This window comes from Lentzea albidocapillata subsp. violacea, from assembly GCF_900100275.1.
Lineage (GTDB): Bacteria > Actinomycetota > Actinomycetes > Mycobacteriales > Pseudonocardiaceae > Lentzea > Lentzea violacea.
Genome location: NZ_FNET01000028.1, coordinates 1 through 56,816, shown reverse-complemented (window position 1 = coordinate 56,816; position 56,816 = coordinate 1). Strand labels below are relative to the sequence as shown.

The 56,816-nt window shown below is 67.5% G+C and carries 56 protein-coding genes, 3 tRNA genes, 2 rRNA genes and 1 other RNA gene (1 of these 62 running past the window's edge); 19 read left to right on the top strand and 43 right to left on the bottom strand.

Features of this window, described 5'->3' with window-relative positions; all coding sequences use genetic code 11:
* From BLR21_RS44225 to BLR21_RS37300, 5 genes are all read right to left on the bottom strand, one after another.
* Positions 1–642, bottom strand: the 5' portion of a protein-coding gene (locus BLR21_RS44225) for a hypothetical protein (protein WP_256335183.1). 183 nt of this gene lie to the left of the window's left edge; the window shows 642 of its 825 coding nt (coding positions 1–642); its start codon is at positions 640–642; the stop codon falls past the left edge of the window.
* Positions 643–1,187: 545 nt separating this feature from the next.
* Positions 1,188–1,260 (bottom strand) — tRNA-Ala (locus BLR21_RS37315).
* A gap of 225 nt (positions 1,261–1,485) precedes the next feature.
* Positions 1,486–2,268 carry a DsbA family protein gene (locus tag BLR21_RS37310; RefSeq protein WP_256335182.1) on the bottom strand — a complete coding sequence of 261 codons (783 nt, stop codon included), beginning with the start codon at positions 2,266–2,268 and terminating at the stop codon, positions 1,486–1,488.
* 46 nt (positions 2,269–2,314) lie between these two features.
* Entirely contained in the window at positions 2,315–3,601 is a 1,287-nt protein-coding gene (locus tag BLR21_RS37305) for an MFS transporter (protein ID WP_090014143.1), read from the bottom strand.
* Between the two features lie 51 nt (positions 3,602–3,652).
* Positions 3,653–4,462 carry a GNAT family N-acetyltransferase gene (locus BLR21_RS37300; RefSeq protein WP_218131079.1) on the bottom strand — a complete coding sequence of 270 codons (810 nt, stop codon included), beginning with the start codon at positions 4,460–4,462 and terminating at the stop codon, positions 3,653–3,655.
* 46 nt (positions 4,463–4,508) lie between these two features.
* Here BLR21_RS37300 and hrpB point away from each other — a divergent pair, with 46 nt between their 5' ends.
* Genes hrpB through BLR21_RS37285 form a run of 3 tightly spaced genes read left to right on the top strand, consistent with a single transcriptional unit; the run spans position 4,509 to position 8,507 of the window.
* The gene (gene hrpB, locus BLR21_RS37295; protein WP_090014141.1) at positions 4,509–6,773 is read left to right on the top strand and encodes an ATP-dependent helicase HrpB; all 2,265 of its coding nucleotides are present in this window, start codon (positions 4,509–4,511) and stop codon (positions 6,771–6,773) included.
* 52 nt (positions 6,774–6,825) lie between these two features.
* Positions 6,826–7,908: a nucleotide disphospho-sugar-binding domain-containing protein gene (locus tag BLR21_RS37290; protein ID WP_090014137.1), complete on the top strand. Its 1,083-nt coding sequence runs from the start codon at positions 6,826–6,828 to the stop codon at positions 7,906–7,908.
* Positions 7,905–8,507 (top strand): HD domain-containing protein, encoded by a 603-nt coding sequence (locus BLR21_RS37285; protein ID WP_090014135.1) that lies wholly within the window; start codon positions 7,905–7,907, stop codon positions 8,505–8,507. Before BLR21_RS37290 ends, BLR21_RS37285 begins: the two co-directional genes overlap by 4 nt.
* Here the strand turns inward: BLR21_RS37285 and menC are convergent.
* Genes menC through BLR21_RS37265 form a run of 4 tightly spaced genes read right to left on the bottom strand, consistent with a single transcriptional unit; the run spans position 8,492 to position 12,689 of the window.
* Entirely contained in the window at positions 8,492–9,595 is a 1,104-nt protein-coding gene (gene menC / locus BLR21_RS37280) for an o-succinylbenzoate synthase (protein WP_090014133.1), read from the bottom strand. The genes BLR21_RS37285 and menC overlap by 16 nt on opposite strands.
* A complete protein-coding gene (locus BLR21_RS37275; protein WP_090014131.1) occupies positions 9,592–10,326 on the bottom strand; it encodes a hypothetical protein in 735 nt (244 codons plus the stop codon). Before BLR21_RS37275 ends, menC begins: the two co-directional genes overlap by 4 nt.
* Positions 10,304–11,716, bottom strand: a complete 1,413-nt coding sequence (locus BLR21_RS37270) for an amino acid permease (protein WP_090014129.1) — start codon at positions 11,714–11,716, stop codon at positions 10,304–10,306. Before BLR21_RS37270 ends, BLR21_RS37275 begins: the two co-directional genes overlap by 23 nt.
* 28 nt (positions 11,717–11,744) lie before the next feature.
* Complete coding sequence (locus BLR21_RS37265) at positions 11,745–12,689, bottom strand: helix-turn-helix domain-containing protein (protein WP_218131078.1); 945 nt, start codon at positions 12,687–12,689, stop codon at positions 11,745–11,747.
* A gap of 54 nt (positions 12,690–12,743) precedes the next feature.
* Between BLR21_RS37265 and BLR21_RS37260 the strand changes: the two genes are divergently transcribed.
* Positions 12,744–13,643, top strand: coding sequence for a saccharopine dehydrogenase family protein (locus tag BLR21_RS37260; RefSeq protein WP_090014125.1), 900 nt, complete (start codon positions 12,744–12,746; stop codon positions 13,641–13,643).
* Between the two features lie 141 nt (positions 13,644–13,784).
* Here BLR21_RS37260 and ssrA read toward each other — a convergent pair.
* Positions 13,785–14,162, bottom strand: a transfer-messenger RNA (tmRNA) gene (ssrA, locus tag BLR21_RS37255).
* A 121-nt stretch (positions 14,163–14,283) separates the two neighbouring features.
* On the opposite strand from ssrA, the gene BLR21_RS37250 reads away from it, so the two are divergent.
* Entirely contained in the window at positions 14,284–15,522 is a 1,239-nt protein-coding gene (locus BLR21_RS37250) for a sensor histidine kinase (RefSeq protein ID WP_420843934.1), read from the top strand.
* Positions 15,510–16,151, top strand: coding sequence for a response regulator transcription factor (locus tag BLR21_RS37245; RefSeq protein ID WP_176929964.1), 642 nt, complete (start codon positions 15,510–15,512; stop codon positions 16,149–16,151). The genes BLR21_RS37250 and BLR21_RS37245 overlap by 13 nt, the downstream gene beginning before the upstream one ends.
* Here the strand turns inward: BLR21_RS37245 and BLR21_RS37240 are convergent.
* From BLR21_RS37240 to BLR21_RS37215, 6 genes are all read right to left on the bottom strand, one after another.
* Positions 16,136–16,963, bottom strand: a complete 828-nt coding sequence (locus tag BLR21_RS37240) for an amidohydrolase family protein (RefSeq protein ID WP_090014123.1) — start codon at positions 16,961–16,963, stop codon at positions 16,136–16,138. The genes BLR21_RS37245 and BLR21_RS37240 overlap by 16 nt on opposite strands.
* Entirely contained in the window at positions 16,963–17,439 is a 477-nt protein-coding gene (smpB, locus tag BLR21_RS37235; RefSeq protein WP_090014121.1) for an SsrA-binding protein SmpB, read from the bottom strand. The genes BLR21_RS37240 and smpB overlap by 1 nt, the downstream gene beginning before the upstream one ends.
* A gap of 30 nt (positions 17,440–17,469) precedes the next feature.
* Positions 17,470–18,372, bottom strand: a complete 903-nt coding sequence (ftsX, locus tag BLR21_RS37230; protein WP_090014119.1) for a permease-like cell division protein FtsX — start codon at positions 18,370–18,372, stop codon at positions 17,470–17,472.
* Between the two features lie 40 nt (positions 18,373–18,412).
* On the bottom strand, positions 18,413–19,102 hold the full coding sequence (gene ftsE, locus BLR21_RS37225) for a cell division ATP-binding protein FtsE (RefSeq protein ID WP_030470385.1): 690 nt from the start codon (positions 19,100–19,102) through the stop codon (positions 18,413–18,415).
* A gap of 169 nt (positions 19,103–19,271) precedes the next feature.
* Positions 19,272–20,375: a peptide chain release factor 2 gene (gene prfB / locus BLR21_RS37220; RefSeq protein ID WP_090014116.1), complete on the bottom strand. Its 1,104-nt coding sequence runs from the start codon at positions 20,373–20,375 to the stop codon at positions 19,272–19,274.
* A gap of 71 nt (positions 20,376–20,446) precedes the next feature.
* The gene (locus BLR21_RS37215; protein WP_030470382.1) at positions 20,447–20,947 is read right to left on the bottom strand and encodes a PadR family transcriptional regulator; all 501 of its coding nucleotides are present in this window, start codon (positions 20,945–20,947) and stop codon (positions 20,447–20,449) included.
* Positions 20,948–21,333: 386 nt separating this feature from the next.
* Between BLR21_RS37215 and BLR21_RS37210 the strand changes: the two genes are divergently transcribed.
* Positions 21,334–21,543 (top strand): hypothetical protein, encoded by a 210-nt coding sequence (locus tag BLR21_RS37210; protein ID WP_090014114.1) that lies wholly within the window; start codon positions 21,334–21,336, stop codon positions 21,541–21,543.
* Positions 21,544–21,601: 58 nt separating this feature from the next.
* On the opposite strand, the gene BLR21_RS37205 is transcribed toward BLR21_RS37210, so the two are convergent.
* The 3 genes from BLR21_RS37205 to BLR21_RS37195 form a co-directional block, all read right to left on the bottom strand.
* Positions 21,602–21,675 (bottom strand) — tRNA-Met (locus BLR21_RS37205).
* A 383-nt stretch (positions 21,676–22,058) separates the two neighbouring features.
* A tRNA-Met gene (locus tag BLR21_RS37200) sits at positions 22,059–22,132 on the bottom strand.
* Positions 22,133–22,183: 51 nt separating this feature from the next.
* The gene (locus tag BLR21_RS37195; protein WP_090014111.1) at positions 22,184–25,183 is read right to left on the bottom strand and encodes a UPF0182 family protein; all 3,000 of its coding nucleotides are present in this window, start codon (positions 25,181–25,183) and stop codon (positions 22,184–22,186) included.
* Between the two features lie 94 nt (positions 25,184–25,277).
* On the opposite strand from BLR21_RS37195, the gene BLR21_RS37190 reads away from it, so the two are divergent.
* Complete coding sequence (locus BLR21_RS37190) at positions 25,278–25,817, top strand: PPA1309 family protein (RefSeq protein ID WP_090014109.1); 540 nt, start codon at positions 25,278–25,280, stop codon at positions 25,815–25,817.
* 100 nt (positions 25,818–25,917) lie between these two features.
* On the opposite strand, the gene BLR21_RS37185 is transcribed toward BLR21_RS37190, so the two are convergent.
* Complete coding sequence (locus BLR21_RS37185) at positions 25,918–26,997, bottom strand: YlbL family protein (RefSeq protein WP_256335181.1); 1,080 nt, start codon at positions 26,995–26,997, stop codon at positions 25,918–25,920.
* Positions 26,998–27,041: 44 nt separating this feature from the next.
* Between BLR21_RS37185 and BLR21_RS37180 the strand changes: the two genes are divergently transcribed.
* Complete coding sequence (locus BLR21_RS37180) at positions 27,042–28,346, top strand: zinc-dependent metalloprotease (RefSeq protein ID WP_090014105.1); 1,305 nt, start codon at positions 27,042–27,044, stop codon at positions 28,344–28,346.
* Positions 28,347–28,572: 226 nt separating this feature from the next.
* Here BLR21_RS37180 and BLR21_RS37175 read toward each other — a convergent pair whose 3' ends face one another.
* On the bottom strand, positions 28,573–29,100 hold the full coding sequence (locus tag BLR21_RS37175) for a M48 metallopeptidase family protein (protein ID WP_090014103.1): 528 nt from the start codon (positions 29,098–29,100) through the stop codon (positions 28,573–28,575).
* A gap of 195 nt (positions 29,101–29,295) precedes the next feature.
* Between BLR21_RS37175 and BLR21_RS42915 the strand changes: the two genes are divergently transcribed.
* From BLR21_RS42915 to BLR21_RS44220, 4 genes are all read left to right on the top strand, one after another.
* Complete coding sequence (locus BLR21_RS42915; RefSeq protein ID WP_169746029.1) at positions 29,296–29,451, top strand: DUF5679 domain-containing protein; 156 nt, start codon at positions 29,296–29,298, stop codon at positions 29,449–29,451.
* A gap of 45 nt (positions 29,452–29,496) precedes the next feature.
* Complete coding sequence (locus BLR21_RS37170; protein WP_090014101.1) at positions 29,497–30,297, top strand: hypothetical protein; 801 nt, start codon at positions 29,497–29,499, stop codon at positions 30,295–30,297.
* Entirely contained in the window at positions 30,294–31,604 is a 1,311-nt protein-coding gene (locus BLR21_RS37165; RefSeq protein WP_090014099.1) for an ABC1 kinase family protein, read from the top strand. The genes BLR21_RS37170 and BLR21_RS37165 overlap by 4 nt, the downstream gene beginning before the upstream one ends.
* A gap of 355 nt (positions 31,605–31,959) precedes the next feature.
* Positions 31,960–32,232 carry a hypothetical protein gene (locus BLR21_RS44220; protein ID WP_256335180.1) on the top strand — a complete coding sequence of 91 codons (273 nt, stop codon included), beginning with the start codon at positions 31,960–31,962 and terminating at the stop codon, positions 32,230–32,232.
* Positions 32,233–33,199: 967 nt separating this feature from the next.
* Here BLR21_RS44220 and BLR21_RS37150 read toward each other — a convergent pair.
* The 4 genes from BLR21_RS37150 to BLR21_RS37135 form a co-directional block, all read right to left on the bottom strand.
* Positions 33,200–34,021, bottom strand: coding sequence for a class I SAM-dependent methyltransferase (locus tag BLR21_RS37150; RefSeq protein WP_176929963.1), 822 nt, complete (start codon positions 34,019–34,021; stop codon positions 33,200–33,202).
* A gap of 337 nt (positions 34,022–34,358) precedes the next feature.
* Positions 34,359–34,679 carry a WhiB family transcriptional regulator gene (locus tag BLR21_RS37145; RefSeq protein ID WP_030481533.1) on the bottom strand — a complete coding sequence of 107 codons (321 nt, stop codon included), beginning with the start codon at positions 34,677–34,679 and terminating at the stop codon, positions 34,359–34,361.
* A gap of 99 nt (positions 34,680–34,778) precedes the next feature.
* Positions 34,779–35,051, bottom strand: a complete 273-nt coding sequence (locus BLR21_RS37140; protein ID WP_090014091.1) for a hypothetical protein — start codon at positions 35,049–35,051, stop codon at positions 34,779–34,781.
* A 146-nt stretch (positions 35,052–35,197) separates the two neighbouring features.
* Entirely contained in the window at positions 35,198–37,267 is a 2,070-nt protein-coding gene (locus tag BLR21_RS37135; RefSeq protein WP_090014089.1) for an ATP-dependent DNA helicase UvrD2, read from the bottom strand.
* 82 nt (positions 37,268–37,349) lie between these two features.
* On the opposite strand from BLR21_RS37135, the gene BLR21_RS37130 reads away from it, so the two are divergent.
* Positions 37,350–38,081 (top strand): DUF4191 domain-containing protein, encoded by a 732-nt coding sequence (locus tag BLR21_RS37130; RefSeq protein WP_090014086.1) that lies wholly within the window; start codon positions 37,350–37,352, stop codon positions 38,079–38,081.
* An 80-nt stretch (positions 38,082–38,161) separates the two neighbouring features.
* On the opposite strand, the gene BLR21_RS37125 is transcribed toward BLR21_RS37130, so the two are convergent.
* On the bottom strand, positions 38,162–38,635 hold the full coding sequence (locus tag BLR21_RS37125) for an RDD family protein (protein ID WP_090014085.1): 474 nt from the start codon (positions 38,633–38,635) through the stop codon (positions 38,162–38,164).
* 169 nt (positions 38,636–38,804) lie between these two features.
* On the opposite strand from BLR21_RS37125, the gene glnA reads away from it, so the two are divergent.
* Together glnA and BLR21_RS43365 are read left to right on the top strand one after the other, a co-directional pair.
* The gene (gene glnA, locus BLR21_RS37120; protein WP_090014083.1) at positions 38,805–40,229 is read left to right on the top strand and encodes a type I glutamate--ammonia ligase; all 1,425 of its coding nucleotides are present in this window, start codon (positions 38,805–38,807) and stop codon (positions 40,227–40,229) included.
* Positions 40,230–40,415: 186 nt separating this feature from the next.
* Entirely contained in the window at positions 40,416–40,955 is a 540-nt protein-coding gene (locus BLR21_RS43365; protein ID WP_218131077.1) for a hypothetical protein, read from the top strand.
* A gap of 792 nt (positions 40,956–41,747) precedes the next feature.
* Here the strand turns inward: BLR21_RS43365 and BLR21_RS43360 are convergent.
* On the bottom strand, positions 41,748–42,146 hold the full coding sequence (locus BLR21_RS43360) for a tyrosine-type recombinase/integrase (protein WP_090014081.1): 399 nt from the start codon (positions 42,144–42,146) through the stop codon (positions 41,748–41,750).
* 431 nt (positions 42,147–42,577) lie between these two features.
* Between BLR21_RS43360 and BLR21_RS37105 the strand changes: the two genes are divergently transcribed.
* Positions 42,578–43,183 (top strand): inositol monophosphatase family protein, encoded by a 606-nt coding sequence (locus BLR21_RS37105; protein WP_176929962.1) that lies wholly within the window; start codon positions 42,578–42,580, stop codon positions 43,181–43,183.
* Between the two features lie 339 nt (positions 43,184–43,522).
* Here the strand turns inward: BLR21_RS37105 and BLR21_RS42010 are convergent, their stop codons facing one another.
* The 6 genes from BLR21_RS42010 to BLR21_RS37085 form a co-directional block, all read right to left on the bottom strand.
* Positions 43,523–44,248, bottom strand: a complete 726-nt coding sequence (locus BLR21_RS42010) for an MAE_28990/MAE_18760 family HEPN-like nuclease (RefSeq protein WP_143028043.1) — start codon at positions 44,246–44,248, stop codon at positions 43,523–43,525.
* Positions 44,193–45,266 (bottom strand): DUF262 domain-containing protein, encoded by a 1,074-nt coding sequence (locus BLR21_RS37100; RefSeq protein ID WP_176929961.1) that lies wholly within the window; start codon positions 45,264–45,266, stop codon positions 44,193–44,195. The genes BLR21_RS42010 and BLR21_RS37100 overlap by 56 nt, the downstream gene beginning before the upstream one ends.
* Positions 45,267–45,572: 306 nt before the next feature.
* Positions 45,573–45,821 (bottom strand): hypothetical protein, encoded by a 249-nt coding sequence (locus BLR21_RS37095; RefSeq protein ID WP_090014075.1) that lies wholly within the window; start codon positions 45,819–45,821, stop codon positions 45,573–45,575.
* Between the two features lie 83 nt (positions 45,822–45,904).
* Positions 45,905–46,402, bottom strand: a complete 498-nt coding sequence (locus BLR21_RS37090; protein WP_256335179.1) for an NADAR family protein — start codon at positions 46,400–46,402, stop codon at positions 45,905–45,907.
* 18 nt (positions 46,403–46,420) lie between these two features.
* Positions 46,421–46,582 carry a hypothetical protein gene (locus BLR21_RS42910; protein WP_176929960.1) on the bottom strand — a complete coding sequence of 54 codons (162 nt, stop codon included), beginning with the start codon at positions 46,580–46,582 and terminating at the stop codon, positions 46,421–46,423.
* A gap of 30 nt (positions 46,583–46,612) precedes the next feature.
* A complete protein-coding gene (locus BLR21_RS37085) occupies positions 46,613–47,188 on the bottom strand; it encodes a hypothetical protein (protein ID WP_090014070.1) in 576 nt (191 codons plus the stop codon).
* Positions 47,189–47,288: 100 nt separating this feature from the next.
* Between BLR21_RS37085 and BLR21_RS37080 the strand changes: the two genes are divergently transcribed.
* A complete protein-coding gene (locus tag BLR21_RS37080; protein ID WP_030481542.1) occupies positions 47,289–47,522 on the top strand; it encodes a hypothetical protein in 234 nt (77 codons plus the stop codon).
* A gap of 64 nt (positions 47,523–47,586) precedes the next feature.
* On the opposite strand, the gene BLR21_RS37075 is transcribed toward BLR21_RS37080, so the two are convergent.
* The 6 genes from BLR21_RS37075 to BLR21_RS37050 form a co-directional block, all read right to left on the bottom strand.
* Positions 47,587–48,519 carry an NADP-dependent oxidoreductase gene (locus tag BLR21_RS37075; RefSeq protein WP_176929959.1) on the bottom strand — a complete coding sequence of 311 codons (933 nt, stop codon included), beginning with the start codon at positions 48,517–48,519 and terminating at the stop codon, positions 47,587–47,589.
* Complete coding sequence (locus tag BLR21_RS37070) at positions 48,516–51,416, bottom strand: bifunctional [glutamine synthetase] adenylyltransferase/[glutamine synthetase]-adenylyl-L-tyrosine phosphorylase (protein WP_090014069.1); 2,901 nt, start codon at positions 51,414–51,416, stop codon at positions 48,516–48,518. Before BLR21_RS37070 ends, BLR21_RS37075 begins: the two co-directional genes overlap by 4 nt.
* A 33-nt stretch (positions 51,417–51,449) precedes the next feature.
* Positions 51,450–51,635 (bottom strand): hypothetical protein, encoded by a 186-nt coding sequence (locus tag BLR21_RS37065; RefSeq protein WP_090014065.1) that lies wholly within the window; start codon positions 51,633–51,635, stop codon positions 51,450–51,452.
* Positions 51,632–52,765, bottom strand: coding sequence for an inorganic phosphate transporter (locus BLR21_RS37060; RefSeq protein ID WP_090014063.1), 1,134 nt, complete (start codon positions 52,763–52,765; stop codon positions 51,632–51,634). The genes BLR21_RS37065 and BLR21_RS37060 overlap by 4 nt, the downstream gene beginning before the upstream one ends.
* A gap of 86 nt (positions 52,766–52,851) precedes the next feature.
* Complete coding sequence (locus BLR21_RS37055) at positions 52,852–53,607, bottom strand: type 1 glutamine amidotransferase (protein ID WP_090014061.1); 756 nt, start codon at positions 53,605–53,607, stop codon at positions 52,852–52,854.
* A gap of 25 nt (positions 53,608–53,632) precedes the next feature.
* Positions 53,633–54,064, bottom strand: coding sequence for a rhodanese-like domain-containing protein (locus BLR21_RS37050; protein WP_090014059.1), 432 nt, complete (start codon positions 54,062–54,064; stop codon positions 53,633–53,635).
* 80 nt (positions 54,065–54,144) lie between these two features.
* Here BLR21_RS37050 and BLR21_RS37045 point away from each other — a divergent pair, with 80 nt between their 5' ends.
* On the top strand, positions 54,145–54,594 hold the full coding sequence (locus BLR21_RS37045; RefSeq protein ID WP_090014057.1) for an Lrp/AsnC family transcriptional regulator: 450 nt from the start codon (positions 54,145–54,147) through the stop codon (positions 54,592–54,594).
* On the opposite strand, the gene BLR21_RS37040 is transcribed toward BLR21_RS37045, so the two are convergent.
* The 4 genes from BLR21_RS37040 to BLR21_RS37025 form a co-directional block, all read right to left on the bottom strand.
* Positions 54,591–55,400 (bottom strand): GNAT family N-acetyltransferase, encoded by an 810-nt coding sequence (locus BLR21_RS37040; RefSeq protein ID WP_090014055.1) that lies wholly within the window; start codon positions 55,398–55,400, stop codon positions 54,591–54,593. The genes BLR21_RS37045 and BLR21_RS37040 overlap by 4 nt on opposite strands.
* Positions 55,388–56,215 carry a GNAT family N-acetyltransferase gene (locus BLR21_RS37035; RefSeq protein WP_090014053.1) on the bottom strand — a complete coding sequence of 276 codons (828 nt, stop codon included), beginning with the start codon at positions 56,213–56,215 and terminating at the stop codon, positions 55,388–55,390. Before BLR21_RS37035 ends, BLR21_RS37040 begins: the two co-directional genes overlap by 13 nt.
* Positions 56,216–56,317: 102 nt before the next feature.
* Positions 56,318–56,434 (bottom strand): 5S ribosomal RNA (gene rrf / locus BLR21_RS37030).
* 78 nt (positions 56,435–56,512) lie between these two features.
* A 23S ribosomal RNA gene (locus BLR21_RS37025) occupies positions 56,513–56,816 on the bottom strand; the annotation flags it as partial.

Here is a 56,816-nt window from a genome sequence, read left to right as displayed (position 1 = left end):
GATCGGCTTCTGATGAAGGGCACGATGATCTGCATCCTCGACTCTCGCCCTGTCGAGGTACGCCTCTATCGGATAACCGTGAGTCGCCCGCGCACGCGGCTGCTCGGGACCCGGCTCTACGCGCTCGACTTCGTTCAACTGCGAGCCACGCTCCTCCGCTTCCTCAAGCTGGTTGCGCTGGCAGTCGACGCCGGCACAACCAGCATCAATCGACGGGGCAGCGACCTTGATCGCCTGCAGCACCCTGGGGCCAACCTCTGCCCAACCAATCAGTAGCAGGGGCCCGACGGCGTCGAACGCCGCCTTGCCGTACTCGTCAGCCACGACCGGGTCTGCCACGTTCAACGCCAACGTGACCGCGCTCGCGAACATCAACAAGCGACGTGCTGGACGTAGAACTTCGTCGGAGGCTCCAGCGAGTGCGAGGTGCCGGATGGCGAGCAAGAGGCCAAGGATCGAGAGGTCCACCGCGGGGGCGACAAGCGGCGCCACCCAAATCGGCACCCCTAGCCGAAGGCCCAAGCTCAGCACGTTGCCGAAGCCGAACAGGAAGGTGAGCCCCACGACCGTCCCCATGATCACCGTGACGGCCCGCACGACGACGTCTGTGCCCGTCACCGAGATGTGCCCTGAGCTGGCCATCAGGCACCGCCTCCAGGGTAATCAACCAGGAAACTGCCCTCGATCACCAGCATTCCGCCGGAAACTCGCTGGTCAGGCGCGGGACCGTCTGTGTATAGCCCTGCCGAGGGCACCACAAGGCTGGGACCAAGTTGGTCACCAGCTACCGGCGCAAATCGCACCTTCCAAGCAACATGAGGACAGGACGGCAGTCGCCCCGTTCAGTCGACACCGAGCGATACGTCGGATGACAACGCCCGCCCGCCACGATCACGCACGCGCCAGCCCGCAAACGCACGGTGCCCGCATGTGACGGGCACGGCATCGGCGTCATACCAGACGGCATCACCGACGCGTCAGCGGGCGAGCAAAAGGTTTGTGGACTACCACCCGACCGGGTGGCCGGACCTGGAGCAAACACGTGACCCTATTTCGCCCAGATCGGGACCGTGCTCCAGTTTTGCTCCAGTTGGCGATACCACCGTCCACTTGGGACAGAAAAACAAGATCGCCCACCGAGCCTGTTTGCGCAGGTCAGTGGGCGATTCGTATGCTGTATTAAATTGTGGAGCTGAGGGGACTCGAACCCCTGACCCTCACACTGCCAGTGTGATGCGCTACCAGCTGCGCCACAGCCCCTTGAAGGTCCACGTTCCCGCCGGGTTTCCCCGTCGTTCTCGTGTGGCAATACCGTACAACACCCGTGCCACAAGATAAAAATCGGGGGTATCCAAGGCGCATCCGGCCTGGTAGGACCCGGTGGAACCCAAGCAGCACCACCCACCCCGAAGATCGAACGTGCGGCACAAAACGCGACAACGCCCGGCCCCGGACACACCGGGACCAGGCGCCGCAACGAAGGGCTTACTTGGCCAGGTCGGAAAGCCAGTTCTTGTTGTCCAGGTCGACGAGCTTGCCGCCGGAGGCGACGCTGGGCGTGCCGCGGAAGCGGCCCGACTCGGCGTCGCGGAGGGCGGGGTCGTTGCTGGTCTTGGACATCAGCTCGTCCAGCTGCGACTTGTAGGTCTGGTTCTGCACGCACGACTCGAAGGAGGCTGACGTGACGCCGACTTCCTTGCCCAGCTTGATGAGCTGGTCCTTGGTGTAGCCGGCTTCGCCTTCTTCTGGCTGCTTGTTGAACAGCGCCGCGTGGAACGCGTTGAACTTGCCGTCGTCGGCCACGCACAGGGCGGCGTTGGCCGAGTCCGTCGAGTAGCCCTCCGGCGACGAGAGGCGGTTGAGCATCGGCAGGATGTGGTAGCGGACCTTGACCTTGCCGTCCTCGACGGCCTTCTTGATGTCGGTGCCGTAGGTCTTCTCGAACGTGCCGCAGATCGGGCACAGGAAGTCCTCGTACACGTCGATGGTCACGGTGGCCGTGTCCTTGCCGACGAGTACGGTGCCGCCGTCGCGGACGGCCGGGGCCGAGATCGTGTGGTCCGCTGGGGCCAGCGGGATGGCGTCCGTCGTTGATGTGGACGGCTTCATCTGCTGGAAGACGACGTAGCCGATGACGGCGACGGCCAGCACCGCCACTACGGCGATGCCCGCGATTACCTTGGTGCGGTCGGAGCCCGACGAACGGGCCTGGACCACCTCACGCGCGGCCTGCTTCTTCTTCCGCGCACTGCGCTCTGCTCCACCCACGGCGACGAGGGTAGCGACACAAACTAAAAGAAAGCTGAGCGCGCAATCACGCTTCTGGGTGACGTGGCTTGCCGCCGACCCGTTCGCCGGTCGGGATCTCGGCGCTTTCGTCCAGGCAGCCGCACTCCGGCGCCACCGCGGCGGCCGTGTGCTCCTCCTCATGTGTGGGCAGGGTCTCGGGGGCGACGAACCAGAAGCCCACCGCCAGCAGCAGGGAGGCGCCGGTGATGGCGAACGACGCTCCGAAGCCGAACGAGTCGGCCAGCAGGCCCGCGGCCATCGGTCCGATGATCGCGCCCAGGTCCGTGACCATCTGGAAGCCCGCGAGGACGGGTCCGCCCTTGCCGCGCGCGCCGATGACGTCGGCCACCACGGCGTTCTGCGGAGGGTTCAGGAGGCCGGCGCCCGCACCCGCGATCAGCGACGCCGCCATGAACGTCCAGAGGTCGCCGGTGAAGCCCATCCAGATGGTGGCGAGGCCGCTGATGATCAGGCCGGCGATGGCGACGGGCTTGCGGCCGCGCGTGTCGGCGATCCTGCCGGACAGGAACAGCATCGCGGCGTTGCCGGCGGCGAACACCGACATCGAGATGCCCGCCACGGCGGCGCTGTGTTCCAGCGCCTCGATGACGAACACCGGCACCAGCGAGATCCGTACACCGAACACGGCCCAGCCGTTCGCGAAGCCGGACGCCAGCGTCGCCCGGTAAGCGGGGTGCCGCACCGCCTCACGCACCGTCATGGGCACTTCGGTGTTGGTCCTGTCCAGTGCCACCAGCGTCGACCGCCGGAGGAAGATCCAGACGAAGAGCGCCGCGACGCACAGCAACACGCCGTACGACACGAACGGCACCCACAGCCCGAACGGTACGAGCCCGGCGCCGACGATCGGACCGGCGATGTTGCCGACCAGGAACCCCGCCGCCCACATCCCGGACGCCCGCCCGCGCATCGGCGCCGGCGTGATCCGGATCAGCAGCCCGAGAGCGGCGACCGTGAACATGGTCGACCCGACACCGGCCAGCGCGCGCCACGACAGCATCTCGGCGTAGCTCGTCGAGAACCCGGACATCGCGGTTCCGACCGCCACGATCAAGATCCCGACGATGTACACCCGAGGCTCGCCGAAGCGGTTGACGAGCTTGCCGCTCATCGGCGCGAACGCCAGCCGGACGAACGCGAAAGCGCTGATCAGAGCCGCGACAGCGGTATGACCGACGCCGAACGAGGCCGCATACACCGGCAGAACGGGTGCCACGATCCCGAACCCCACGGCGATGATGAAACTCGCCGCGACCAGAACCCACACCTCGACCGGCAACCGCTCGCGCACAAAGCCTCCCCTTAGCCCTGCTAAGGATATGTCACGCGGCAACTAAGTAACTCAGTCGAGCAGCTCATCCACTCTGCGTACATAGGCAGTCACCGGATACGCCGCAACGAACCCGCACGCCTCGGCGAACCGCTCCCCCGGACCCTCGTCCACCTGTGACGCGACCAACATCGCGCCCGACGAACGCAGAACCGCGGCAGCGGACACCACCAGTGACCGCCCGACACCCCGGCGCCGCCGCGCCGGACGCACCACGCACTGCTCGACCAGACCCACACCGCGCTCAGCGAATCCCGACACGAATCCGCCGATCCGGTCGCCGTCCTCCATCACCAGGATCGAACACCGCGGGTCGTCCAATCGATGCCCGAGCCAGCGGCCCAGCCGTTCACGGTTGCCGACGAGCTCGTCGGACAGCAGTTCGACGATCCCGGGAATGTCCGCGTCGGCCGCGGGCCGCACTCCCTCCGCCACCGAAGCAGGCCCGCGGTGAACCACGGTCAGCAACTCCTCGACCGCGTACCAGCCCGAGTCGTCGGCGATGCCCTCGATCTCGTCCACCGTGGTCGGTGAGGCGTACACGACGGCCTCCGCGCGCCCGACCGCGGCGAAGGTGTGTTCGAGCTGCAGCAACGTCGACGCGACCTCGACCGACGAGCCGTCCAGCGCGCACGCGAAGTTGCCCGACGGCAGCGGGTTCTCCCGGTTGACCACCACGGCGGCGCTGCCGACCTTGCCCACCTTGCCGTACCGGACGGCACCGGACGCGAGCCGCGCTCCCTCCACCAGAATCGCCAGCGAGCGGGACTGGTAGGGGTCGAGCAGCTCCGGGTCGTCCGGGTCGCGCAACGGGTCAACCAACGCGGTGGTCCTTCCACATACCTCCCACCCTGACACACTCACCGATGTGGACCTGCCTGACCTCCCGGTGAAATCCGTTCTCCCCGAGCTCATCGAGAAACTCGACGAACACGGAGCAGCCGTGCTCGTCGCACCGCCCGGAACAGGCAAGACGACGCTGGTCCCCCTCGCGCTCGAAGGCAGGGTCGTCGTCGCCGAACCACGCAGGATCGCCGCGAGAGCCGCCGCGGCACGCATGGCGAGCCTGCTGGGCGAACCGGTCGGCCACACCGTGGGCTACTCGGTCCGGGGCGACCGCAAGACCAGCAGGCACACCCGCATCGAGGTCGTGACCAGCGGTCTTCTCGTCCGCAGGCTCCAGCACGACCAGGAGCTGAAGGGCGTCGGCACGGTCCTGCTGGACGAGTGCCACGAACGCCACCTCGACGCCGACCTCCTGCTCGCGCTCCTCCTGGACGCCAAGGCCGGCCTGCGCCCGGACCTCAAACTCCTCGCCACGAGCGCGACCGTTGCCTCACAACGACTCTCGGACCTCCTCAACGCCCCGGTCCTGCACACCGAGTCGCGCATGTTCCCGACGCAGATCACCTACGTCCCGCCCGCGCGCAACGAGCACATCGAGACCACGGTCGCGAGGGCCATCAACAAAGCACTGTCCGAAGTAGATGGTGACGTGCTGGCGTTCCTGCCCGGCGTCAGGGAGATCAACCGGACCGCGAGCCTGCTCAGGGCCGAGACCGTGGTCCTGCACGGCCAGCTCAACGCCCAGACCCAGGACGCGGCCCTCAAACGCGGCAACAATCAACGGGTAGTGCTCGCCACGAGCATCGCCGAGTCCAGCCTCACCGTCCCCGGCGTGCGAGCGGTCGTCGACGCCGGACTCGCCCGAGTCCCGCGCGTGGACCACCGCAGGGGTCTCGCGGGTCTCGCCACGATCCGCGTCTCCCAGGCCGTCGCCGAGCAACGAGCCGGACGTGCCGGCCGTGAAGCGCCGGGCCGCGTCTACCGCTGCTGGCCGGAACACGAGCACTCGACGCTGCCCCGCTACCCGGAACCGGAGATCAAGACCGCCGACCTGACCAGGCTCGCCCTCGAACTGGCGGTGTGGGGCACCCCGGACGGCAGCGGCCTGAACTGGTGGGACGCCCCTCCGGAGGGCGCGCTCAAGGCGGCGCAGGAGACCCTCGACGCCATCGGCGCGCTCGAACCCGGCCGCCGCGACCGCATCGCGAGCGTCGGCCTGCACCCGCGGCTCGGCCGTGCGCTCATCGACGGCAGCGCGCTCGCGGGCAACCGGACCGCCGCCGAGGTCGTGGCGCTGCTCGACGACAGCACGCACCCCTCCACGAGCGACCTCGCGACCGCGCTGAAGGCACCGGGCAAGTGGCGTAAGGAAGCCAAGAAGCTGGAGAAGCTGGGCACGAACCCGGCAGGCAACGGCGACCCCGCGCTCGTCGTCGCCCTCGCCTACCCGGAACGGCTGGCGAAACGCCGGTCCAAGAACAGCAACGTCTACCTGATGGCGAACGGCACGGCCGTCGAGCACACCGACTCGCACGCCAAGTGGCTCGCGGTCGCGATCGCCGACCGCGAGCCGGGCAGCAAGCACGGCCGCATCCGCCTCGCTGCCCCGGCCGACGAGGAACTCGCCGTCACCGCGGCCCAGGCTCTCGTGCACACGGTCGACGACATACGGTGGAACGGCGACGTCATCGCGAACGAGGTCCGCAAGCTCGGCGCGATCACCCTCGACGAACGCCCACTCAACGATCTCGCCAAGTCGCAGCAGGCACTCCGCCTCGGCCTGGAAGCCGAGGGCCTGAGCCTGCTCAAGTGGACCGACACCGCCCTCCGCCTGCGCGAGCGGATGGCGTTCCTGCACCGGACCCGCGACTGGCCGAGCGTCGACGACGAGCACCTGATCCGCGCGCTCGACCTCGGCAAGGCGAAGAAACGCTCCGACCTGGCCAAGATCGACACGACGGCGTTGCTGAGAAGTCTGCTGCCGTGGCCCGAGGCCGCGGAGTTCGACAAACTCGCCCCGGAACGCATCGGTCAGGGCAAGGTCGATTACACGCAGGACCAGCCCGTGCTCTCCGTTCGCATCCAGGACGCCATGAAATGGGCGGACACGCCGCAGATCGCCGGAATTCCGGTGGTGGTGCACCTGCTCTCCCCCGCCGGCCGTCCCACCGCCGTGACCAGCGACCTCAGGTCGTTCTGGCGCAACGGCTACCTGCGGGTCCGCAGTGAGCTGAAGGGCAGATATCCCAAGCACCACTGGCCGGAACGGCCCTACGACAAAAGGTAGGACAAACAAAGCTCTTTGAACCACTGGGAATCGACCAGCGTTAGTCTCTTCTGTGGCGCACATCGCGATCTTCCTCATGCCTGAGCGCGGGCACGTCCTGCCCGCCCTCGGGGTGATCGCCGAACTCGTGCGCCGCGGCCATCGGGTGAGCTGCCCGGCGCCCACCCGGTTCGCCCCCGCCGTCACCGAGTGCGGCGCGACCGCGATCCCTTACGAGCCAACGCTTCCTGACGCGCTGCCGGCGTCGCTCTACGAGGCCGCACAGCTCGCGCTCGCCGAGGCCGAGTCGGCGCTGCCCCAGCTCGAGCCCACGTTCCGCGCCGACCGGCCGGACCTGGTGGTGTGGGACATCGCGGCCTGGTCCGGCGGCGTCATCGCGCACCGGCTGGACGTGCCGAACGTGCTGCTGGAAATGCTCCTGACCAGCAACACGCACTGGTCGCTCGGCGCCGCGGTGGTGCCGCCGCGCCGGTTCGACCGGGCCGCGATCGGGTTCTTCACCAGGGTGCACGGCTTCCTCGGCTGCTCGCTGCCGGAGTTCGTCTCGGGCGCGCGCCGCCGGATCGCCCTGTTCCCCAGGGAGTTCCAGCCGGAGGGCCACACGTTCGGCGAGCACGTCGCCTTCACCGGGCCGTGCCTGACCGAACGCGCATTCCAGGACACGTGGGAACCTCCGCCCGACAGGCCGGTGGTGCTCGCGACGACGGGCACGCAGGTCTGCGCGGACGCCGCGCGGGGAATGCCGTGGCACCTTGTCACGAAGGGCAAGGTTCTGAGTCCCGCGATGAACGTCGAGACCCACGACGAGGTGCCGCAGCTCGCGGTGTTGAAGCACGCCAGCGTGTTCGTGACGCGCGGCGGCATGGGAGGGGTGATGGAGGCCCTGCACCACGGCGTCCCGATGATCGTCGTACCGCACATGACCGACCAGCGGCTGCACGGCCAGCGGATCGAGGAGCTGGGGCTCGGTGTGCTGCTCGACACGGTGACCGTGGAGGGCGTGCGCTCGTTGGTAAGTCAGCTGGCGTCGGATTCCGCGATTTCCGCGCGGGTGAAGGACATGCGGCGCATGATTCACCTGGCGGGCGGCAGCACGTTCGCCGCGGACGTCGTCGAGGAGGAACTGGCGCGGTGAGACGGATCTGGGACGACGCGGTGCGTGCGCTCGGCGGCGCGCCGGACGCGGGCGATCTGATGGAACGCTACGCCGAGCCGCACCGGACCTACCACAACGCCTTCCACGTGGTGTCCGTCGTCCGCGACTCGTCGGCGCTGGCAGACGCGTTCGCGTTCACGGTCGAGGAACGCGCGGTCCTCGCGCTGGCGGCCTGCGCGCACGACGTGATCTACGACAGCGAACCCGGTGAGGACGAACGCGCATCGGCCGCGTGGGCCCGCGAACGCCTGGCCGGCCTGGAAGAAGCACACGTCGCACGCGTGGAGTCGTTGGTGCTGGCCACGATCACGCACTCGTCCGACGACCCGCTGGCGCACGTGCTGCTCGACGCCGACCTGGCCATCCTCGGCTCGCAGCCGGAGCACTACGACCGCTACAGCCAGGCCGTGCGCCAGGAGTACGCGCGGTACGACGACGCGACGTGGCGCGCGGGCCGGGCGAAGGTGCTGAAGACACTGCTCGACCGCGAGGTGCTGTTCGTGACCGAACCCGCGCGGCAGCGGTGGGACGACGCCGCGCGGACCAACCTGGCCCGCGAGCTTCAGTCCCTGGCGTAGAGCACCTTCGTCGCCGTCGTGAACCGCCTGACGGTCTCCGGGATCGGCTCGACGCCGATGCCCGGCCCGGTCGGAACGCGCATGAAGCCGTCCTGGAGCTCGAACGGCTCGGTGAGGTCCTCGGCGAAGTACCTCCGTGACGCCGAGACGTCGCCGGGCAGCACGAAGCCGGGCAACGCGGCCAGCGCCAGGTTCGGCCCGCGTCCGATGCCGGTCTCCAGCATTCCGCCGCACCACACCGGAATCCCGTGCGCGACCGCGACGTCGTGGATGCGGCGCGCCTCCAGGTAACCGCCGACCCTGGCGGGCTTGACGTTGATGATCCGGCACGCGTCCAGCGCGATGGCCGTGGCCGCGTCCCTGGCCGAGGTGATCGACTCGTCGAGGCAGATCGGCGTGCGGATCCGTTGCGCGAGCAGCGAATGCCCGCGGATGTCGTCCTCGTCGAGCGGCTGTTCGATCAGCAGCAGGCCGAACTCGTCAAGCCGGCGCAGGTGGTCGGCGTCGGCCAGCGTGTACGCGGTGTTGGCGTCGACCTGCAGCAGGACGTCGCCGAACCGTTCGCGCACGGCCCGCACCGGCTCGACGTCCCAGCCCGGCTCGATCTTGAGCTTGATCCGCGCATAGCCCTCGGCGAGGTAGCCCTCGACGTCGCCGAGCAGCTCGGGAATCGAGTTCTTGATCCCGACCGACACCCCTGCGGGCACCTTCGCGGCGGTGGCGCCGAGGAACGTGCCGATCGACATCCCGAACGACCGGAGCTCCGCGTCCAGGATCGCGGTCTCCAGCGCGGCCTTGGCGAGCTTGTGGCCCTTGACCGCCTCAGTCCGGTGCGCGACCTCGGCGGCCGTAACCTCGGGCGTCACCCGTGGCACGAGGTGCTGGCGCAGCACCAGTTCCGCGGCGCCGACGAACTCCGAGCAGTACAGCGGTTCCGGGTCGGCCGCGAACTCCGACCAGCCCTCCGCCGCGTCCGTGACGACCCGCAGCAGGAAGGTGTCCTTCGTCGTCATCGTCCCGAACGACGTGCGGAACGGCGACACCAGCGGAATCGCGACGTGCAGCAGCTCGACCCGTTCGATCCTCACCGTGACACTTCCTTCTGGCGCTCCAGTTCATACCAGCCCTCACGGGACATCGACGTCGCGACGTAGCCCTGTGCGAAGGCGTCCACGAACACGTCGCGAACCGCCTCCCGCCACTGCCGCGCGAGGTCCCGCGACTGCTTGCGCACCTGCACTACGTCGCGCGGCACCCGGCACCAGATCCGTTCGCCGTCCGTGCGCGCCAACGGTTCTCCGTCCGGCGCGATCTTCGTGACCTCACCCGCGGGCACCGACTCGTGCGGTTCGCGGGACCCGGTGAGGTCCCATCGCACGGTGAGCCGGTCGCTCTCGTCGCCGTCGTTCACGCCGTCGCGCATCGGCCCGTAGAAGTCCACTGTGTACTCGGTGACGATCGCCCCGAGCTTGACCAGGTTGAACCGGGCGTTGCGCGCCACCAGCGGGTCGTAGGTCCACCGCATCGACTTCGCGCCGAGGCCGACCGCCCAGTCCTTCTGCGCGAGCTTCAGCGCATGCCCGGTGCCTGGCCGTGCGGCCGCGATCATCGAGTACACCGACCCGTCCGGGCAGAAGAGCCCGGTCGTGGCGCCGACCAGCGCGTCGCCGTCGAACGCCCCGATCGTCGCACCGCCCGCGTGCCGGATGCAGTGCAACGTCTCCGAGGACAGCACGTCCTCGGTGGTGTCCCAGACCTCGGCGTAGTAGGTGGCGACGCGGGCGATGCCGGCGACGTCACTGATCACCTGGAACCGCAAGGCGTGCCCTCCTGACGCTGTAACCGAAGTAGATCACGAACCCGAGAACCATCCAGGCGAGGAACGCGATCCAGGTGTCCAGTCCGAGGTTGAACATCATGTAAAGGCAGAACGCCAGGCCCAGCAACGGCGTCACGGGCGAGAACGGCACGCGGAAACTGCGCTTCCGATCCGGTTCCGTGCGCCGCAGGATGATCACCGCGACATTGACCAGCCCGAACGCGAACAGGGTGCCGATGCTCGTCGCGTCCGCCAGCGATCCCAGCGGCACCAGCGCGGCCAGCACGGCGATGAACAGGCCGACCATGACCGTGTTCGCGAACGGCACACCGGTGCGCGGGCTGAGCTTCGCGAAGATCGACGGCACCAGCCCGTCACGGGACATGGCGTACAGGATCCGCGTCTGTCCGTAGAGGACGGTCAGCACGACCGAGGTGGTCGCCACGACGGCACCGATCGACAGCAGGATCGGCCAGATCGCGCCGTCGACGTTGTCGGTCAGCACCCGGCTCAGCGCCGCCTCCGTGCCCTCGAACGTCTGCCACGGCATCGCGCCCACGGCGGCCAGCGCGACCGCGCAGTACAGCGCGGTGATCACGACCAGCGAGATGATGATCGCGCGCGGCAGGTCGCGCTGCGGGTTCTTGGCCTCCTCACCGGCGGTCGACGCGGCGTCGAACCCGATGTAGGAGAAGAACAACGTGGCCGCACCGGCGCTCATGCCCGCGAGCCCCAACGGGAACAACGGCTGCAGGTTGCCCGCCTTCAACGCGGTGAACGCGACCGCGCAGAACATCAGCAGCGCGCCGACCTTGATCCACACCAGGATGGTGTTCGTGCGCGCACTGCCCTTGGCGCCGCCGAGCAGCACCAGCATCGCGATCACCACGACCAGCACGGCGGGGATGTTGACGATCCCGCCCGCCCCCGGCGGCTGGCTCAGCACGTCCGGGATCCGCAGTCCCGTCACCAGGTGCAGCAACTCGTTGACGTACTGCCCCCACCCGACCGCGACCGCCGCGACCGAGACCCCGTACTCCAGCACGAGGCACCAGCCGCAGACCCACGCGACGATCTCGCCGAGAGTCGCGTAGGTGTAGGAGTACGAGGAGCCCGACGCGGGGATCAGGCCCGCGAGTTCGGCGTACGACAGCGCGGAGAACAACGCGGTGATGCCCGCCAGCACGAACGACAGCACGATGGCGGGCCCGGCAAGCGGCACCGCCTCCCCCAGCACCACGAAGATGCCGGTGCCGAGCGTGGCACCGATGCTGATCATGGTGAGGTGGCCGACACCCATGGTGCGCTTGAGTTCGCTACCCGGATGAGTCAGCTGGTCGATCGGCTTGCGCCGCAACACCTGCGCCCCGATGCGCTGTTGGTTGCTCATCAGGACAACCTAACGCCCACCAACAGACCTAGCGGCCACCACCGGGGCGGAACGTGCGGCGGTATGTGTCCGGTGGCACACCGACGGTCCGGTGGAAGTGCCGGCGCAGCGTCGTGGCGGTGCCCATCCCGGCCGCCTCCGCGATCCGGTCCACGCTGTCGTCCGTCATCTCCAGCAGTTCCTGCGCGCGCCGGATCCGCTGGGTGTGCAGCCACTGCAACGGCGTGGTGCCCGTCACCGCCCGGAAGAGCCGCGCAAGGTGCCGCGAACTCATGCCGGCCTGCCGCGCCATGTCCTCGACGGTGATCATCCGGTCGAACCGCGCCGAGACCCAGTCGAACAACTCGGTGAGCGGATGCCCTTCACCGGACGGCACCGGCGCCAGCACGAACTGCGCCTGCCCACCGTCCCGATGCGGCGGCACGACAAGCCGGCGCGCCGCCGTGTTAGCCGTCGCGGTGCCATAGTCGCCACGGATCACGTGCAGACTCAGATCGATCGCCGCAGCCTTGCCCGCGCTGGTCAACACCTGCCCGTTGTCGACATAGAGCACGTCCGGATCAACCTCAACACGCGGATACCGCCGGGCAAGCTCGTCGGTGTGCGCCCAGTGCGTCGTAGCCCGAAGCCCGTCGAGCAGCCCCGCCTCCGCCAGCACGAACGCACCCGTACACAACGACACGACCCGCGCCCCGTTGTCATGAGCCGCCTTCACAGCCTGGACCAACGCCGAATCAAGCGGCTCGTCCACGTCCGCAATGGCGGGCACGATCACGGTGTCCGCCAGGTCGAGCCGATCGAGCGGCAGGTCGGGCTCCAGCGTGAACCGCCCCACGCGCACCGCCCCGTCCCCGCAGACCACGACCCGGTAGTCGAGCTGCGGGGCGGTGAAGATCTCGTACGTGGCGGCCAGCTCGAAGTGCAGCATCCGGTCGGTGACAGCAAACGCAAGCATGTCCGAAACTGTACGCATCATGTCGTTCCAGACACTGGCAGGCACACCTGCCCAACGACTTGACTGGCCCACATGGCACACAAGATCGCGGTCTACGGCGCATCCGGCACCACGGGACAGTTCGTCCTGGCAGAACTGAAGAAGCGCGGCCACGACCCGCTGCCGTTCGGCCGCGCGCAGGCCACTGCCGACGACCCCACCGCCCTGGACCGCGCCCTCGAAGGCGCGGAGGCCGTGATCAACACGGCCGGTCCGTTCGCCATCACCGCAGGCCCGCTGATCGCCGCAGCAGAACGCGCCGGCATCCCGTACGTGGACGTGGCAGCCGAGATAGAGGCGAACGCCGACACCTTCGCCCGAGGCGCCTCGATCCCGGTGGTGCCCGCAATGGCGTTCTTCGGCGGCCTAGGCGACCTACTGGTCACCGCCGCGATGGCCGACTGGGACCACGCCGACGAGGCCCACATCGCCTACGGACTAAGCGGCTGGCAACCCACCGCAGGCACCCTAACCGCAGGTCAGGTCTCCCACAAACGCCGCAACGGCCAACGCATCCGCTTCCAGAACGGAGAACTGACCTACCACAACGACACCGCACAGGTCCTCGACTGGGACTTCCCAACCGGCACCCGCCAAGTGATCAGCGAGTTCTCCATGGCCGACGTAGTCACGGTGCCAAACCACCTACGGATCACCTCAGTGACCAACTACATGTCAACGGAAGCAGCCACCGGCCTACAGGCCGCCCAGCCCAGGCAGGAGCCAGAAACGTTCGAAATCGACGTACGCGTACGCAGGGCCGGAGAAGAACGAAGACTGACCGCCTCAGGCAAGGACATCTACGCCACAACCGCCCCACTAGCCGTAGAAGCAACAGAACGCCTACTAACCGGCCGCTTCAACGTAACGGGAGTCGCTTCAGCAGGCGCGATGTTCGACGCCCAAGACTTCCTGACGACCCTGAACACCTGATGGGCCAGCCGATGTCGCGAAGCGACGAGGCGGCCGGGGGTCCGGGGGCGCGCCCCCGGCGTGGGGGTCTGGGGGCTCGGCCCCCAGAGGCTACGCGGAACGAGAAAGGGCGAGTGCGCTCCACGAGCAGCACTCGCCCACGAGTGGAGGTGCCGGGAATCGAACCCGGGTCCTGTGCCGGTTCATCAGGGCTTCTCCGTGCGCAGTCCGCTATGTCTCTGCTTGGCCCCACCAGTCACGCGAACGAGCAGGTGTGACGGGCCCAGTCGCTGTGAGTTTCCCGGGCAGTCTCCGCGACCGAGACTGCTGGTAAGCCCTCTAGCTGATGCCGGGAACTAGGCCGAAGGCACTCCTAGGCCGACAACCGCTAGCTCCGCTGTCAGGCAGCGAGAGCGTACGCGGTGCGCTTGTCGTTAGACGTGGCGCTTATTGGTTTGCGATGACGCTTAACGGTGGTCTCTCGCCTGCACCGACACGCTTCCCCTGAATCAACGTCCACAGTCGAAACCGTTCACCCCCTTGTAGTGGTACGCATAGCATAACGACTGCGGCCACCGAGTTCTTCCCGAGGCAGGTAGGGCTGTCCCCACCTCCGACCGGATGGCTGGCCAGATGGTCTCTGACCAGCAAGAACGACAGCATGGACATCATGAGGAAACCGAACGCGCTCGCAGCCGGGTTCTACCTGCTGACCAACCTGGTGACCGGCATCTTCTGGTTCACCCTCATCGTCGTGCTCACCGTCGTCGGGTTCGCCACCTCGATCATCTGGGTCGGTCTGCCGATCCTGTGGTCGGCCATGGCGGTCGTGCGGGGTGGCGCGACGATGGAGCGGGCGTGGGTCAGGGCGGCGTTGCGCACGGACATCCCCAGGCCGTATCGCGAGCCACCGACCGGCACGTTGTGGCAGCGGTTCAGGGCCCAGTTCACCGATCCGGCGACCTGGCGTGATTTCGGTTACCTGCTGTTGCTGTTGCCCGTCGGCATCCTGGAGTTCGTCTCCGTCGTCGCCATGTGGTCGGTCGCGGCGGCGTTCATCGTGGTGCCGTTCTGGATCGGCTCCGCGCCGTTCGCGGTGATCGTGGGCGACTTCTGGACCATCGACTCGTTCGCGTCGGCGTTGCCCGTCTCGCTGATCGGGCTGGCGCTGATCCCGTTCGCGGCGCTCGGCACCCGGTGGCTCGGGTCGGTGCACGGCAAGTTCGCGCGCGGCATGCTCGGACCGACCCGTGCGGACGCACTGGCGATCGAGGCGGAGCGGTTGTCGTCCAGCCGGGCCCGCGGTGTCGAGGCGGCCGAGGCGGAGCGCCGGCGCATCGAACGCGACCTGCACGACGGCGCGCAGCAACGGCTCGTGGCCGTGGCGATGGGGCTGGGCCGGGCGAAGTCCAAGATGGACACCGATCCGGAGGGTGCGGCGGAGCTCATCGCGGAGGCGCACGCGGACGCGAAGCTCGCCATCAAGGAACTGCGGGACCTGGCGCGGGGCATCTACCCGTCCGTCCTGGGTGACCGGGGGCTCGACGCCGCGCTGTCCGCGCTCGCCGCCCGTGTCCCGATCGAGGTCGAACTGCAGGTCGACGTGGAACCGCGGCCGCCGACGTCGGTGGAGAGCGCCGCGTACTTCACCGTCGGCGAGGCGCTCACGAACATCACCAAGCACTCCAACGGCACCAAGGCGACCGTACGGGTCAACAGGGTGGACACGGGAGTGCTGGTCGAGGTCACCGACAACGGTCAGGGTGGCGCGGAACTGCGACCGGGCGGCGGGCTCGCCGGACTCGCGGACCGGGCTGCCACGATCGACGGTGTGGTTGTCGTCGTCAGCCCCGCTGGTGGGCCGACCGTTATTCGAGCGGAGTTGCCGTGCGCGTGGTGATCGCCGAGGACTCGGTGCTGCTGAGGGTGGGCGTGCAGAGGTTGCTCGCCGACGAGGGCATCGAGACCGTCGCGGCGGTGGAGAACGGTGACGACCTGCTCGACGCCGTGACCGAGCACAGGCCCGACCTGTGCGTGGTGGACGTGCGGATGCCGCCGACGTTCACCGACGAGGGGCTGCGGGCCGCCATCGAGTGCCGCCGCCGTTATCCGGGGCTGCCGGTGCTGGTGCTGTCGCAGTACGTCGAGGAACGCTACGCCGTGGAACTCCTCGCGGGCGGCGCGAGCGGGGTCGGCTACCTGCTCAAGGAACGGGTCGCGGACGTGAAGGAGTTCGTCGACGCGGTGCGCAGGGTCGCCGACGGCGGCACGAGCATCGACCACGAGGTGATCACGCAGCTCATGGTGCGCAGCAAGAAGAGCCCGGTCGACAAGTTGACGCCCCGCGAACGCGAGGTGCTCGGGCTGATGGCGCAGGGGCTGTCCAACACGGCCATCGCCGGCACGCTCGTGGTGTCCGACGGCGCCGTCGAGAAGCACGTCGGCAACATCTTCGCCAAGCTCGGCCTGGAGCCGTCGAACTCCGAGCACCGCCGCGTGCGCGCCGTGCTGGCCTATCTCGACAGCTGAAGCAGACGGGCGCCGTTGTCGTGCAGGATCGCCTGCTCGGTGGCGGCGTCCAGGCCCCACGACCTGATGGCGTCGATCTGCACCTCGTACGGGTACGGGATGTTCGGGAAGTCTGTGCCCAGCACCACCCGGTCCGCGAGCCCCGCGATGCGCGCCCGCCAGTCCGCGGGCAGCGGCACCATCCGCTCGGTGAACGGGACGCCCACCATCGTGGTGTCGACGTGCACGTTGCGGTAGCGCTCCACCAGGTCCAACGCGCCCGCGTAGTCGGGCATCCCCGCGTGCGCGATCACCGCGGTCAGCCGCTGGTGTTTCTTCAGCACCTCTTCGAAGACGCCGAGCCCGGTGAACTCTCCCGGCATCGGCCCGTCGCCGCAGTGCACGACCACCGGCACGCCGGCCTCCGCCAGCTGGCCCCAGACGCCGTCCAGCAGGGCGTCACGCGGGTCGTAGCCACCGACCTGGACGTGCGACTTGAAACACCGTGCACCGGCCTCCAGGGCCTTGCGCACGTACGCCTCGGCGCCCGGTTCCGCGTAGAACGTGCCCGTCGGCACCGCCTCGGGGACGCGTGCCGCGAAGTCGGCGACCCACTCGTTCAGCCACGGCGCCATGCCCGGCTTGTGCGGGTAGAGCAGCGGTGCGAACGCGACGACGCCCAGCTCCCGCAGTGCGGTGAGCCGGGCGTTCTCGTCGGTGCGGTACTGGATGAACCAGTCGACGCCGGACTCGCGCACGCGGTCGAAGTAGGCCCAGACCTTGTCCAGGACGTTCTGCGGCATGAAGTGGACGTGGACGTCCACCAGTGCCATCAGTAGCGACCCTTCAGTGCCCTGCCGTGTGCCTTGGCGATCTCGCGGTTCGCGTCGCGCTTCGCCAGGTCCTGGCGCTTGTCGTAGGACTTCTTGCCCTTCGCCAGCGCGATCTCGACCTTGACGTAGCCGTCCTTGAAGTACATCTGCAACGGCACGAGCGACAGACCGGACTCCTTGGTCTTGCCGATCAACCGCTCGATCTCGCTCTTGTGCAGCAACAGCTTGCGCTTGCGCCGGACCTCGTGGTTCGTCCAGGTGCCCGCGACGTACTCCGGGATGTGCAGCGCGTGCAGCCAGATCTCGCCGCCGTCGACCTGGGCGAAGGCGTCCACCAGGGACGCCCGTCCCATGCGCAGGCTCTTCACCTCGGTACCGACGAGCTGAATGCCCGCCTCGTAGGTGTCCAGAATGGACCAGTCGTGCCGAGCCTTGCGGTTCGACGCGATGACCTTCTGCCCGCGTTCCTTGACCATGACGACCAGTCTAAATGGTGCGCAAAGCTCTTAAAGGCGCACGTAGAGGCGGAGTGTCACGTAGCCGGTGGTCGCCGAGATGACTATCGCGACGAGGAACAGCCAGGGCGACACGATCAGGATGTCCAGGTAGCCGATCGGCGGGATGATGCCCGACTCGGTGAGGTTCCTGGTGATCCGGTCGAGGAAGAACGCCTTGAACAGCACCAGGCCGCCCACCGCGGTGACCGAGCCGATGATGCCCGCGACGACCGCCTCGATGAGGAACGGCAACTGCGTGTACCACCGTGTCGCGCCCACCAGGCGCATGATGCCGACCTCGACGCGGCGGGTGAACGCCGACACCTGGATGGTGTTCGAGATCAGCAGCAGCGCGGCGAACGCCTGGATGAGCGCGAGGATCAGGGCGACGTCGCGCATGCCGTTGAGGCCCTCGAAGAACCGCTCCAGGAACTTGCCCTGGTCGTCGACGCCCTTCACACCGGGCTTGCCCTCGAAGGCCTGCTTGATGACGTCGGTGCGCTCCGGGTCCTCGAGCTTCACGCGGAACGTCGCCGGAATGGCTTCGGGACGCGCGAGCTTGAGCAGTTCCGGCTGGGCCTCGAAGATGCGCTTGAACCGCTCGAAGCCCTCGTCCCGGTTCTGGTACACCACGGACTCGACGCCGGAGGTCGCCTCCAGGTCGGACCGCAGGCCCGCGCACGGCTGCTGGGTGCAGTCCTTGTCGTTGGCGCTGACATCGTTCGTCAGCAGCACGGAGACCTCGAGCTTGCCCGCGTAGTTGGCCTGCATCTTGTCGACCATGCGGACGACGAGCAGGCCACCGCCGAGCAGCCCGAGCGAGATGGCGGTCGTGAGGATCATCGCGATCGTCATCGTGACGTTCCGGCGAAGTCCGGTGATGACCTCGCTGAACACGAAGCTGGTACGCATCGGGGGCGGGGTTCCTTGGGGTTCGGGGGCTTAGGGACGCTTAGCGGCCAACGCCGTAAACGCCGCGCGCGTCATCACGGACGACCTTGCCGTACGACAGCTCCACCACGCGGCGGCGCATCGAGTCGACGATGCCGTGGTCGTGGGTGGCCATGATGACGGTCGTGCCGGTGCGGTTGATCCGCTCCAGCAGCAACATGATGTCCTGGCTCGTGTCGGGGTCCAGGTTTCCGGTCGGCTCGTCGGCGATCAGCACCAGCGGGCGGTTCACGAACGCACGGGCGATCGCGACGCGCTGCTGTTCACCACCGGACAGCTCGGTCGGGAACCTGTCCTCCTTGCCGTCGAGGCCCACCAGCTGCAGCACCTCCGGCACCACCTTGACAATGGTGTTGCGGGGCTTGCCGATGACCTCGAGCGCGAAGGCGACGTTCTCCGCCACCGTCTTCGTGGGCAGAAGACGGAAGTCCTGGAACACGCAGCCGATCGACTGCCGCAGGCGGGGAACCCTGCGCCGCGACATCTTGGCGACGTCGAAGTTGGAGACGTAGACGCGGCCCCTGGTCGGCACCTCTTCACGCAGCAGCAGGCGCAGGAACGTCGACTTGCCGGACCCCGAGGGCCCGATCAGGAAGACGAACTCGCCCTTCTCCATCTCGACGGACACGTCGTCGAGCGCAGGACGCGTGGAGGTCTTGTAGACCTTGGAAACGTGTTCGAGACGAATCACGAGGCGCGAGTCTACTCATGGCCGGGGTAAAGCCCCCGTTCCGGTTAACTTCCAGCCCCGGAAGGGCGGCTCGAACCTCGACGCGGTGTATCCGACCAGGCACGATCGGTCCACGAAAAGAGCACGTTCCACCCTCGTTCGGGGCAGAACGTGCTCCTCGGCTCAGGCCCTAGGCCTGCTGGGACTGCTTGCGCCACCGGATGCCGGCCTCGAGGAAGTCGTCGATCTCCCCGTCGAGCACCGCGGACGGGTTGCCGACCTCGTGCTCGGTGCGCAGGTCCTTGACCATCTGGTACGGGTGCAGCACGTAGGAGCGCATCTGGTTGCCCCAGCTGGAGCCGGAGTCCTTCAGCGCGTCCATCTTGGCCTGCTCCTCCTGCCGGCGGCGCTCGAGCAGCTTCGCCTGCAGGACGTTCATGGCCGTGGCCTTGTTCTGCAGCTGCGAGCGCTCGTTCTGGCAGGACACCACGATGCCGGTCGGGATGTGCGTGAGGCGCACCGCCGAGTCCGTTGTGTTGACGCCCTGGCCGCCGGGGCCGGACGAGCGGTAGACGTCGACGCGCAGTTCCTTCTCGTCGATCTCGACGTGGTCGGTCTGCTCGACGACGGGCACGACCTCGACGCCGGCGAACGACGTCTGGCGGCGGCCCTGGTTGTCGAACGGCGAAATGCGCACGAGACGGTGCGTGCCCTGCTCGACGCTCAGCGTGCCGTAGGCGTACGGGGCGCTGACGCGGAAGGTGGCGGACTTGATGCCGGCCTCTTCGGCGTAGGACGTGTCGAACACGTCGACGCCGTAGTTGTGGCGCTCGGCCCAGCGCGAGTACATGCGCAGCAGCATCTCGGCGAAGTCCGCGGCGTCGACGCCACCGGCCTCGGCGCGGATGGTGATCAGCGCGTTGCGCTCGTCGTACTCGCCGGACAGGAGCGTGCGCACCTCGAGGCTCGCGATCTCCTCGCGGAGCTTGGCGCGGTCGTTGTCCGCGTCGGCATTGGCGTCCGCGTCCTCGGCCTCCTCCGCGAGCTCGTAGAGCAGGGGGAGGTCGTCGAGGCGCTCACGCAGGCCGGTGACGCGGCGCAACTCACCCTGCTTGTGGGAGAGCGCGCTGGTGACCTTCTGCGCCTTCTCCTGGTCGTCCCAGAGGTCAGGGCGGGCAGCCTGGTCCTCCAGGTCCGCGACAGCGGCGCGCAGCGCATCGAGGTCCAGCACCGCCTCGATGCTCGAAAGGGTGGCGGAGAGGTCCTTGATGTCTGCTTCGACGTCCGGGTTCACGCAAAAAGATTACGCCAGCACCGGCCGTCAGTCGCGACCGGTGCGTGCTGGCGCTCTCTTCGAAGCGGTTTCTACGCGGTCGGAATCGCGTCGAGCAGCTTGAGAACGGCCTTCGCGTGAGCGAGACCGAACTCTGCCACCGCCTTGGCGTAGGGGTCCTCCGCCGTCTTGGCCGCGCTCTTCGCGCTCTCCTGTTCCTGACCGTACGTCGAACGTGCGGTCGTGATCAGGGACTCGCGCTGCTTCGCGGTCAGCGAGCCGGCGTGCACCAGGCGCAGGATGAGCGGGCTGCGCAGATGGTCCGGGCCAGGCTCGGACAGCAGCCAGTTCTTGAAGGCCTTCTTGCCCGCGGCAGTCAGCACGTACTGCTGGCTGGACCGCGGTCCCTGCTTGCCGAGGCGCAGCAGGCCCTGGTCGGCCAGCGCGGGCAGCTCGCGGTACACCTGGGAGCGGGTCACGCTGAAGAACGCGCCGAAGCGGTCTCCTGCCTCCGCCACCAACTGGCCACCGGTCTTGGGTCCGTCGTGCAGCAGCCCGAGCAGGGCGGCTGCGGTCGCATTCAGGTCTGACACAACGACAACGTTCCCACGTCCGGGGGAAGCTGTCCACAATGGTCAGCCGTTCTGTCCACAGTGGCTGATCACCGGGCTAGTCTGATGGGCCATGCGGAGCAACGAAAAGTCTCGCTGAGTAAGCGGCAGTTTTCGAGCCTCACGCGTTTGGCCTCTTGACCGTCTGTGTCCATCCCGGATGGAAAAGTCCTTTCGCAGAAACGAAAGTCCCCCGCTCTCACTCGATCGGCGGTACGACTCTCACCGGCCGGAGCCACCCGAATGGACGGTCGGGGGCAGGCGTCGCACGACCTGGTGATGTCCGCGCAGACCCCTTTCCCAGGCCGGACATTCCGGGAAAATGATCATTGCCAGGCTGGCGCGGTTGAACACGGAGGTCGGGGACCATGAAGAACCTGAACTTGAAGTGGCTGGACCATAAGAAGGTGGCGGCGCACACGAGGGCGTGGATGACGGGGGGCATCCCGGAGCAGGCCGGCAAGGACGAGTGCATGGTGTGCGGCAAACAGATCCGCAAGCACCGCACCGTCAACGGCGAGGGCCGCATCTGCTCCAGCATGCTGTGCGCCCAGTACTGGGCCGAGAACATGACCTGAAAGACCAGCAAAGACAGAAGGCCGGAGCCAATAGGCTCCGGCCTTCTGTCTAATCTAGTAGCGGGGACAGGATTTGAACCTGCGACCTCTGGGTTATGAGCCCAGCGAGCTACCGAGCTGCTCCACCCCGCGCCGCTTCTAGCTTGTCTAACCGTGTTGCTGTCTTGCTGTTGTAAGGAGAACTCTACACCCTCCAAAAACCCCTTTTCACCCACCCCCCTTAAGCACCATAACCGCAGGTCAACGCCCCCAAACCCCCTCCGCCCCAACCAACGCCGAAGGCGAAGCATTTGCGCCAGTCGAAGGCGAGGCGACCGAGCGCGAGGTGTTTGTCAGCCGACGCCGAAGGCAAGGCCGGGGAAAGCTGACGCGAAGGGTGGCCTGCCGATGCCGAAGGCAAGGCAGGCGGGGGTCCGGGGGCTTGCCCCCGGGGTGGGGTTTGGGGGCTCTGCCCCCAATGTAAATGCGAAAAAGTCCTGTCTGCGATCTCCGCAGACAGGACTTTCCCAACTTTGTAGCGGGGACAGGATTTGAACCTGCGACCTCTGGGTTATGAGCCCAGCGAGCTACCGAGCTGCTCCACCCCGCGTCGGTAATTGGAACTCTACGCGGGGTGGAGCGGAGAATGCAAATCGGTAGGTCAGCCGGACGGTGTGGGGCTCGGCACAACCGACGACTGGCCCGTCGGCGGCGCGGCCGGTGCCCCGGTGTTGTACTGCTTGAACCTCTTGGTGGCGTCGTCCAGCTTGGCGTACGCCTGGCCGAGCTCGGTGAAGTTGCTGTTCTGCTGGGCCCTCTTGATGTCGGCCAGCGCCGCGTCGATGTCGCTGACCGCCTTCTGCAGCTCAGGGCTCAGCGCGCTGTTGGTGGGCGGCGTGGTCGGCGGCGTGGTGTTCTGGCCGTTGCCGTTGTTGTCACTCGGCGGCGGCACGACCGAGCCGGCTCCGCTGAGCACCTGGTCCAGCGCCTCGTTCAACGTGGACGCGTAGCCGACCCGGTCGCCGTACCAGACGAGCACCTTGGACAGCTGCGGGTACGACGTGTTGTTCGACGCGCGTTCGATGTAGACGGGTTCGACGTAGAGCAGCGCTCCGCCCACGGGCAGTGTGAGCAGGTTGCCGTAGACGACCGTGGTCTTCTGCTGGGTCAGCAGGTTGAGCTCACGGCTGACGTTGTCCGACGTGAGGAACTGTGTCTGGATCTGCTGCGGGCCCTTCGCGTCCTGGCTGAGTTGCAGGACGCTGATCTTCCCGTAGTTGTCCGGATCGGATCCGACCGAGACGTGGGCCGCCATGAACTCCCGGTTCTCGCGGACGAGCGGGCTGGTCAGCTGGAAGCGGACCTTGCTCGGGTCGCCCGGGTCACCGGCGAGGACGTAGAACGGCGGCTGGGCGTCACGGCGCTTGCTCGCCGCGTCGCGCTGGGCGTCGGCCGTCGTCACGTTGTCGATCGTCGGGTCCTGCGGCGGTGCCCAGTAGGCGACACCGGAGTAGAAGTCCGACGGCGACGAGACGTGGTACTTCGACAGGATCTGCCGCTGCACCTTGAACAGGTCCTCGGGGTAGCGGAAGTGCGCGCGCAGCGCGTCCGAGATCTCGCTGCCGGGCTTCACCGTGTTCGGGAAGACGCCCATCCACGCCTTGAGGACCGGGTCCTTGTCGTCGATCTGGTACAGGTTCACCGAGCCGTCGTAAGCGTCCACAGTGGCCTTGACCGAGTTGCGGATGTAGTTGACGGGCTTGTTGACCTGCGAGATGACGACGCCGTCCGCGGTGAGCGAGTCGTTCGTCGCGTCACCGAGCTGCGTGCGCTGGGCGTACGGGTAGTTCTCGAGCGTGGTGTAGCCGTCGACGATCCACGTGATGCGGCCGTTGACGACGGCCGGGTACGGGTCGCTGTCGACCGTGAGCCACGGGGCGACGGCCTGCACGCGGTCGCGCGGCGTGCGCTTGAACAGGATCTTCGACTCGTCCGCGATCGACTGGTTGAAGAGGATGTTGCGCTCGCCGTAGTACGCCGCGAAGGCCAGCTTGTTGAACAGGCTGCCGATCGGGACGCCACCGCTACCGGTGTAGGTGTAGGACTTGGCGTCCGTGTCGTACTCCGCCGCCGAGCCGGCCGGGCGGCCGCCGACGATCGAGTAGTCGTTCACGCCGAACAGCTCGCCGAAGTAGGTGCGGGGCTGGTCGACCTGGATGCCGTTCGGCACGTTGCCGACGTCGCCGTTGGACTTGACCTCACCGGTCTTGAAGTCCGGGTAGCCGCCGTTGGACTCGTCGGCGACCGCGTTCACCTTGTTCGCCTCGGCGTAGACGAAGCCGTTGCCGTGCGTGTAGATGAGGTGCTGGTTGATCCAGTCGCGCTGGCCCTGCGGCAGGCTGTCGAGCTTCAGCTCGCGCACCGCGACGATGTAGTCGCGGAGCTTTCCTTCCAGTGTGTACCGGTCGACGTCGAGCTTGTTCGGGAAGCCGTAGAACGGCCGCAGCTGCTGGAACTGCGTGAAGGTCCGCGAGAGCACCGCCGGGTCGAGCAGGCGGATGTTGCCCAGCGTCGCCGCGTCGTTGGTCTTGACCTGGTCGTTGGTGACGTTCTGCTTGCCCTCGTACGGTTTCGTCTCGACCTTGTCGTCGGTCAGCCCGAACGACTGCCGTGTCGCCGCGATGTTGCGGCTGATCGACTCGGCTTCCTTCTGGATGGCGTTCGGCTTGACCGAGAACTGCTCCAGCACCGCGGGCCACGCCGCACCGACGAGCACGCTCGACAGCACCAGCAGGACGGTCGCGATGGCGGGCAGCTGCACGTTGCGCATGAACGCGCCCGCGAAGAACGCGACGGCGCAGAACACCGCGATGCACAGCAGGATCAGCTTGGCGGGCAGCACCGCGTTGAGGTCGGTGTAGCTCGCGCCGACGAACTTCTCGTTCTCGTGCAACAGCAGCGAGTAGCGGTCGAAGAAGTACGCGACGGCCTTGAGCAGCACGAACGTGCCGGCGACGAGCGCCAGGTGCAGCCGCGCGGGGCCCGAGAGCTGGCCGCCGCGACCGGCCAGCCGGATGCCGCCGAAGAGGTAGTGCGCGATGACCGCGCCGATGAACGACACCGCGACCGTGATGAACAGCCACGACAGCAGCCACTCGTAGAACGGCAGCTGGAACGCGTAGAAGCCGATGTCGTGCCCGAACTGCGGGTCGGTCACGCCGAACGGCTGGGAGTTCAGGAACAGCTGGATCTGCTGCCAGTCGGCCTGCGCCGACGCGCCCGCGATCAGCCCGACGAACACGGGGATGCCGATCGCGAAGAACCGCACCCGCCCCATCACGACGGTGCGGTAGCGCGCCACCGGGTCATCGGGCCCGGACACCGGCACGAACACCGGCCGGGCCCGGTACGCGAGGAAGAGGTTCAGCGCGACGATGCCGCCGACCACGGCCCCGACCGCCACGAACAGCGACAGGCGGGTGAGCAGGACTGTGCTGTAGACGTCGCGGAATTTCACCTCGCCGAACCACAGCCAGTTCACGTAGGTGTCGAGCAGCCGCGATCCCGTGATGAGACCGAACAAAAGCACAACACCCACGATGAGCAGTATTCGGCTGCGCCGGGACAGTTTCGGCAGTCCGACCGGAGGCCGTGTGGCCACGAGGCACGCTCCTGGATCGCGGTAAATCGATACGTACGTTTAGTCCAACTCTACGGACGACGCCCTGGGTTCCCGTGAAGCCCGCAGTCTTACGATGACACGCGTGTCAGCGAGTGAAACGCCAGCGGTCATCCTCCCGACGGTCGCCCGCGAGGTTGAGGAGTTCGTAGCGGCAGGCGGCTGGGAGCAGCCTCCGCAACTCTTCGCCCTAGTGGCCACCTCAGACCTGCTCGACCAGCAGCCGGAGCTGCGGAACCAGCTCGACCCGGAGTCGAGTCCGCTGACCCCGATCGCCCAGGAGGAGCTCTCGGGCGATCTGGGCGACGCGCTCCTGGGCATCGAGTGGCCCCCGGCCGTCACCGGGTGCGCCCTGGCCCAGGAGATCGTCGTCCTGCCGCCGGAGGCCGAGACGGAACTGAGCCACGGCGAACTGGACGACGAGGCGGCCCGCCGCTTCGCCGCCGAACACCCCGCCCGCCGCGAGGCGCGCCTGGTGGCGGCGGTGCTGCGCGACGGCTCGGTGTCCTGCGTGCTGAGGCTGCGCGGGACGGTCGAGGTGCCGGAGGAGTTCGTCGAGCACCCCGAACTGGCGCCCAACCTCACCGACGCCCTGCTCGCCACGCTGCGGCCCTAGTCGTCATCTCCCCAGGCTGGCACAACCCCGGCACGTGATCGCGCCGGGGTTGTGATGTCGTTGCCTGATGTTCGCGGCAAGCGGACAGCGCCGACCGGAGTCAGCAGCTCGGCGTGTCCTTGCCGGCGTTGAGCGCCTCCAGCGACGACACGGCGTCCGTCAGGTTCTCGACCTTGATCAGCTTGAGGTCGGCGGGGGCCTGCTGCTTGGCGTCCGCGCAGTTGTCGGCCGGCACGAGGAACGCCGTCGCGCCCGCTTCCTTGGCGGCGACCATCTTGAAGGCGATGCCGCCGATGGGCTTCACGGTGCCGTCGCCGGTGATCTCGCCGGTGCCCGCGATGGCCTTGCCGCCGTTGAGCTCGCCCGGCGTCAGCTTGTCGACGATCGCCAGCGCGAAGATCAGGCCGGCCGAGGGGCCGCCCACGTCGGAGAGGCTGATCTTGATCTTGAACGGCACGTCGGCGCGGTCGACCGGCGAGATGCCGATGAAGCCCGCCGGACGGCCGTCGTCGCGGGTGCCGAGGGTGAGCTGGGTCGACTGGGAGGTGCCGTCCTTCTCGAACGCCACCTCGATGCGGTCGCCGGGCCTGGTGTTCTCCAGCGAGCTGCTCACGTCGGCGGCGCTCTGCACCTGCTTGCCGTTGACCGAGATGATGCGGGCGCCGAGCGGGATCACGTTCTCCGCCGGGCTGCCCTTGGTGACCTGGTTCGCGATCACCATGCCCGGATACTTGAGGTAGTTCAGCGCCGCGACCTCGGCGGCGGTCTGCGACTCGCTGAACGCGCGCTCGTTGTTCTCCTGGACCTGCTGCTCCGACTCGCCGGGCTTGAAGAACTCCTCGCGCGGCGCCAGCGCGTAGCGGCCGGACAACCACAGACCCAGCGCGCCGAACAGCGACACGTCGTCGGTGAGCGAGACCGTCGTCATGCGCAGGGTCCCCTTGGTGGGGAAGGTGTCCTGGCCCTCGACCGACACCACGTCGGCGTCCTTGACCTGGCCGAGCACGTCGTAGGTCGGGCCGGGGCCCAGCGCGACGTACGGGACTCTGGCGAAACCGCCGAGCAGTCCGAGCGCCGCCACCACTAGGAAGCTGACGATCAGCGTCCACGTCCGGCGGGTCAGTCCGCGTTCCCTCGGCGGGGGCGCGGGTGGGGGTGCGGTCGTGACGGTTTCACTCACGGCTGAACAGCGTACGACCATGTCTGTCCGCGTACGGTAGAGGCATGAGTGACGTGCCGTTCGGGTTCCGCCCCGACGACCCCGACGACAAGGGCGGGAAGCCGGGAGACAACCCGTTCGACTTCAGCCAGCTGGGCGACATGCTGAGCCAACTGGGCTCGATGTTGAGCAACGCGGGCTCGTCGAGCGGGCCGGTGAACTACGACCTCGCCAAGCAGATCGCGTTCCAGCAGCTGTCCTCGTCGACGACCACGATCGGGTTCGCCGCCGACCAGTCGAGCGCGGTCACCGACGCCGTGCACCTGGCCGAGATGTGGCTCGACCCGGTCACGTCGCTGCCCGCCGGCACCCGCACAACGCAGACGTGGACCGCGCGCGACTGGATCGAGCGCACCATCCCGACCTGGCAGCGCCTGTGCGACCCGGTCGCGCAGCGCATGTCCGGCGCCTGGGTCGAGGCGATGCCCGCCGAGGCCAAGCAGGCGGCCGGCCCGCTGCTGGCGATGCTCGGCCAGATGGGCGGCATGGCGTTCGGCTCGCAGCTCGGCAACGCGCTGGCACAGCTCGGCGCCGAGGTGCTGACCTCGACCGACGTCGGCCTGCCGCTCGGCCCCGAGGGCACCGCGGCCCTGCTGCCGGCGAACATCGAGAAGTTCACCGAGGGCCTGGAGCGTCCCGCATCCGAGGTCATGGTGTTCCTCGCCGCCCGCGAGGCCGCCCACCAGCGCCTCTTCACGCACGTGCCGTGGCTGCGGCAGCGCCTGCTCGACACCGTCGAGGAGTTCGCCAAGGGCATCAAGGTCGACACCTCGGCCCTGGAGCAGCTCGCCGGCCAGATCGACCCGTCGAACCCCGCCTCCATCGAGGAGGCCATGGGCTCGGGCCTGCTCGAACCGCAGACCACCCCGGAGCAGAAGGCGGCGCTGAACCGCCTGGAGACGCTCCTCGCGCTCGTCGAGGGCTGGGTGGACGTCGTGGTCGACGCCGCCGTCTCCGACCGCCTGCCCGGCGCCGCGGCCCTGCGCGAGACACTGCGCCGCCGCCGTGCCTCCGGCGGCCCGGCCGAGCAGACGTTCGCGACGCTCGTGGGCCTGGAGCTGCGCCCGCGCAAGCTGCGGGCCGCCTCGGCCCTGTGGAAGCTGGTCGGCGACCAGCACGGCGTCGAGGTGCGCGACAGCGTGTGGGAGCACGCCGAGCTCGTCCCGACCGCCGAGGACCTCGACGACCCGCTGGAGTTCGCGGAGCGCCTGACGAACACCCGCAAGGCGCTGGAGGACCCGATCGCCGAGCTGGAGCGCACCATGCGCGAGGACGAGGGCAAGGACGGCGGCCAGTCCGACAAGCCCTGACCGGCACCTGAACGACGCGCCCGGCGAGGACTTCCTGGCCGGGCGCGTCGCTTTCAGCGTCCAAAGGCTCAGCCCCGGCGCGGGGGCTGAGCGCACGGCCCCGCATGGGGCCCGGGGGCTTCCCCCGGCGCGGGGTCTGGGGGCTCGGCCCCCAGAAGACACGTCGGAACGAATCCGGCGAGCGCACCCCTCGAGCACACCTTTCCCATGAGATCCGATCCGGCGCTCAGTCTTCTGTGATCTTCAGGCCTGCGGCGGCCGAGAGACCCTCCAGATAGCCCATGGCCCGCTCGGTCTTCGGGTAGCGGTGGACCCACTCCCAGAAGTCCTTGCCGTGCCCTGGCACCAGCAGGTGCGCGAGTTCGTGCACCAGCACGTAGTCGAGCACCCACGGCGGCACTTCGCGCAGCCGCTCGGACACGCGGATCGTGCCCTCTGTCGGCGTGCACGAAGCCCAGCGCGTGCGCATGGGCGGCACCCAGCGCACGCTCACCGGCTCCGCCAGCGAGTCGAGGTAGCGCGCCGAAAGCTCGGCGCACCGCGCCATCAGCGCCTCGTCCGATGTGCGCGCAGGGGACTTCCTGCGCGTCTCACTGCGCTGGAGGCGGCTCAACATCTCCGCCACCCAGTGCTTCTCTTCCCCCTTGGTCATCCGTGCCGGCAGAAGGACGACGACGGTGTCGCCCTCCCGGTACGCGCTGACCATGCGGCGGCGCCGGGGGCTCCGCCGCACTTCCACCCGCGGTTCGGCCATGCAGTCACCGTAAACGGCGTCACCGACAATTTTCGGCCCCCAACCGGCGGCAGGCGCGCACCCGGCGGGTGAAGTTCCACCGAACGGCGGCTGGACACGCGCGGGGTCGACATGCGCGATTTCGCACGCCTGCGGAGGTACCGTCGCGACAAGGTCCCCGAGTGTGTCCGCACTCACAACTGCAAGGGAGGGGCTGTGGCCGACACCTACAACGGCTACTGCGTCAAGTGTCGCGAGAAGCGCGACTTCGACGGCAACGTCGAGGAGACCAATGGGCGGCGCATGGCGAAGGGCACCTGCCCTGTCTGCGGTACGAAGATGACGCGGATCCTCGGCAAGGCCAAGGTCTGACGTTTGCGCTGGCAGGGGGCCACGCCCCCTGCCAGTCTTGCCGACGTGGACACAAGACCTCGCGTGCGCGCAGGACTGGCCGTGGTGCGCAGAGCCCCCGGCGTCGTCCAGGTCGGCACCGACCCGAAGCACGCCGTCGTGATCGACTCGCTGCCCGAGGCGCTGATCGACGAACTGATCACCCTCGACGGCCGGCACACTGTCGCTGAACTGGGTGAAAGGCTGAAAAGCCGCGGTGGAGACCCCACCCAGCTGGGTGAAGTTCTGTCCTCGCTCGAAGAGGCCGGCCTGCTCGACGACGGTCCCCCGGCGAGGGGTGGGACGGCCGCCGTGCACGGGTCCGGACACCTTGCGCTTTCAATTACTTCGCTTCTAGCGGAATCCGGTGTTCAGCTCGCGCACAACGCCGATCTGACAGTGCTGGCGGCGACGCTCGTCCCCGATCCGAACCTCGTGAGCACGCTGATGGCGTTCCGGACGCCGCATCTGGCCGTGCGCGTACGTGAGGGCGTGGGCATCGTGGGGCCGTTGGTCCTGCCCGGTCGTTCTTCGTGCCTGAACTGCGCGGACCTGCACCGCACCGACCAAGATCCGGCGTGGCCCGTCATCGCCGCGCAGCTCGTCGGCCGGCCGGCCTCCACCGACGTGCTGTTCGCGTCGGGAACGGCGGCGCTCGCGGTGGCACAGATCCTGGAGTCGCTGAGCTACGTCCGCGGCCGCGACCAGGTCCCTCCGCCCGTGGTGAACGCCACTCTCGAGCTCGACCTCATGTCCGGTGTTGCTGAGAGGCGAAGCTGGTATCCGCACCCGGACTGTCAGTGCTCCGCACATAACATGGCCGAGTGACCGAGATTCCGCGCAAGGCCGTGCAGCGCACCGCCAAGCTGGCGAGCCTCCCGCTCGGGGTGGCCGGCCGGGTTGTCGGCGGCTGGGGGAAGCGACTGACCGGACGCGCGGCCGACGAGGTCAACGCCGAGGTGACGGCCAAGACAGCGGAGCAGGTCTTCGCGGTGCTCGGCCAGCTCAAGGGCGGCGCCATGAAGTTCGGGCAGGCGCTGAGCGTGTTCGAGGCGGCGGTCCCCGACGAGCTGGCGGCCCCGTACCGCGAGGCGCTGACAAAGCTGCAGACCGCGGCCCCGCCGATGCCCGCCCGGACCACGCACCGCGTGCTCGCCGAACAGCTGGGCGCGTCCTGGACGAAGCGCTTCCAGGAGTTCGACGACGAACCGGCCGCGTCGGCGTCCATCGGCCAGGTGCACCGCGCGGTGTGGCACGACGGCCGCGACGTGGCGGTGAAGGTCCAGTACCCCGGCGCGGACGAGGCCCTGCGCGCCGACCTCAAGCAGCTGCTGCGGTTCAGCCGCCTGCTGCAGGCGATCATGCCCGGCGCCGACGTGCGCCCGTTGCTGGAGGAGCTGCGCGACAGGTACCTGGAGGAGCTCGACTACCGCGACGAGGCCACGAACCAGCGCACGTTCGCGAAGGCCTTCGAGAACGACCCGCACGTGCTGGTCCCCCGCGTCATCGCCTCGGCGCCCAAGGTCATGGTGACCGAGTGGACCTCCGGCGTGGGCCTGTCGAACATCATCCGCGAGGGCTCGGCCGAGGACCGCGACCTGGCGGGCCAGCTGCTCGCCGAGTTCCACTTCTCGGCCCCGTCCCGCTCCGGCCTGCTGCACGCCGACCCGCACCCCGGCAACTTCATGCTGGGCGACGACGGCCGCCTGCGCGTGATCGACTTCGGCGCCGTGGCCCGCCTGCCCGACGGCCTGCCCAAGACGCTGGGCCTGATGACCAGGCTGGCCCTCGACGGCCGCTCCGACGACCTCGTCGAACTGCTGCGCACCGAGAACTTCATCCGCGAGGGCATGGAACTGCACGGCGAGGACGTGCTCGGCTACCTGACACCGTTCGTGGAGCCGCTGCGCACCGAGTCGTTCCACTTCACCCGCCGCTGGCTGCAGTCACAGGCCGAACGCGTGGGCGACCTGCGCAGCCCGGATTCGCAGACGGGCCGCTCTTTGAACCTGCCGCCCCAGTACCTGCTGATTCACCGCGTGACAATGGGCGCGACGGGCATTCTCTGCCAACTCGACGCCCACGTGACCGCGCACGAAATCGTTTCACGGTGGCAACCGGGATTCGCCGACTAACTCGTCCGAGTGAACCCAGGCGAAGTTATCCACAGCTTGGCCCTCAGCCCCCTTCGCCCCCCGCCGACTACGCCAAGCTAAACCCATGGCACCCATCGCAACCACCGCTGAGCTGCGCAAATCCGGGATCTCCTCACGCGAGGTCCTGCGCCACTGCACCCCCGCCGGCTCATGGCAGCGGCTGCTGCCCGGCGTAGTTCTGACCACACCGTCCCCGGCCACCCGCCTAGACAGACTGCGCGCCGTCCTTTCCTTCGCCGGACCTTCCTCGGTGATCACAGGAGCCGACGCGCTCGTTCGCCAAGGAGCCGCACTTCCCCTTCCCAGGCACATTCATGTCCTCGCGGGAAGCAATGTGCGAAGAGCGAATCCGTGGATTCTGCTGGAACGCACCACCCGCCCACCTGCCGTGGTGGAACGCCACGGCCTGAGGCTCGCCGCTGCCGCGCGGGCCGCTCTAGACATGGCCCGGCGGGAACTCAACCCGCGCGCCATCGCGGAAATCCTCGACGCCGTCGTGAGCGCGCGGTTGTGCACGCCGGCGGACCTGCGGGAGGAGTTACGGGTGAGCAGCCGCCGAGGAACGGCCCTGGTCAGACAGGCCCTGTGCCACCTGTACCCGACCTGACCGCAGGCCCGTGCTGGGCGCGCCCTGCGCATGAGCGTTGGAAGGAGGTTTTCCTGCCTAGCGACGAGTCGGCTCTTCGACTCCCTGCGCCCCTGACACTGCAGGTCAGCGGGCGTGCCGGGTACTGCGTGCGCACGCAGTTGGGCAATCCGAGCCGGGTCATCGGAGGCTGCGAACCCGCGTGCTGGCCCCAGCGGCTCACCCTCACGAGCTCGCGCCACTCAACTCGGCGGCTGCGCTTCAGGCCCCCCACGACCTGACCGGACGCCACTTCAGTCCGGCGCCGCCCCAGTCCGACGCCGCCTCAACCCGGCGCCGCCCCAGTCCGACGCCACCCCAGTCCGACGCCGCCTCAACCCGGCGCCACCCCAGTCCGACGCCCCCCCAGTCCGACGCCACCCCAGTCCGACGCCGCCTCAACCCGGCGCCACCCCAACCCGGCGCCACCCCAACCCGGCGCCACCCCAACCCGGCGCCACCTCAACACCCACGCCACACCTCACCCGCAACTCCAGGTGAGTCAACGCCAGTACTCGTCCGGCAGCTTGCCCTCGATGTCCCGCAGGTGGGTCTTCGAGCACACCTGACACAACCACCGGAGAGACCCACCGGTCCGCTCCGCCGACCAGGCCAGGAACTCCAGGTCAGAAACGGAGGAACGCAGCCGCCCGCATCTGTGGCAAGCGGGCGCCGGCTCCGCCCCAGCGGTCATCGGCTCCGCCTCATCGGTCGCTGGCTCTGCACCAGCCGACGAATGAGCCGCAGCCCTGACCGACACAGCTCAGCTGCCGACCCCCCACCAGTCACGACTTCGATCCAGCCGTCACAAGCTCCACACCAGCGGCTACCGGCTCTGCCTCAGCTGTCACCGACCCAACCTGTGCAGTCACCGGCCCACCCTGAGCAGCCACTGGCCCAACCTCAGCAGCCACCGACTTCGCCCCACCTGTCGGCTCCGAACCAGCGGTCACCGGCGCCGCCCCACGTGAACGGTGTCGGTTTCCAGCAGGAACACGTCCTCGCGGGCGCCGACGTACTCCGAGTCGGAGGGGTTAAGGAGGCGGCGGAGTGCGTCGCGGTCGGCGGGGTGCAGGTGGGCGCCGGTGATCTCGGTCAGCCAGGTCAGGCGGTCGACCGCCCAGTCGCGGACCAGCTGCTTGGCCGGGGCCGGGTGGTCGACGACGAAGCTGAAGGCGCTGATCTCGCCCAGGCCCGCGTCAGCCAGGGCGACGTTCCAGCCGACCGGGAGGCGGACCGAGCCCGTCATGTTCTCGCGCATCGACACGAACCACGAGGCGCGGGCCGCGGCCAGGCGTTCCTGCAGGCCGGGCGAGCCGACGCCCAGGTCCCACGGGAGGAAGCGGGTTTCGAGGCCGCCTTCCGCGAGGGCCAGCCAGCCGCCGGGGGCCAGGGCTTCTACCAGGCGTTTCATTCCGCGCAACTGATCAGGGAGGTGGTGGATCACCCGGGAGCCCCAGATGAGCTCGACCGGGCCGGCGAACGACAGCGGGTTCTCGGTGGCGAGGTCGGCGAGCACCGGTTTCACCGACACGGCGCCGTCGGTTTCCGCGCGGGCCGCGGTGCAGGCCGCGTCCAGCAGTTCGGGGGTGGCGTCGACCAGGACCAGGACGCCTCCGCCGTGGTCTCGCAGGGCCGCGGCGAGCGGCACGCTCATGGAGCCGGCACCGCAGCCGACGTCCATCACGACCGGTGAGTCGGGCAAGGGCTCGACCAGTCTGCGGGCGACCGAGGACAGCGCCTCCGCCTGCAGCGAGCCGTAGCGCCTCATCGCGTGGAGGCGAGATGACCAGTCGATTCCGTCGTGAGTGTGGTGCGGCACAAAGGGGACGGTACGGAGGAACGGCCGAGGCCGCCATCCACCTTCTCGTGGATGACGGCCTCAGCTCGAGACTGTCAGAGGTCGAAGCGAGCCGCTCTGCGTCCCGCCCATCGCGACAACCTGCGCCAACGTTGCGCTGACGCGAGGCGGTTCGCCAGGCGTTGCTCTTCAGCGAACCTCTGGGCTTCTTGTATTCGTATTCGCACGAGTTCTTCGTTCAGAGACATGGGAGTCAGGGCCTCGTTCAGGTAGGCGGGCATTGCGCTGTGGTTGAGCTGCACGGTGTTCACGCCGCCGCCTCCGTCTTGCTGGCAGTGACAACGGTCGCGTCCTTGCGCGGACGGCCACGGGGCCGCTTGCGCGCGATGACGACACCGCGCTCGAAGATCTCTCCACCCCAGACGCCCCACGGCTCGTGACGTGCGATCGCGCCGGCGAGGCACTCCGCGAGGACCGGGCAGGTCCCGCAGAAGGACTTCGCCTTCTCGAGGTCAGCAGGCGCGTCAGCGAACCAGAGGTCGGGGTTGTGGGTGCGGCAGGGGATGTCGAGCCCCTCCGCGAGGTCCGGAAGTGCCTCGCCCGTGAGCGGGACAGTCGCGGTCAACATCAGGGTTTTCTCCTTGTGTGGGGTACTGCAAAAACACGAAAGCCGCGGACTCTGTACGAGTCCGCGGCTTTCGTGAGCCTGGTGGTCCTTCGACCCCTTCTAGGGGGTCGGCAGGAGCCTTCTCACTTGATGCGCGGACAGCGCATTCGTGTAGTTGTCGACGTCATCGATGACCGGCAGCGCGATCGGCTGCTCGTTGCGCACGTCGGCGCCGGCCAGAGCGGTGCCGCGCAGAGCGGTGCCCCGCTCGCGGCCCAGCAGTGCCACTGGCTTGTGGGCAGAGGTGTGCCACATGGCCTGAGTGGATGCGGACGTGCAGAAGCTCTCGGTCAACGGGAGGCTGACCGCGCGCGAGGTGCTGAAGATCTTCACAACGGGTCACCTCCTCCGAACGAGAGAGCTCTGCATCGAGAGCTAGTAGTAGTTCTTCTTCCCCAGACGGGTCCTCCGGACCCGGCATGAGCAGGTTATGACCCCGTACCTGGGGCTCGCAACCTATTTAACGAAACTTGTCCCGATCAGGTGGCGGAGTACCCGACACCGGCTCGGACCAGGCCCAACACGTCGTCACCGAACTTATCAAGCTTCGAGGCGCCGATGCCCGAGATCGCGACGAGTCCGGCCGAATCCGTGGGTCGCTGCTCCGCGATCGCCATCAGCGTCGCGTCGGTGAACACGACGTAGGCGGGCACCTTCAGCTCCCGCGCCCGTCCCGCACGCCACCGGCGCAGCGACTCGAGCAGCTCCTCGTCCACATCGGACGGGCAGGACCTGCATCGGCCGAGCTTGACGGACTGCGCTTCGACCAGCGTCGACGCGCACACCCGGCAGGTCGGCTTCTCCTTCTTCATGAGAGGAGGCCGTTGCACGCCGCCGGATACCCGTGCGGCCGGGTGGTTCTCGGGAACGAGGCTGTAGAGGAACCGCGAACGGCGGCGGTACTTGCGTCCACCGGCGGCGCGCGCAAGCGCCCACGACAGCCAGATGTGCTCACGCGCGCGCGTGACACCTACATATAGAAGGCGGCGTTCTTCTTCGATCTTGGCCTCGTCGCCCTCGGCGTACTGGATCGGCATCGTGCCCTCGACCAGTCCGACGAGGAACACGGCGTCCCATTCGAGGCCCTTCGACGCGTGCAGCGACGCCAGAGTCACGCCTTCGACCGTCGGCGGATGCTGTGCCTCGACGCGCACGTCCAGCTCGACGCAGAACGCCGGCAGGTCGGCCTCGGGCGTGGCGGCGGCGAACTCCTCGGCGAGCTCGACGAGCGCGAGCAACGACTCCCAGCGTTCCCGCGCGCTGCCACCGGTCGGCGGCTCGTCGGTCAGCCCGACGCGGCCGAGCGCCGAGCGCACGACCTCGGGCAGGCTGCCCTCGGGATTGCCCGACGAGCGCAGCGTGATCATCGCCTGGCGCACCTCGGCGCGCTCGAAGAAACGCTCGCCCCCGCGCACCAGGTACGGGATGCCGAGCCCGGCGAGCGCCTGCTCGTACGCCTCGGACTGCGCGTTGACGCGGTAGAGGATCGCGATCTCGGATGCCGCGACGCCCTCGTCGAGCAGCGTCTTGATGCGGCCCGCGACGGCGTCGGCCTCGCTCGGCTCGTCGTCGAACTCGTGGAACCGCGGCTTCGGGCCGTCCGGCCGCTGCCCGATCAGTTGCAGCCGCGAGCCGGCCGGGCGCCCGCGCGCCCACTTGATCACGTCGTTGGCCAGCTCGACGACCTGCGGTGTCGACCGGTAGTCGCGCTCCAGCCGCACGACGACCGCCTCGGGGAACCGCCGCCCGAAGTTGAGCAGCGGCTGCGGCGAGGCGCCCGCGAACGAGTAGATGGTCTGGTTCGCGTCGCCGACCACGGTCACGTCGTCGCGGGCGCCCAGCCATGAGTCGAGCACGCGCTGCTGCAGCGGCGTGACGTCCTGGTACTCGTCCACGACGAAGCAGCGGTAGCGGTCGCGGAACTCCTGCGCGACCTCCGCGTTGTCCTCCAGCGCGCCCGCCGTGTAGAGCAGCAGGTCGTCGAAGTCGAGCAGCTGCGCCTCGTTCTTGAGCTGCTCGTAGGTCGTGTAGAGCTTCATGATCTGTTCGGCGGGCGCCGGGATGTCCCGCGCGGCGCGAGCGGCGGCGGCCGGGTAGTCCTCCGGCATCAGCAGGGACGCCTTCGCCCACTCGATCTCGCTGGTCAGGTCGCGCAGCGCGTCCGACTCTGTCGGCATCCCCAGCCGGGACGCGGCGCGGGCCACCACGCGGATCTTCTGGTCGACGAGCTCCCAGCGCGGACCGCCGATGACCCTGGGCCAGAAGTAACGCAGCTGGCGAGAGGCGGCGGCGTGGAACGTCACGGCCTGTGCGCCTTGCACGTCCAGAGAACGCAAACGTGTGCGCATCTCCCCTGCGGCGCGCTTGGTGAACGTGACGGCGAGGACCTGCGACGGAGCGACGTGGCCGCGTTGACACAGGTAGGCGATGCGGTGCGTGATGGTGCGCGTTTTACCGGTACCGGCACCCGCGAGCACGCACACGGGACCGCGCGGGGCCTCGACAGCGGCGCGCTGTTCCGGATCAAGACCCTCCAGCAACGCGTCCATGCCCGGCAGTCTCGCAGATGGCCGCGCTGTGCTAAGTCAGGCTCCCGCTGTGTTCGATTATTTTGGCCAGTATCCTGTGGGTATGGCTGGTAAGCAGGACAAGGCGGCGGCGAAGGAAGCGGCGAAGGTTCGTCGCGCGGCTTCACGCGCGCGGCGCAAGCAGATCTTCGAGGCGTTCAAGATGCAGCGCCGCGAGGACAAGGCGCTCGTTCCGATCATGCTGGGCGCCCTGCTCGGTGTCACCGCGATCGCCGTGGTCCTGGGCATCGTCTTCAACGCCGTGTGGATGTTCGTGCCGCTGGGCGTCGCGCTCGGCGCGCTGCTGGCCGTCATCATCTTCGGCCGCCGCGTCCAGAGCAACGTCTTCCGCAAGGCGGACGGCCAGCCGGGCGCGGGCGCCTGGGCACTCGAGAACCTGCGCGGCCGCTGGCGCGTCACGCCCGCCGTCGCGGGCACCACGCAGCTCGACGCCGTGCACCGCGTGCTGGGCCGGCCGGGCGTCGTCCTGGTCGCCGAGGGCGCTCCGCAGCGCGTCAAGCCGCTCCTCGCCCAGGAGAAGAAGCGCATCGCCCGCGTCGTCGGCGAGACCCCGATCTACGACTTCATCATCGGCACCGAAGAGGGCCAGGTCCCGCTGAAGAAGCTCCAGTCGAAGCTGATGAAGCTGCCGCGCAACATCACGGCCGCCCAGGTCGACTCGCTGGAGACCCGCCTCGCCGCGCTGGCCAGCCGCGGCGCCGCCCTGCCCAAGGGCCCGATGCCGGCGGGCGCGAAGATGCGCAACGTCCAGCGCGCCATGCGCCGCCGGGGCTGACCGAACCCCGCCCCCACCAGCACGAAGAGGCCCGCCGCACAGCACGTGCGGCGGGCCTCTTCACGTTCGCGGACCAGCGGCTAGCGGACCTTGATGACGACGGTGCCGGCGGCCTTGTCGTGCAGGCAGCGGCCGTCCGCGTCCCAGACCAGCGCCGGGATCAGCGGGAAGATGAGCACGGTGCGCAGCAGGGCACGCGGCAGGTGCACGAACGTCTTGCCGTCGATGCGCGCCACCCGCAGCCCGAGCAGCGCGTGTCCCGGGGTGAACCCGAAGAACGCGACCGCGACCACCGTGATCACGAACCAGGCCAGCAGGCTCCAGTTCTTCGGCAGGTCAGGCTGGGTGAAGACCGCCGCGACGCCCGCGGAGAGGAGGAAGTCGACCAGGATGGCGAGCGTGCGCCGCCCGATCGAGGCGATGGAGCCCGGCCCCTCCTTCGGGAAGCCATGACGCTCACCACGCCAGCGCTGTTGCGTGCCGTCGTTCGAGTCTTCACCCGGCGACAGCACCGAATTGGGTCCTGACAGCCACGAACCGGTCCACCTGCTCACCCCACCAGAGTAAAGCCGTGCTCAACGGGTGAGCACTGGCAGGTCGTCTTGCCCACTTGGGCGGCCCCGTTAACACTGGCGAAACATCGGAGTGACGGACGGGCAACACCGCCGACATACCGTCACTCACGATGACCAGCCGTTGTCCATAGTCAAGGAGTCGACGAGGGTGTTCAAGAATTCCGACGAGGTGCTGAAGTTCATCACCGACGAGGGCGTCAAGTTCGTCGACGTGCGGTTCAGCGACCTGCCGGGCGTGATGCAGCACTTCACGCTGCCCGCCAAGGCGTTCGACGCCGACGCGATCGAAGAGGGACTCGCCTTCGACGGCTCCTCCGTGCGTGGTTTCCAGTCCATCCACGAGTCGGACATGCTGCTGCTGCCCGACCTGTACACCGCGCGCCTCGACCCGTTCCGGATCGAGAAGACGCTGATCGTCAACTTCTTCGTGCACGACCCGTTCACGCGTGAGGCGTACAGCCGCGACCCGCGCAACATCGCGCGCAAGGCCGAGCAGTACATCACCGACTCGGGCATCGCCGACACCGCGTACTTCGGTGCCGAGGCGGAGTTCTACATCTTCGACTCGGTCCAGTTCGACACGACCGCGAACTCCAGCTTCCACAAGATCGACGCGATCTCCGGCTGGTGGAACACCGGCCGTGAGGAAGAGGGCGGCAACCTCGGCTACAAGGTCAAGTACAAGGGTGGCTACTTCCCCGTCACCCCGAACGACCACTACGCCGACCTGCGCGACCAGATGGTCCTCAACATGGAGGCCCAGGGCTTCACGGTCGAGCGCGCGCACCACGAGGTGGGCACCGGCGGCCAGGCCGAGATCAACTACAAGTTCAACACGCTGCTGCACGCCGCGGACGACCTGATGCTGTTCAAGTACATCATCAAGAACACCGCGTGGCAGGCCGGCAAGTCCGTCACCTTCATGCCGAAGCCGCTGTTCGGCGACAACGGCTCGGGCATGCACACGCACCAGTCGCTGTGGAAGGACGGCACGCCGCTGTTCCACGACGAGAGCGGCTACGCGGGTCTCTCCGACACCGCCCGCCACTACATCGGCGGCATCCTGCACCACGCGCCGTCGCTGCTGGCCTTCACCAACCCGACGGTGAACTCCTACCACCGCCTGGTCCCCGGCTACGAGGCCCCGGTCTCGCTGGTCTACTCCCAGCGCAACCGCTCGGCGTGCGTCCGCATCCCGATCACGGGCAACAACCCGAAGGCCAAGCGCATCGAGTTCCGCTGCCCCGACTCCTCGGGCAACCCGTACCTCGCCTTCTCGGCGATGGTCATGGCGGGCCTCGACGGCGTGAAGAACAAGATGGAGCCGCCGGCCCCGATCGACAAGGACCTCTACGAGCTCCCGCCCGAGGAGGCCCGCGACGTCAAGCAGGTCCCCGCGACGCTGGACGCCGTGCTCGACAACCTCGAGGCGGACCACGAGTTCCTGCTCGAGGGCGGCGTGTTCACGCCGGACGTGATCGACACCTGGATCTCGTTCAAGCGTGAGCAGGAGATCGACCCGCTGCGTCTGCGCCCGAACCCCTACGAGTTCGCGCTCTACTACGACGTGTGACCGGCGCGGGGCTTTGACCGGGCGTTTCACCGGGTTGAAGCCCAGCCAGGCCGCCTCCAGGCCGTCCAGCGTGGAGAGGCCGCCTGATCAACCACAGGCCGAGGGCTGGGTGACTACTTCAGTCACCCAGCCCTCGCTTGTTGTGTCGTACAACCCGCTTGCTGATGGCGCTCTTACCGTAGGCACATGTCTAACCCCTGGACTCTGCTCGCCGGCGCCGCCGCAACAGTCATCGCCGCGCTCCTGACCTTGATTGGCGTCCATTATGGACAGTGGCTGCAAACAAGGCGGGAACTTGCGACCCGACGCGAGCAGCAGCGCCACGAAAACTTCCACCGTTTCGCCGATCACAAGCGCGAGCTGTACGCCGAGACACTGGCCCATCTCGATGAGTGGCACAGGGAACTCAAGATCGCGTTTGTCCACGTCGAGGTGTGGAAAAATGACCCCGCCATCGAAAAACTTGAACCATGGGTTGACTGGGTCGTCGCGCCTAGCATCCCCATTCAACATCGCCAACATACCTACCTAATCCTCGCGAGACTACGCCTCGTTTCTTTAGAAATCTGGGAATCCACAAGAGACTGCGTCGAAAAGCTCGATAGATTTACAAACAAGATCGTCAAGGATCGCGAGTTTTCACCGATTGAACAATTTGCCGAGATCCCTGACGCACTCGACAATCTTGCCAGCGAGATGTGCAACGATCTATCAAAGATCACCTGAGCCCGGACCACTGAGGCCAGAGATAGACCCTTATCGATAGCAAGCCGTGCCCGCTCGAAGCTCGACGGCATCAGGTGAGTGTAGACACGAAGCGTGAAGCCGGGTCAGCGTGACCCAAGAATTCAGCCAGCGCCCTGATGCTGATGCCCTGTTACAAGAGCATCGACGCAAAGAAGTGCCTAAGTGTATGGAAGCATTCCGCACGTCCAGGCGCCAGCACGCCGGCCTGAATAAGCACAGGATTCCAGACATGATGATTGAACGAGTGCCGATAGATCTGCTTCGACTCCCGGTGTAGATCAACAGTGGCACCGTCACGAGCTTGCCGTCAGGAGTACCCGCGGCAGCGTGATCGGAAGCGGCTCGAAATTCTGAACGTGCGTCGATTGACTCCCCCAGGCTGCTGGCCAGAGGGACGCCCCGAGTCCTCCCATGCTTCCGCGAAGCAAAGATCATCTTGCCGCGCACGATCTTGATCTGCCGCACGACGTGGAGGACACCCTCCAGCTCATCCACGTCGTCCGGCGAGAAGCCGAAGACCTCTCCCTGCCGTAGACCGGCAGCCGCGCCCAGGTCTATGCCTACGCAATACCGCTCCCCGATCGAAGACCGAACCGCGTGCACTCGTTCGGGCTCCCAGGGAACGATCTTCGGATACTCGCCGCGCGGCTTCTTGACGGACTTGGCGTTGCATGGGTTCTTGCGGATGCGCTCGTCATCGACTGCCGCCGCGAAGATTGCTGAAACGTTGGCGAAGATCGTTCGGCGGTAGGTCTCCGCCAGGCCTTTCTTCTAGAGCTTCCGGTCCCACGTCTGGATCGTGGACGGCAAGATCACGCGCAGTTCGTCGTCACCGAAGTACGGGAAGACGTGGAGCTTGAGCCGAACCTCAACCTGCTCACGCGTCGACTCATCGAACATCTGCTCGTCGAGCCAGTGTTCCTCCGCGTACTTCCTGAACGCGATCTTGCCCGCATCAGGGTCGAGGTACGTCCCCTCGTTTTTGTCGTTCTCCATCTCGTGGAGGAAGGCTTCCGCCGCATTCTTCTGGCGATCAGGGAACGACTTCGTTCGCTCACCGCCACCCGGCAGCGGGATGCGCACCTTGTAGCGCAATCCCTTGCCATACAATGAAGTCTTCTCCCGCACGCCGTCCTTGACGGTCCACCAGCGGTCCTGGATGTGGCCCATGACAGTCTTCTCCCCTTGTCCGAATGTGAGTTCTGTCAGGCCGCTTCAGCGCTGTTGAACCACTCGCGCACCTTGGCCGGATCCCAACGGAGGTGTTTGCCGACCCTGCGCGCAGGCGGGCCATAGTTCTTGGTCCGCCAACCACGAATCGAGTGCACGGGCACCCCGAGGAAGGCCGAGTGTCTTCCACTGTCCATAGCGGTTCGACGTTCGACATGAGGTCCCCGGATCAGGCCGCTACTGCCGAAGTTGCTGAAAGATCTGGTGCAGGTCGAGCAAGAGCGGCAAGAACGTCTTGGGCTGGTCGTACTCCGCTTTCCACTTGAGTCGTTGAGCAACCATCTGCATGAGCAACTCAGCACGGCCAGGGACGTGCGGGTCACCCGCTTGAACCGGCCACCATCGCCGAGGCGACGACGGAGATCGGTTTCGTGGGTGAGGAGGAGGGCCGCAGCGACGCCAGCACCGACAGCCCGTACGTATGGGGACTGGACCCGATCGACGGCACCGCTAACTTCGTTCATGGCGTGCCCCTGTGCGGCGTCTCTCTGGCGCTGCTCCAGGGCGACCGCACAGTGATCGGAGTGATCTCGCTTCCCTACTTGGATCTTCACTACTCCGCCGTTCTGGGCGGAGGCGCGTTCGTCAACGGGAAGAAGCTCGAAGCAAGCAAGACGGCCGAACTGTCCAAGTCGATCGTGGCGATTGGCGACTACGCGCTGGGCGAGGACGCCGCCGATAAGAACCGCCAGAGGATCGCCCTCACCGCCGAGCTTGCCGCCCAGGTCGAGCGCGTTCGGATGTTCGGATCCGCCGCACATGATCTTGCGTGGTTGGCCGAGGGGCGCGTTGACGGCGCGGTGGTCATGTCCAACAAGACCCTCGACCTTGCCGCAGGCATCCTCATCGCGCGCGAGGCCGGGGCACTTGTCTTGGACAGCTCAGGCGATGACCACACGATGACTTCCGCGCACACGATCGCCGCAGCACCCGGCATCGCCGAAGAACTTCTGTCGCTCGTCCAGTCAGTGCTTTAGCCGAGTGGCGTCGGCGACGTCACCGAGCAGGAGCACTGCTGAATTCAGCTCTATGGGATCAAGGCGCCGCCGTCGGCGGCGCGCGGCGGGCCAGTCGCCTACCAGCGTGGCCAGCATCCATCCGGGCACGTCGGGCTCCCGCTTCGCTCCGCCCGCCGGCCACGGCGGCGCGGCATCTATGGGCGTGGCAGCGCGCCGCCGTCGGCGAGGATGTCTCATCAGCTGCTGACAGGCACACCAGATGGACGATCGCCAACCGGTCAACCTGAACGAGTGGTAACGGCGATCGACTGCCGCGACGGCTTCGCCGCCTTGCCGACGAATATCGCGAACACATGTCTAGCGTGGAGCTCTAAAGAAATCTCTGGACGCCGCCGCGTTCTCCACCCATGTGATGAACTCACCCCAACGCAGCTGCCACAGTGCAACAAGGTTGCGAACATCTTGCTCTGAGTAGTTTCGCCCTATATCGTCCGGCGTTTTTTCACCATGCGCCACAGAGTTTCGCTCGACAACGATAGTGTCGATCCGCTGCCAAACCTCCCTCAGGATCGGGGCAGGGTCACCTAGCGCAAAGACATCACAAAAGGTCCGCACTTGCGATGTCCTGAAGTTCGTCCCATCGTTAGGAAAGACATACGGAGAAACTGTGCAGGACTTGGACTGCGAAAGCACGTCAACCACATCTAGACCAGACTTCCAAATTGCGGTTGATTTGGAGCCCGCAATCGCCTGCAGCTTTGGGTGCGCAGCCACCAGCTGCAGCCCTGGCCGAAGCCTGCGATTTCCTACCCGCATCTGCTGCACCGCCTCAAGTAATGAACGACAGAGGCTCGTCAGAAGATTTTCGTACGACGCATATATCAGGACGATCGATAGACCGCGGACCTCTTTTGAAATATCCGCGACCGGCGCAGCTACGCCGACGATAGGCAAACCATGCGCTGCATCCAATAGCGAAACAACCGTATCAAGTCTCCGCTTCAGTTCAGCACGGTGAATAGCACAACTAAGCATGCTTCCCCAAAAACGCGTCGCGACAGTACTCAATTCTTCCTGCAACACGCGGCCTACTATTGGTAGCGCCAGTGGTGAACTTCTTCAGCTCAGGGGACGAGGTCCATACAGGGTCGACCGTCGGCTTGAGGTTAGGCTTCTTCTTGAGAGCCAGCGCCGCTCCAACAGCCAGCCCTTCAAACAGATTAACCGGCGTCTGCCCCTTCCTGGTACGAACCCCGGAAGGAAAGCACTCCGCGAGAAACTCGAAGGTCGCACCAAAAAGCGCTGCCCTCTCGTCCACACGCGGCTCACGATGAGCATAATCAACGAAGTCCTTCAAAAACTCGCCGACCGAATGCTCAAATTCTTGATACCGGTCATAGAAGGCGAAAAACCTCAAAACGAAATCCTGAGGCGTACCATCCTTCCATCGAGGCTCAGGAAGGACGACAACCGACTTGAATGACTCGTCGACAGCAAGACGAGTCAGCAGGTCAACAAACTCACCCTTGTAAACACATTCGCGAATCTCTTGCGCAGTGAGCGCAATACCCCCAGTGTTCAGGCGCTCAAATAGATCATATCTCACCTGAAGTTCACTCTTGTCATTCAATACGATAATTTTAAGAGGACGATCCTCAAACGTTCGCTGGATATCATGCGGCATGCTACCGAAGGATGAGCCTTCGAACATATCGAGCTTATCCAGTTTGCGAAGAACCAGGGGATCCGCACCAATTCCGGCGACTTCGCGAGCAGCGTCGTCACCAGCAAAATGCACAAGCGTCAAAAGCCGCTGCAGCCCATCGACAACTTCCCATTGAAGCCCCACGTCAACCGCCGCATTGGTTGCCATGAAGAGTGGAGGAATGGGGATTCCCAGGAGGACAGACTCCACAAGTCGAGATTGCCGCTCTTGATCCCATCGAAACTGCCGTTGATAGACTGGAGCGATATCGATCCGACGCTTGCCCACGCGACGCAGAAGCTCATCTACAGTAATGTCATAAGTATCGAAGTCGACCTTGCGCCGTTGCGCAGCCAGCTGCTCGCGTTGCTCAGCTGGCGATCGGCGAGCTGCCACAATCTCTCCCTTGCTCCGCCATCGGACGGTCCAGACTAACGACCCATGTGCTCCGTATCACGCGACGGCTGGTGTCACAGGCGCCAGCGCACGGAGCCTTGCTCAAGATCAGGCCGTCTCCAGGCCGTCAGATCTGGATCAGCGTTGGTCAACGACGACAAACGCCGACAGGAAACCAGCAGGTCAGAGTGGGTGCGGTAGCGCGAACCGCAGTTCATCACGGAGCGCCGACTAACCCACGACGTGTGATCGGTTGAGCTTTGCGTCGAAGGCCCGGCGGGACGTCCCGCCGGGCCTTCGGCCGCTCTAGGTGCCGAGGAGGGTCACGGTCGACGACGACCCGCTGACCCGGACGCCTGAGACGAGGACGTCGGCCTCACCGCCGGTCGGCAGCTTGATCCGGGCCTCACCGCCGGTGAGGGCCCCGGTGGCCGTGCCGGCACCGGACAGCTGCCAGACGCCGTCGTTGACGGTCTCGATCAGATCGACCCGGTCCATCACGACCGCGTTGCCGTCCGCGTAGATGAGCCGGGCCGGCCCTGAGTAGCTGAACATCAGTTCTCCCCTGCCGGATCTCCCTGACGCCTGAACACACGTGCGGGACGACCACGGGGTTCACCTGATGATCCGAAATGGACTCACGCCGCGAGACGGGAGCGGACCTCCATCAGGGCCTCGCCGAGCAGGTTGAGTCCCAGCCACTGGGCGGGGTCGGCGGCACGCGGGTCGGACTCGACGAGGCCGATGCCCCACACGCGGTCCTGCGGGCTGGCCTCGACGAGAACGCGGGAACCCGTGCCCAGCAAGTAGGAACGCAGTGCGGGGTCCTGGCCGAACTTCGCCAGGTTGCCCTCGACGACGATCTCCAGCCGGGCGGATACCCACTCGGCGTTGGAAAAGCCCGCGACCTCACGGCCGAGCGCCTTGGCCTCGGCCGGTGTGCGGGCGGCGAGCACGCGTGCGGCCACGGTGGCGTCGCCGAAGAGCAACGCCTTGCGCCACATCATGTAGTGCTCGGCCGACGGGAAATCCTGCCCGTCGGCGGAGAAGGAGCACGGCCACCACTGCGACAGGCAGCCCTTGCCGATGCCGCCGTCACGTTCGGGCTGGTGTCCCCAGAAGAACAAGTACTTCACAGGCGACAGGTTAGCTACCTAGTCGCGTGGTTCCTCGGGGTTTTCGCCTGGCTCCGGCATCTCCGGCTCGCGCCACGGCTCGGACCGGGTCGGGCCGTTGGCGCGCAGCTCGTTCTCGACCTCCTTCTTCAGGTGGTCGTCCTTCACGAAGCCATGCTGGTCACTTTCGCGCTGAGTCATGCATCAGGCGTACCCGGTACCGCCGGGAAATCACTTCGGCAGCGGGATTCCGGCGATCGAGATCGCGGCGCCCGTCGGGGCGAACTGGCCGGAGATCGACGAGAACGTCAGGGTGAGCGAGTTCACACCCGTGCCGAGCTTCTCGTCGAGCACGACGGTGCCCGTGGTGGTGGTGCCCTGGGTGACGAGGCCGTCCCACTTGCTGCTCGACGCCGCGTAGGTGCGGTTCAGATCGTCCACGACGGCGATGCCGACCACGGGGAGGGTCATCCTGGCCTGGGAGGCGTTCGTGGCCGTCACGAAGAGCTTCACGCGGCCGTTCGCGGCTTCCACGCGGGTGACCTCCACGGTCAGCATGCCGCGCTGCTGCTTGAACGAGCCCGTCGCGACCTTCACGTCCGCTGACGGCTCGGTTGTTTCCAGTGCGCCATCAGGGGTTTCGAAGCCGTTCGACGTGGTCGTCGTGGCGGTGACGTTGGGCTGCGCGGCGGAGTTGTTGCCGCTCAGTGCATACTCGATCACACCGAGTAGTGCGAGCACACCGGCAGCCACGCCCGCGATGGCGATCACGGTCTTTCCTCGGCGCGTGACCCTGCGATGCTGCATGACTTCCTCTGCTTAGACCCCCGGTGAACCACAGCTCCCCCCTGAGCGCGCCCCAGTCTCATCTCGATTGGGTGAAACGTCAATGCGCTAGGGTCCGCGCGTGTCCCAAGATGTCGCCGAATTCACGGCTCCGCAGCTGCTCACCACCCACATCTTCGACTCGGCACCCGATGCTCTCGAAGCGGTTCAGGCCGCTGACGTGCTCGACCTCGGTGTCCGCGTCTACAACCGGCTCGTGCCCGACGCCGACGACGCGGAAGCGTTGGAGGAGGAGTGGGTGGTCGAGGTCTACACCAGCGCTCCGGCGGTGGACCCCGATTCCGACGAGGACTGAGCAGGTCCAGAAGTGGGGCACACCGCGAGGTGTGCCCCCGAACCTGAAGAAATACCTGAAGGTTTCAGACGGTCAGTACAATTTTTCCTCGCACATGGCCACCTTCGAGCAACCTGTGCGCCTTCACGGCCTCTGCCAACGGAAAAGTCTGCTGCACCTCGACGCGCAGCCTCCCGGCCGCGACCAGGTCCACCAGCCACTGCGTCTGCCCGGCGTCGGGCCGCGCCCAGGTGTTGACCACACCGTTCTCCAGCGCCCTCGCTCCATCCACAATGGACGTCATCCGCGCCCGGTCGCGCACCAGCTGCAACGACTGGTCGAACGCGAGCCCTCCCACGTTGTCGACCACCGCGTCGACCAGGCCGTCGCCGCCGACGAGCTCCGCGACCGAGTCGACCAGCGCGTCACCGTAGGCGACCGGTTCGGCCCCGAGCGACCGCACGAACTCGTGGTTGCGCGGCGACGCGGTGCCGATCACCCGCGCGGCGCCCAGTTCACGCGCGATCTGCACCTGGAGATGGCCGACGCCACCGGCGGCCGCGTGCACCAGGACGACGTCACCGGGACCGGTGCCGACGGCCTTCAACGACTGCAGCGCCGTCAGTCCTGCCAGCGGCAACGCAGCCGCGGTCACGAAGTCCACGGTGGACGGTTTGCGCGCGATCATCCGGTCCGGCACCGAGACCGACTCGGCGCAGGTGCCGAACTGGACGTGGTCCTTGCGCGCATACGCGAGCACCTCGTCGCCCGGCTTCCAGTCGTACACGCCGACGCCGACCGCCCGCACGACGCCCGCCACGTCCCAGCCGGGGATCAACGGCAGGTGGTGCGGCAGCAGACCCTGCAGGTACCCGGCTCTGATCTTGCAGTCCACCGGGTTCACCCCGGCCGCGCGCACGTCCACCAGCACGTGATCAGGCCCGATCAGCGGGTCGGGCAGTTCCTGCAACGACATGACGTCGGCATCGCCGAACCGGGTGTACGCGATCGCTTTCACGGTTTCTCACCGTAGAAGACACGCTCGGCCACCGCACGTGCACGACGAGTGGTCCTGCGATATTCCTCCAGGAACTCACCCGGATCGCCGCCGGGCTCGTGCCCCATCACCGACGCGACCGCGACCAGATCGCGGCCGGACGTCGGCAGCTGGTCGGAGGCCTTGCCCCGGACCAGCGTCACGGCGTTGCGTGCCTGCGTCGCGAGGTTCCACGCGGTCCTCAGCGCGGTGGCGTCCTCGGCGGCGAGCAGGCCGGCGTCGACGGCGGCCGCCATCGCGGCCATTGTGGACGGTGTGCGCAGGCCGGGTACGGCGCCAGCGTGCTGCAGCTGCAACAACTGCACGGTCCATTCCACGTCCGCGAGCCCACCGCGCCCGAGCTTGGTGTGCGTGCTCGGATCAGCGCCCCGCGGCAGCCGTTCCGCGTCGACCCGTGCCTTGATCCGCCGGATCTCCCGCACGGACGCCGCGTCCAGACCGGCGGCCGGATACCGCAGCGGCTCGATCAGCTCCTCGAACTCGGCCCCCAGCGCGGCGTCGCCCGCGATGAACCGGGCCCGCAGCAGCGCCTGCTTCTCCCAGATCTCGGCCCACTGCCGGTAGTACGCGCGGTAGGAGTCCAGCGTCCGCACCAGCGGCCCCTGCCTGCCTTCCGGCCGCAGGTCCGCGTCGACCTGCAACGGCGGGTCCTGCGACGGCGCGCCGAGCAGCCGCCGGATCTTCTCCACGACCCCGCTCGCCCACTTCACCGCCTCGGCGTCGGACACGCCCTCGTGCGGCCGGCACACGAACAACACGTCCGCGTCCGAGCCGTAGCCGAGCTCATGGCCGCCGAGCCGGCCCATCCCGATCACGGACAGCGCGGCCACGGACTCGCCGGACGCACGCACCGCAGCGTCGAGCGCGCTTTGCAACACCGAACCCCACACCTCGGACAGCGAGGCGCACACCGTCTCCAACGGCATGAACCCCAACAGGTCCGCGGCGGCGATCCGCAACATCTCGTGCCGCCGCAACGATCGTGCGGCCGCGATGGCCCGCGCCGCGTCGCCGTACCGGGAAACGGCGCTGCGCAGGGGTTTCCCGATCGAGTGCGGGTCACCGCCGACCAACGCCTCGGTGTCCGCGAGCAGCCGCAACACCTCCGGCGCGCGCACCAGCAGATCGGGCACGAAGCGAGAAGTGCCCAGCAGCACCGCGAGCCGTTGGACGACAGCGCCCTCGTCACGCAGAAGCCTCAGGTACCAAGGAGTTTCCGCGAGCGCCTCGGACACCTTCCGGTACGCGAGCAGCCCGCCGTCGGCGTCGGGCGTGCCGGCGAAGAGGTCGAGCAGCACGGGCAACAGGGCGCCCTGGATGCGGGCGCGCCGCGACATCCCGTGCGTCAACGCCTGGATGTGCCGCAACGCGCCGTCCGGCGACGTGTAGCCCAACGCCGCCAGCCGCGCCACGGCCTCCTTGGTGGTGAGCCGCAACGCCTCGGTCGGCACGCCCGCCACGGACTGCAGCAGCGGCCGGTAGAACAGCTTCTCGTGCAGCCGCCGGACCTGGTTGGCGTGCTTGCGGAACTCCGCGAGCAGCACCTGCCCCTCGGACTTCCGCCCGTCCGCGGCGAGCCCCACCGAACGCGCCAGCCACCGCAACGCCGTCACGTCGTCGTCGGCCGGGAACAGGTGCGTGCGCAGTAAACGCTGCAACTGCAGCCGGTGCTCCAACGTGCGCAGGAACCGGTAAGAGCGCCCGAACTCCGCAGCGTCCTCGCGCCCGACGTATCCACCCTGGCCCAACGCGGCCAGCGCGGCCGTCGTCGCCTGGATGCGCAGGTCCTCGTCGGAGCGTCCGTGCACGAGCTGCAGCAGCTGCACGGCGAACTCGACATCACGCAGACCACCGCGGCCGAGCTTCAGCTCACGGTCGGCGAGCCCGGTCGGCACGTGGTCCTCGACCCGGCGCCGCATCGCCTGCACGTCCTCGACGAAGTTCTCGCGCTCGGCCGCCGTCCACACGTAGGGCCGCACGACGTCGAGGTACGCCTGCCCCAGCTCGGCGTCACCGGCGACCGGCCGGGCCTTCAGCAGCGCCTGGAACTCCCAGGTCCGCGCCCACTTCCGGTAGTACGACGCGTGCCCGTCCAAGGTGCGGACCAGTGCACCCGCCTTGCCCTCCGGCCGCAGCGCCGCGTCGACCTCGAAGCACGACTGGCCGGCGATCTGCATCATCGTGCCGGCCAGCCGCGTCGCCACGCCCAGATCGCCCTCGGCGACGAACACGACATCGACGTCGCTCACGTAGTTCAGCTCGTTCGCGCCGCACTTGCCCATCGCGATCACGGCGAGCCGGCAGCGGTCAGCGCCGTTCACCCGCTCTGCGGCGAGCTTCAACGACGCCCTCAGCGCCGACACGGCCAAATCGGACAGTTGCGCCGCCACCGTGTCGTACGGGACGAACAGCAACTCGGGCTCAACGACGTGCGCAAGGTCGTTGGCGGCAACGAGCAGCAGCTTCGCCCGGTACTCCGTGCGGAGCACGGCGCCGTCCGCCAGGTCCAACGACACGTCAACCTCGTCGGTCAGCGAACGCCACCGGCCGGGGTTCGCGACGAGGAAGTCCGACAGCGCGGTGGACGAGCCGAGCACGGCGAGCAGACGCCCGCGCACCACGACGTCCTTGTGCAGCGCGGCCGACAGGGCGTCCCAGTCGGCGACGGCTTGGAGGCGCTCCAAGCCACGCAACGCCAGGTCCGGATCGGGGCAGCGGGACAGCGCGGACAGCACCGCCTCGGAGCCCTCGGTGGGCCGGCGGTCGGCCCACAGACCGAGTCCGCGCAGCACTTCCTCGCTGCGCGGCTCGGTGAGCCCGAATCGTGCCGGCGACGCGTGGCGCACTGGTTCGCTCATCGTGAGCCAACCCTAATGCGTGCGTTCACACGGTCAGAAGACGATCAGTGAGAGTCCGTAGAGCACGACCGCCACGCAACCGGCGAAGCTCGCGTACGCGGGCACCTTCTTGTCACCCGAAAGGGCGCGGATGCCGAGCACGAACAAGGTCACGACCACGACCGTGGCCAGCAGCGTGGCGCCGAAGACCTGGAGCAGCGCCGTCCAGTCGACCTTCATGCCGCCACCTTGTGCAGCTCGGCCTGGGCCGCGACCTCGTCGACGATGTGCTCCGGCTTGACCGGCTCGCGCCGCGCCAGGATCCAGATGCCCAGCGACACCACGATTCCGATGGTGGCGACGCCGATGATGCCGACGCTGCCGGTCGACGCCCACTTGCCCGCGAGGGCTCCGACGAGGCCGGCGGCGGGCAGCGTGAACAGCCAGCCGGCGGCCATCTTGCCCATGGTGCCCCAGTTGACACCGCGGCGGTCACGGCCGAGGCCGGAGCCCATGATGCCGCCGGACGCGACGTGCGTCGTGGACAGCGCGAAGCCGAGGTGCGACGACGCGAGGATCGCCGTGGCCGTCGAGGTCTGCGCCGCGAAGCCCTGCGCGGGCTCGATGGTCGTCAGGCCGCGGCCCATCGTGTGCGTGATGCGCCAGCCGCCGAGATACGTGCCCGCCGCGATCGCGAGACCGGCGCTGACGATCACCCAGGTGGGCGGGCCGGAGCCGGGGGCGAGCGAACCGGACGTGATCAGCGCGAGCGTGATGATGCCCATCGTCTTCTGCGCGTCGTTCGTGCCGTGCGCGAGGGAGACGAGCGAGGCGGACGCGACCTGGCCGACCTTGAAGCCGGTGTGCGCGACGCGCGGGTCCGCCGCCTTCTTGAGCCGGTAGACGACGATCGTGGCGATGGCCGCGACCAGACCGGCGACCAGCGGCGCGACGATCGCCGGCACCAGCACCTTGTCGACGACCTTGGCGAAGTGGATGGCGTCCACACCGGACGCGACCCACGCCGCACCGATCAGGCCGCCGAACAGCGCGTGCGACGAACTCGACGGCAGGCCGATGTACCAGGTGACGAGGTTCCACATGATCGCGCCGACCAGCCCGCCGAAGATGATGGCGGGCGTGATCTGCGCGTCGTCGACGATGCCGCCGGAGATGGTCTTGGCGACCTCAACGGACAGGAAGGCGCCTACGAGGTTGAGAACCGCCGACAGCGCGACCGCCGTGCGGGGCTTCAACGCACCCGTGGCGATGGAGGTGGCCATGGCGTTGGCCGTGTCGTGGAACCCGTTGGTGAAGTCGAAGATGAGAGCAGTGATGACGACGATGATCACTACAAGAGCGGGATCCACAGTGATCCTCCGGCTGGATCGAACAAGCTGTCCAGGAGATTACGGTACCGCTAACGGAGGATGTCTAAAAACCTACGAAAGTAACGTCACACCAACGGAAGTCGTGTGCCCGAACCCAGTGCGGGCAACAGTTCTCCCCGAACGAGTTTCGCGAATCTGCCGACGAACGGCTGCCACACCTCTTCGAAGTCGCGGTGTGCCTGTTCGAGGAACTCCTGGTCGAAGTGGTGAGCTCGCGCACAGGAAGCCGAATCAGGATCCTTGACCACCCAGTTCAGGACGATTTCCGGCGTCGTCTCGATGTGGAACTGAAGGCCGTAAGCACTCTCCCCGACCCGAAACGCCTGATTCGGATATTTCGGGGACGCCGCGAGGTGCTCGGCGCCGGGCGGCAGCAGGTGCACCTCGTCGTTGTGGAACTGCAGCACGTCCGGCGTGAACGGCAGGTCGGCGAACAGCGGATCGCTAGCCGCGGCGTCGCGCTTCGCCACCAGCAGCACGCCGACCTCCGGGCCCTGCGGACCCTTGCGGACCTGGCCGCCGGTGGCGACCGCGAGCAGCTGCGCGCCGAGGCAGATCGCGAGGGTGGGCAGCCGCTTCGACACGGCGCTCGACAGCAGTCGGCGGGCGTCCGCGAGCCACGGGTGGTCGAGGTCGTCGAGCGCGCCCATCTCACCACCGAGACAGACGACGCCCTGGTAGCCGTCGAGGTTCTCCGGCGCGGGCTCGTTCTTGAGAGCCACGAGGTCGATGGCGATGCCTTCGGCCTCGAGCCAGTCCCCGAGCTTGGCCAGCGGGTCTGACTGCGAGGGTTGCAGGACGAGCAGGCGTGGTGCGTTCACACGACCGAGCCTAGGTGGGGTGAGGTCAGCAGTGACACGCGACCTTCGATACGCCCGCTCCGGCGAGCTGGTCCGACTCGACCGGATACCCCGCCTCCCGCCAGGCCGTGATCCCGCCCGAGAGCCGCTTGACGCGGTATCCCCGCTGGGCGAGCGCGAGGGCGCCCTTGGTCGCCGCGTTGCACTGGAAGCTCTCGCAGTAGCAGATGTAGACCAGGTCCGGGTCGAGGTCGAGCCGCTCCGGCAGGTCGCGGTAGGGCAGGTTGATCGCGCCGGGGATGCGGGCCTGCGCGAACGCCTCCGGGGCGCGCGTCTCCACGAGGACGTAGTCCTGGGTGTTGCCGTCCGTCATGTCGCGGTGCACGTCGTCGGGGTCGGCCTCGAACGCGAGCTCGGCGGCGAAGTGGGCGGCGGCGGCGCGCGGGTCGGCGGCGGGGAAGCGCAGTGCGTTCGTCATGCCTTCGATCCTGCTGGGACCGTGCTCTTTCGGACATGCGGAAGTCCAGGTGTTCGGGACGTTCTCCCTATGATTTCCAGGTGGAACTCGATGCCGTGGACTGGAAGATCCTGTCGCTGCTGCAGGAGGACGGGCGGATGTCGTTCAGCGCGCTGGGCCGCGAGGTGTCGCTGTCCGCGCCGGCGGTGACCGAACGGGTGCGGCGCCTGGAGTCGCTGGGCGTGATCACGGGCTTCACCGCGGTGGTGTCGCCTTCCCGACTGGGCCTGCCGATCGAGTCGATCGTGCGCGTGCGGGTGCGGTCGCTCGACACGCCTCGGTTCCGTTCACAGGTCCTGGTACTGCCGCAGATCCTCGACGCGGACCACGTGACGGGCGACGACTGCTGGCTGCTGCGGGTCGTCTGCCGGACGATGGTCGAGTTGGAGGAGCTCGTCGAGGTGATGCAGCGTTACGGCGACACGACGACCTCGCTCGTGTTCTCCTCCCACGTCCGCAACCGCCCGTTGTCACCCGACCTGCTCGATTAGACCCAGCTGTACTCGGACCAGTCGGAAACGGCGCGGAAGCCGATTCCCTGGTAAACGGAGTTCGCCGTGGCGTTGGCGAGGTCCGCGGTGAGGACGACATGGTCGACGCCTTCGCCGTACGCCCACTGGCTGACCGCGGCGGTGACTGCGGCCGCGTAGCCGTGACGGCGGTGCTCGGGCGGGGTGTAGACGGGGCCGACCCGCGACACCCCGCCGATCGGGGTGGTGCTCGCCGCCCACGACACCGGGACGCCGTCGACCTGCCACACGACGTGCCCGGCGGGCATCCATCGGCTGTCCGCCGCCCGCTTCTCGGCCTCGGCTCGCGGGAGTCCGTCCAGTTCGGCCACGAAGGCGGTCCACCAGTCGGTGATCAGGTCGTCGTCGGCGGGTGTGGCCGGCCTCGGCTCACCGTGGACGTCCGGCACGACCAGGTCCCCCAGCCGGTAGAGCCGCAGGGCGTAGAGCTCCTTGCCACCCTCCCGCCAGAGCGTGCGGAAGGCGTCGACCCGCTCCCGCGTTCCGGTGACCTCGTTGATCTCGCTGTCTTTGAGTGCTGCCACGACGAGTGGAGCCGCGGCCGGTGGCATCGCGGCGACGTGCAGCGGACGACCGTCCATCTGGGTCACCGCGCCGACCACGGTTCCGTTGTCGTGCAACGAGATCAACGCTGTCGGTGTCCTGCGCCCCTGTACTGCGGCGTCCACGCTGGTCAGGTGCACGCTGTTGTTCACGGGGTCGGCGTTGAGGAAGTCGCCCGCTACGGCGAGGAAGTCGTTGATGTTGTTGTGGCTCAGTGCTTCCACCAGAACTCCGCCCAGTCGTCGAGTGGCTCGAAGCCGATGCGTTGGTAGATCGAGTTCGAGGTCGGGTTGGTCAGGTCCGCGAAGAGCAGTACGTCGGTGGCGCCCTGGTCCAGTGCCCACCGGGTGGCGACCGCGCTGACCGCGGCCCCGTAGCCGTGCCTGCGGTGCTCAGGCGGGGTGTAGACCGGGCCGATCCTGGTCATGCCGGCCTGCGGGCGACTCGCCACGGCCCAGGCGACCGGCGTGCCGTCGATCACCCAGAGGGCGTGGCCCTGGCCGAGACGCAGCGAGGTGCGCATGGCTTCGGTCGTCGGTGCGGCCGGCGCCTCGGGAACGGCCTCGCTGAGGAAGGCTTCGCGCCAGGCGCCGAGGATCTCCACGTCGTCCTCGGTGGCCATGCGGCTGGTGCCGCCGACCGATGGCGGGGCGAGGGTGGTCAGGCGGTACTGCCTGGTGGTGAGGGATTCGGTGTAGTTCTTGCCGGTCGCGGTGGCGAATGCCTCAGACCTGTCCCGCGGGCCCGTCACCCCTGGACCGTCCGGGTCGATCTTCGCGGCGAGGCCGGCCGCCAGCTCTACCGCGGAGAGAGGGAGGTCTGCCGCCTGGAACGGCCAGGGTGGTGTGCGGACCAGCGAGCCGATCACTTCGCCGTTCTCGTGGAAGGTGATCAGGATCGGTGGTTGTTCGGTGGCCGGTGACCGGCGGATGCGGTCCAGCGAGGTGAGTGCCACGGTGTTTCGCACCGGATCGGCTGACAGCCGATCGTGGGTGGCAGCGTCGAACGATTCCAGCGTGGCGTGCACGACGGCGTCCATGGGTCCATCAGATCAGAGCGCGCAAGCGAGAATCCGGGCACGCAAAACACCCCTGAGGGGAGCACCGAAGTGCTCGACCCTCAGGGGTCTTCTGGAAATAATGTTCGGCGACGACCTACTCTCCCACACCGTAACCAGTGCAGTACCATCGGCGCAGAAGGGCTTAACTACCGGGTTCGGAATGGGACCGGGTGTTTCCCCAACGCTATGATCACCGAAACTCTATGGAGATGTACCTGCGGCGATCGGAATGCCGCTCGGTTCTTCCAGAACCGCACAGTGGATGCGTAGCGTCTTTGTAACAAGTCCTCGGCCTATTAGTACCAGTCAGCTCCAACCGTTACCGGTCTTCCACCTCTGGCCTATCAACCCAGTGGTCTAGCTGGGGGCCTTAACTCACGAAGAGTGGGATACCTCATCTTGGAACGAGCTTCCCGCTTAGATGCCTTCAGCGGTTATCCCTTCCGAACGTAGCCAACCAGCAATGCTCTTGGCAGAACAACTGGCACACCAGCGGTCCGTCCGTCCCGGTCCTCTCGTACTAGGGACAGCCTTCCTCAAGTATCCTACGCGCGCGGCGGATAGGGACCGAACTGTCTCA

Bases quoted from the DNA above. Each gene is read 5' to 3' on its own strand.
- BLR21_RS37270 (WP_090014129.1), bottom strand. From the start codon at position 11,716: ATGAGCAACCAACAGCGCATCGGGGCGCAGGTGTTGCGGCGCAAGCCG.
- BLR21_RS37265 (WP_218131078.1), bottom strand. From the start codon at position 12,689: ATGCGTACAGTTTCGGACATGCTTGCGTTTGCTGTCACCGACCGGATG.
- BLR21_RS37260 (WP_090014125.1), top strand. From the start codon at position 12,744: ATGGCACACAAGATCGCGGTCTACGGCGCATCCGGCACCACGGGACAG.
- BLR21_RS37250 (WP_420843934.1), top strand. From the start codon at position 14,284: ATGGACATCATGAGGAAACCGAACGCGCTCGCAGCCGGGTTCTACCTG.
- BLR21_RS37240 (WP_090014123.1), bottom strand. From the start codon at position 16,963: ATGGCACTGGTGGACGTCCACGTCCACTTCATGCCGCAGAACGTCCTG.
- smpB (WP_090014121.1), bottom strand. From the start codon at position 17,439: ATGGTCAAGGAACGCGGGCAGAAGGTCATCGCGTCGAACCGCAAGGCT.
- ftsX (WP_090014119.1), bottom strand. From the start codon at position 18,372: ATGCGTACCAGCTTCGTGTTCAGCGAGGTCATCACCGGACTTCGCCGG.
- BLR21_RS37210 (WP_090014114.1), top strand. From the start codon at position 21,334: ATGAAGAACCTGAACTTGAAGTGGCTGGACCATAAGAAGGTGGCGGCG.
- BLR21_RS37190 (WP_090014109.1), top strand. From the start codon at position 25,278: ATGACACGCGTGTCAGCGAGTGAAACGCCAGCGGTCATCCTCCCGACG.
- BLR21_RS37180 (WP_090014105.1), top strand. From the start codon at position 27,042: ATGAGTGACGTGCCGTTCGGGTTCCGCCCCGACGACCCCGACGACAAG.
- BLR21_RS37175 (WP_090014103.1), bottom strand. From the start codon at position 29,100: ATGGCCGAACCGCGGGTGGAAGTGCGGCGGAGCCCCCGGCGCCGCCGC.
- BLR21_RS37150 (WP_176929963.1), bottom strand. From the start codon at position 34,021: ATGAGGCGCTACGGCTCGCTGCAGGCGGAGGCGCTGTCCTCGGTCGCC.
- BLR21_RS37145 (WP_030481533.1), bottom strand. From the start codon at position 34,679: ATGTTGACCGCGACTGTCCCGCTCACGGGCGAGGCACTTCCGGACCTC.
- BLR21_RS37135 (WP_090014089.1), bottom strand. From the start codon at position 37,267: ATGGACGCGTTGCTGGAGGGTCTTGATCCGGAACAGCGCGCCGCTGTC.
- BLR21_RS37130 (WP_090014086.1), top strand. From the start codon at position 37,350: ATGGCTGGTAAGCAGGACAAGGCGGCGGCGAAGGAAGCGGCGAAGGTT.
- BLR21_RS43365 (WP_218131077.1), top strand. From the start codon at position 40,416: ATGTCTAACCCCTGGACTCTGCTCGCCGGCGCCGCCGCAACAGTCATC.
- BLR21_RS43360 (WP_090014081.1), bottom strand. From the start codon at position 42,146: ATGGGCCACATCCAGGACCGCTGGTGGACCGTCAAGGACGGCGTGCGG.
- BLR21_RS37095 (WP_090014075.1), bottom strand. From the start codon at position 45,821: ATGTTCAGCTACTCAGGGCCGGCCCGGCTCATCTACGCGGACGGCAAC.
- BLR21_RS42910 (WP_176929960.1), bottom strand. From the start codon at position 46,582: ATGACTCAGCGCGAAAGTGACCAGCATGGCTTCGTGAAGGACGACCAC.
- BLR21_RS37085 (WP_090014070.1), bottom strand. From the start codon at position 47,188: ATGCAGCATCGCAGGGTCACGCGCCGAGGAAAGACCGTGATCGCCATC.
- BLR21_RS37070 (WP_090014069.1), bottom strand. From the start codon at position 51,416: ATGAGCGAACCAGTGCGCCACGCGTCGCCGGCACGATTCGGGCTCACC.
- BLR21_RS37065 (WP_090014065.1), bottom strand. From the start codon at position 51,635: ATGAAGGTCGACTGGACGGCGCTGCTCCAGGTCTTCGGCGCCACGCTG.
- BLR21_RS37050 (WP_090014059.1), bottom strand. From the start codon at position 54,064: ATGACGAACGCACTGCGCTTCCCCGCCGCCGACCCGCGCGCCGCCGCC.
- BLR21_RS37035 (WP_090014053.1), bottom strand. From the start codon at position 56,215: ATGGACGCCGTCGTGCACGCCACGCTGGAATCGTTCGACGCTGCCACC.